Below are 56075 nucleotides of genomic sequence, written 5' to 3'. Positions count from 1 at the left end.
GCGGGTCGCCGGGCAGGTAGCGCGCCAGATGCGCGCGCACCGCGACCGGGCCGACGCCGGGGCCGCCGCCACCGTGCGGGATGCAGAACGTCTTGTGCAGGTTCAGGTGGCTGACGTCGCCGCCGAACCGGCCCGGCTTGGCCAGCCCGACCAGGGCGTTGAGGTTGGCGCCGTCGATGTAGACCTGCCCGCCCGCGTCGTGGACCAGCGCGCACAGCTCGGCGACCTCGTGCTCGTAGACGCCGTGCGTGGACGGGTAGGTGATCATGATGCAGGCCAGCCGCTCGGCGTGGTCGGCGATCTTGGCCCGCAGGTCGTCGAGGTCGACGTCGCCGTTCTCGCGGCACTTGACGACCTCCACCCGCATGCCGACCATCGCGGCCGAGGCGGCGTTGGTGCCGTGCGCGCTCGACGGGATCAGGCAGGTGTCGCGGTGGTCGTCGCCGCGGTCGAGGTGGTAGCGGCGGATGGCGAGCAGGCCGGCGTACTCGCCCTGGCTGCCCGCGTTGGGCTGCAGGCTGACCGCGTCGTAGCCGGTGATCTCGGCCAGCCAGCGCTCCAGGTCGCCGATGAGCCCGAGGATGCCGGGGACGTCCTCGACCGGGGCGTAGGGGTGCAGGCGCGCGAACCCGGGCCAGGTGATGGCCTCCATCTCGGCGGTCGCGTTGAGCTTCATGGTGCACGAGCCGAGCGGGATCATGCTGCGGTCGAGCGCGATGTCCTTGTCCGAGAGGGAGCGCAGGTAGCGCAGCATGGCCGTCTCGGTGTGGTAGCGGGTGAAGGCGGGGTGGGTCAGGTAGTCCGAGGCGCGGGTCTCGATGTCGGCGAGCGGGGTGGGGGCGTCGCCCGTCAGCGCGGCCTCGGCCTCGGCCAGTCCCTGCCCGACCGCGGCGACCTCGGGCAGGGCCTCGGCGGTGCCGAAGGACTGCAGCACCGCGGCGACGTGGGCGTCGGTGGTGGCCTCGTCGCAGGCGATGGCGACGTGATCGGCGTCGACGAGGCGCAGGTTGATCCCGCGCGACTTCGCCTTGGCGACAACGGCTTCCGCGCCGCCGGGCACCTGGGCGAGCACGGTGTCGAAGAAGGCGCCGTGCACGACCGCCGCGCCGAGGCCCGCCGCGACGTCGGCGGCGTGCTGGTGCACGCGGCGCGCGATGGCGCGCAGGCCGTTCGCACCGTGATAGGAGGCGTACATGGCGGCCACGACGGCCAGCAGCACCTGGGCGGTGCAGATGTTGGAGGTCGCCTTCTCGCGGCGGATGTGCTGCTCGCGGGTCTGCAGGGCGAGGCGGTAGGCGCGGGCGCCGTCGGCGTCGACGGAGACGCCGACCAGGCGGCCCGGCAGCTGGCGGGCGAACCCGCTGCGCACCGCCAGGTATCCGGCGTGGGGGCCGCCGAAGCCCATCGGCACGCCGAAGCGCTGGGTGGTGCCGAAACAGACGTCGGCACCCTGTTCCCCGGGCGGGGTGACCAGGGTGGCGGCCAGCAGGTCGGCGCCCGCCGCGACCAGCGCGCCGCGCTCGTGCGCGGCGGCGATCAGCGCAGTCCAGTCGACGATGCGGCCCGACGCGCCCGGGGTCTGCACGATCACGCCGAAGAACTCGCCCTCGGGCAGTTCCCCGCCGGACAGATCGGCCTCGACGATCTCGAATCCCAGCGGCTCGGCCCGGGTGGCCAGCACGGTCTTGGTCTGCGGGAACAGGTCGGCGTCGACGAGCAGGCGGGTGGCCTTGGATCTGCCCGCGCGGCGCAGCAGCGTCATGGCCTCGGCGGCGGCGGTGGCCTCGTCGAGCATGGAGGCGTTCGCCACGTCCATACCGGTCAGGTCGCAGACCATCGTCTGGAAGTTCAGCAGGGCCTCCAGGCGGCCCTGGCTGATCTCGGGCTGGTACGGGGTGTAGGCGGTGTACCAGGCCGGGTTTTCCAGCAAATTGCGCACCAGCACCGGCGGGGTGAGCGTGTCGTAGTAGCCGAGGCCGATCATCGAGGTCGCCACGGTGTTGGCGTGGGCGAGGGCGGCCAGCTCGGCCAGCGCCTCGTGCTCGGAGACCGGGGCGGGCAGGGCGTCGAGGCCGGCGTCGAGGATGCCCGAGGGCAGCGCGGATTCGGCGAGCGCGTCGAGGGAGTCCACGCCGACGGTGTCGAGGATCCGGGCGAGCTCGCCGGAGTCGGGTCCGATGTGGCGGTCGGCGAATGAGCGGGTCACGGCGGGCTCCTGGTCGGGCGGATCGACCCCTGCGGGGGCGACGGGTTCCAGCCCTCCCCCTCTGTCCTGTGGCCTGAGAGATTCGGCGACGCGGCCTCGGCGGCCGTATCCCCTTTCCCCGTGGGCGGGCGGCCGGCTGCCACCGCTTTCCAGAGGCGCCGAATCCCCGCACGGTCCGTTTGCCTGAGAGATCGACGGGGAGGTGCTGCTCCTTCGGCGCCCGGTACTCCTTCGAGCCCGGAACTCTCCCGCACGGTGGCGACGCCCACCCAGTCTAAAGGCAGCAAACCCCCGTGGACGCCACGCGGCGCCCTACGGGGGTGTAGTGCTCGTCACGTCACACCTAGCCGGTGCGGCGGTTCTCCCGCGCCTTGCGCCGGAACGACAGCTCGTCCTCGGGCCGGTCCGACACGGTGGTGGCCCGCTCGGCGGGGAAGTCGGCGATGGCCCCGGTCAGTTCCCGCATGGCGCCGCTGACCGCGATCCCGAAGACGCCCTGCCCGCCCTGCAGTAAATCGACGACCTCCTCGGCCGAGGAGCACTCGTAGACCGAGGTGCCGTCGGAGAACAGCGTGATCCCGGCGAGATCCTGCACGCCGCGGCTGCGCAGGTGATCGACCGCGATCCGGATGTTCTGTAACGAGATGCCCGCGTCGAGCAGGCGTTTGACGATCTTGAGGACCAGGATGTCCTTGAACGAGTACAGACGCTGACTCCCGGACCCGGCGGCGCCGCGGATCGACGGGACGACCAGGCCGGTGCGGGCCCAGTAATCGAGCTGCCGGTAGGTGATACCGGCGACCTGGCAGGCACTGGGCACCCGGTAGCCGACCAGATCGTCGGGCACCGAGTCGTCCGGGAACAAGCCGGGCTGGACTACATCCTGCGGTTGCTCTACCACTGACCACTCCTTGCTCCGGGGCCCGCCGGGGATCCCCCCGCGTCGTTCCGGCGCTCGTGCCGCTCTACTCGTGCCCGGTTTTCCAGGTTACTCGCTGACCATTGTCCGGGCACCGACCGCGCAGAACCAAGCACCGCGCGCGGCGATTCTCTCGACCTCTACTTCAGGTCTAGAAAACAGCCGCTGACCTGCTACCCGTCGGTGGCCTTGAAGTCGTCCGGGGACACCGACTCGAGGAACTCCTTGAACTTCTCGACCTCGTCCTCGCGCTCGTCGGGCATGACCAGACCGGCCTCGGCGAGCACCGGTTCCTCGGCGTAGATCGGGCAGCCGACCCGCAACGCGATGGCGACCGAATCCGAGGGCCGGGCCGAGACGCGCAGGTCGCCCTCGAAGACCAGATCGGCGAAGAAGGTGCCCTCCTGCAGGGCCACGATCCGCACTTCCTTGAGGGTGTGCCCGAGCTCGGAGATCAGGATCTTGATCAGGTCGTGGGTGAGCGGACGGATCGGGGTGACGCCCTCCTGCTCGAGCACGATCGCGGTCGCCTCGGTCTGCCCGATCCAGATCGGGAGGTATCGCTCCCCCGAGGCCTCCCGGAGCAGGAGCACGGGCTGGTTCTGTGGCTGCTCGACACGAATGCCGATCACACGCATCTCGCTCATCGCAGTCCTCCCAAATACTCTTTCGGCAGCGCGGCACGACCGCTGACCGCGTTGCCGTACACACGAGTCTAGGCGAATTTCGCGTCACGTCACGGGCGGCGGCAGGCCGTGACCGGTGTGTTGCCAGGGTGATACCCGCCGGGAACGCGGGCGTTCAGTTACCCAGGGCCGCCCGCACCGCGGCCTTGACCAGGGCGGCGTGCAGGTTCAGCGAGAGCGCGGCCAGTTCCCGCACCGTCTCCTCGGCGCGGGCCCGCGCATCGGCGTCCCGGCTCTTGGCGATGGGCGCGGCGATCTGGGCGACCAGCGCCGCCTCGCGGTCGGCCGCCAGCTTGAAGGCACGCAGATGCCTTGCCTCCAAACCGAATTCGGCCATGGCCTGGGCCGTGCGCGCCAGCGTGACGGCGTCGGAGTCGAAATATCCCCCCGCGCCGGGCACCACCAGCCCGGCCCGCAGCAGGTCGTCGAGGAAGGTCTCCGCCACCCCGGACTGCTCGAGCAGGTCAGCGCGGGTGAGCCGCACCTGGGGATCCAGACGCAGCTCGTCCGGGGTGACCTCGCCGGGCACGACCCCGAGCCGGCGCGGCGGCGCGGGCACGGAGCCGGACCCCTGGGGGCCCGGCTCCGTGACGCCGCGTGGGGCGCGGTCGCGGGCACGCGCCTCGCGCACACCCAGCGTCGCCGCCCCGCTGTCGATCGCTTCGAGTTGTTCCTTGATGACCTTCAGCGGCAGGTACTGATCGCGCTGCGCGGTCAGGACGAACCGCAGCCGCTCGCAGTCGGCCACCGAGAATCGGCGGTAACCCGACGGCGTGCGCTCCGGACGGATCAGCCCCTCGGATTCGAGGAACCGGATCTTGGAGATCGTGATGTCCGGGAAGTCCGGTCGCAGCAGGTCGAGCACGGAGCCGATCGACATCCCTCCGCGCGCCCACTGCGCCGCCCCGGTCACCTGGAGCTCACAGCGAGCTCGCACCCGTCGACGACGAGTCACTGGCCTGCGCACGCGGACCGGTCAGGAAGACCAGACGGAACTTGCCGATCTGGACCTCGTCACCGTTCTGCAGCTCCGAGGAGTCCACCGGCTCGCGGTTGACGTAGGTGCCGTTCAGGCTGCCCACGTCGACGACCTGGAAGGAGTCCTCGTCCTGGCGGAATTCCGCGTGGCGGCGGCTGACGGTGACATCGTCGAGAAAGATGTCGCTGTCGGGATGCCGACCCGCCGACGTCGTCGGCTGATCGAGCAGGAAGCGCGAACCCGCGTTCGGGCCGCGCTTGACCACCAGGAGGGCGGCGCCGACCGGCAGGCCCTCCACCCCTTGGACCGGCGCCTCGCCGGTCTGCTCTCCGGAGCGCGACGCGTCGACCTCGTTGAGGAAGTCCGCGCGGAAGACCGACGTCGTCTCGGCCGCGGTCTCCCCGTAACCCGGGTCCCTGTTCTCGCTCACCGTTTCTCTCCTCCTCGAACCTGATTATCCATGCAGGCAGGTGCTGCGCTGGGCGACACACTCTCCGGCGCACCCGACGTATCCGCTCGGCTTTGACCGTACCCTGCCGGGCCGTGCCCGTGCAGGGAGAACTGGCAAGGGGTGTTCAGCCCCCGATAACTCCTTGATAACCCGCCGCATCCAGCAGTTGCGCCAGCGCGGCGTCGAGCCCGGCCTCGTCGGCGAGTTCGAGGTCGAAAAGCCACCCGTCACCGTACGGATCGGTGTTCAGCGTCTCCGGTTCCGACACCAGATCCTCGTTGATCGCAACGACTTTCGCGGTCAGCGGGGCGTAGATGTCGGACACGCTCTTGGTCGATTCGACCTCGGCGATGCTGTCTCCTGCGGTGACGTCGTTGTCGTTGTCGGGCAGCTGCACGAACACCACGTCACCGAGCTGGGACTGGGCGTAGTCGGTGATGCCCACCCGGACCGTGGTCGGCCCGGTCCGCCGCACCCACTCGTGCTCCTCGGTGTAGCGCAGATCCTCGGGGGTCTGGGTCACAACCCGTCCTTTCCTCGTCGACGTTGCACGCAAGAGTATCGGCTACCGGGCGTGCTGCGGCACAGGCGGTATCGAACGAGCGACCCGTAGGGCCTGCGCGGTGTAGAGGGCGCCGGTCCAGACGTAGAGGGCGGTGCCCCACACCAGCAGCGCCCCGCCGAAGGCCCGGCCGAAACCCGCCCCCACCCAGTCCATCTGCCCGGCCAGCAGCCACGGTAGCGCCGACATGAGCGCGAAGGTGGCCGCCTTGCCGAGGTAGATCACCTCCGGCGGCGGCAGCCCGCGGCGCCGGTACACGGTCAGGGTCAGCGCGAGCAGGGCGTCGCGCCCGATCAGCAGCACCGCCACCCACCACGGGATGATGTCGCGCAGCACGAACGCGAGCAGGGTCGTCACCATGTAGAGCCGGTCGACGAACGGGTCGAGCAGCGCGCCGAGGCGGGAGGACTGGTCGAGCAGCCGGGCGAGCTTGCCGTCGAGGAAGTCGGTCAGGCCGGACAGGATCAGCAGGGTGAAGGCCCAGCCGTCGGCCTGCGGGCCCAGCATGAGCCACAGGAACAGCGGCACCCCGAGCAGCCGCAGTGTGCTCAGCACATTGGGCACGGTCAGGATGCGGTCGTCGAAGACCGATTGGCTTGGCACAACCCCGTGCTTACCCCACCCCGCCCCGGTTCCGCCAGCAGGCCACGCCGCGCGGGCCCGAGCCGGGCGCGCTAGCGTGACCGCTGTGTTCGACTCCGCGATAGACCTGCGCCGGTATGTGAGCGCCGACGAGGCACGGGCGCGGGGCCGCGCCGCCCGCGAACGGGTGCCCTACGCCGCCCGCGACCGCGCCGCCGAGGGCGAGGGCCGGCCGGGCGTGCTCGACTTCGTCGAGGCGAGCAACCGCGGCCGCATCGAGCGCCTGATCCCGTTGCGGATCGGGCGGATGTCGGCCTCACCGTTCACCTTCTATCGCGGCGCGGCCGGGCTGATGGCCGCCGACCTGTCGGCGGGCCCGGATTCGGGCCTGACCGCCCAGATCTGCGGCGACGCGCACGCGGCCAACTTCGGCCTCTACGGCAGCCAGCGCGGCGAGATCGTGATGGACATCAACGACTTCGACGAGACGGTGGCCGGGCCGTGGGAGTGGGATCTCGAGCGCCTCGCGGCGAGCCTGGTGCTGGCGGGCCGCGAGTCCGGCGCCGACGAGGACGACTGCGCCCGCGCCGCCCGCGACGCGGTGCGCGCCTACCGCAAGGCCGTCGCCCGCCTGGCCGAGCTGCCGTTCCTGCAGTCGTGGACCGAACTGCACGACGACGCCGTGCTCGCGGCCGCCGAGGCGGACGACCTGGCCGACGACTTCAAGAAGGCGGCCAAGAAGGCGCGCAAGAACACCAGCGCCAAGGTCGTCGCCAAGTGGACCGAGCACCTCGACGACCACCGCACCGGCATCCGCAAGCACCGCTTCGTCAGCGATCCGCCGATCCTGACCCCGGTCGAGGAACCGGTGGCCGAGGCGATCATCGACGCCCTGCACGCCTACGCGGGCACCCTGCGCGAGTCGCGGCGCAACCTGCTCGGCCGCTACGCGGTCTCCGACGTGGCCTTCCGCATCGTCGGCACGGGCAGCGTCGGCCTGCACAGCTACGTGGTGCTGCTGCACGGCAACGACGGGGAGTCGCTGGTCCTGCAGGTCAAACAGGCGGCGCCGTCCTCGCTGACGCCGTATCTGCCCGCGGCGCCCGCCCGGCACGAGGGCGAACGGATCGTGGCGGGTGCGCGGCTGGTGCAGTCCGAGACCGACATCCTGCTCGGCTGGACCACCGCCGAGCTCGACACACCGGTGCCGTGCATCGTCCGCCAGTTCCGCAATCTGAAGGGCAGTATCGATCCGTCGTCGCTGTCGGCGGGCGACCTCGACGACTACGGCAGGCTCGCCGGGACGTTGCTGGCCCGCGCGCACGCCCGCTCGCTCGACCCGCGGGTCACGGCCGGTTACCTCGACGGTGACGACGCCGAGACCTTCGACGAGGCGGTCACTGCGTTCGCGGTCCGCTACGCCGACCGGACCGAGGCCGACCACGCCGAACTGCGGGCCGCGATCGACGCGGGCAGGCTCGCCGCCGAACCGAGCTGAACACTCCGGCCGCGCGGGCCCGGCCGGGCCGCCACGCCAGCTATCCTGTACCCCAACGATTCTCGGCGACAGCCAAAGGAGCGACGCGATGCTCGTACGGGTGCAGAACGCCACCGGGAGCGAGGCCGAGGGGGCGCTGCTCGACTGGCTGCGCACCTGGGACGACCCCGCGGACCCACACGGGGTCGCCACGGTCAACGCCTCGGTGTTCCACAACGACCGCCTCTACCAGTTCGACGCGGTGGTGTGGACGCCGACCAGCGTGGTGATCATCGAGGCGGAGACCTTCACCCGCCGCCAGGACGGGGTGCTCGAGATCCCGCTGAACGGCCCGTGGAGCGTCTCCGGGGAACCCGCCGCCTTCGCGGGCGGGGAGAAGCTGACGCCGCTGGAGCGCTCGCGCGAGCACACCTACGCCCTGCAGGAGTACCTGGCCGCGCGCGGTCTCGGCCAGCGGGTGGTGCACGCGCTCGGGGTCATCGTGCCCGCGCCCGGCGCGCGGGTCGAGGTCCACCAGGCCTGGCACGACCCGAGTTTCGACGTGGTCGTGGCCAACCACCCCGACGACCTCGTGCCGTACTTCCGGACGCTGGCCGAGCAGGAGAAGCACCTGTGGACGGCCAACGACGTGGCCATCGCGTTCCGCGGCCTCGGCATCCTGCCGTATCTCCCCGCACCGCAGGACCTGGTCGAGGAGGGCTTCCTCGGCCCGATCGACGTGACGCTGTGGCACGGCGGTCCCACCCAGGCCCAGGCCGAGGCCTACGCCGAGGAGCAGGCCGCGCTCGCCGACCAGCTCAGCGGGCGGGTGCGCGCCCCCTGGTACAGCCCGTGGCAGCTGTACCCCACCGAGCGCGGCGACGTCGACCTGGGGCGCGGGTTCCTGCGGCTGACCCTGGCCGTCGGCATGTTCGTCGTGGTCGCCTGGGTGCTGTGGTTCATCGTGACCGCGATCCTGACCTACGGGCCCGCCTGATGGTGGAGCTGGAGGTCACCGGCGACGAGGTGCGGATCCGCGTGCTGGGATCGCACCGGATCTGGGCGCTGCGCTCGCGGCTGAGCGTGCCGCGTTCGGCGGTCGTCTCCGCCGAGATCGCCGACAGCGGATTGCGGCCGGCGTGGTTGCGCGTCGGCGGCACCTACTGGCCGGGCCGGATCGCCGCGGGCACCTATCGGGCCAAGGGGCGCAAGGAATTCTGGGACACCACCTTCGGCGGCCGGGCCGTGCGCCTCGATCTGGCGGGCGCCGCGTTCACCCGCGTCGTGGTCGACGTCGCGGATCCGGCGGCCACGCTGCGGGCGCTGGGGCACCGGCCGCTACCCTGACCGATCGTGCTCCACCCCGCCCCCGCGACGGCGGCGCGCCTGGCCGTGGTCGCCACGGCCGCCGCGATCGCCGTCGCCCTGCCGCCGACCTTTCCCGGCGACGGCGGCCCCACCGCCGCCGACCTCGCGATCGCGGACGCGGTCGGTCCGGCGGTGTCCGACGGGCTCGCCCGGGTGCTGGTCGTCCCCAGCGACACCGTCGTGGTCATGATCGCGCAGCTCGTGGCGGTCGCGTGGTTCGCCGCCCGCCGCGGCCGGTGGTCCGCGGCGACGATGCTCGCGGTGCCCGCCGTGGTCTCCGCGCTGAACACGGTGCTGCTCAAGCCGTTCTGGCATCGCGACCTGCACGACTATTCGGCCTATCCGAGCGGGCACACCGTGTACCTGGTCGGGGTCGCGGTGACGTTCGCGTGCCTGGCACGGACGACGGCGGCGGTCGCGGCGCTCGCCGCGACCGCGCTCGCCGCCGTGCCGGTCACCGCAGGCATGATCGCGCTCGGCTACCACCACGCGACCGACGTCGTCGGCGGGGCGGCCGCCGCGACGGCGCTGGCGGTCCCGCTGTGCGGGGTCGCACGGGGCCTGCGGGCCCGGACGCACCCGCCGGAGCCGCGCTCCTGATCGCACCCGATGCCGGTTCGCCTCGCGTGCCGAGTCGGGTCAGCGACCGGGCACCATCCGGGCGAGTACGCCGTCGCGCCGGACCACCGCGTGGAACAGCACCGCCAGCGCGTGCGCGGCCGCCACGGCGACGAGGCTGTACCCGGTGACGGCGTGCACGTCGCGCAATGTCGCGTAGAGCGCCGGATCGACGGGCACCGGGGCGCGTACCGTGACGCCGCCGATCCGCGGTGGCAGCCCGGCCGCGCACGCCGAGAGCCAGCCCAGCACGGGCTGGGCCGCCAGCAGGACGTACATCAGGATCTCGGTGAGGGTCGCGACCCGCCGCTCGAGCGGGCCGAGGGCCGCGTCGGGGCCCGGGCCGCGTCCCCACAGCCGCGCGGCCGCCCGGGCAACCACGAGCGCGAACACCGCCGTCCCGGCGGCCTGGTGCACGTCCATGCGCCAGGTGTAGTCACCGCCGCCGCGCGCGGCGGCGACGCCGAAACCGAAGGCGAGCAGCACCACCGGCACCGAGAGCCAGTGCAGCAGCATGCTCGCCGGACCGAACCGGCGGGAGGCATCGTCGTTCACAGTCGTGGACACGAGACAGCCTCGCCGCCGGTTCGGTCCGGGGTCACGATCCGGTGCGGTCGTAGACGCTCGCGTCCGACAGCATGGCCGCGCGCAGCATGCCCTCGGGCACACCCATCGCCTCGACCAGGGTCAGCGCGTCCGGACGCAGCCGGTCGACCAGTTCGTTGACCCCGCGCCGCACCGCCTTGGCCCGCTCGACCGACATGAACCGATGCATGATGTACCAGGACAGGTGCTCTTCGAGGGTGCTGTAGACGTACAGGTCGCACACCGTCTCGGCCAGGGCCCGCGCCTCCGGGTCCTCGACGGTGGCGATGCCGTCGATGAACGCCTCGAGCACGAGCCGGTCGATGTGGGCCGACCCGGCGGCCAGGATGTGGTCCTGGGCGTTGTTGAACGCCTCGAACGGTCCGGTGTCGGCGGCGCGGGCACGCAGGCGGTGCGCGGCGGTGCGGACCAGGTAGTCCTCGCGGTCGGCGAACAGCGCCAGCTGCACGTCGCGCTTGCCCAGGTCGCCCTCGTCGACGGTCTCGTCGCCGCGATCGCGCAGGGTCTGGATGAGCTGACGCACACCGGAGGTCTTGCGCACGACGTCGCCGGCCATGGTCGCGGCGAAGCGCACCCAGCCCATCGCGTCGAGATCGCGGACCTCGTCGGCGTAGGCGGTGAGCAGTTCCTTGGCGACCAGCTGGGTGAGCACGACGTTGTCACCCTCGAAGGTGGTGAACACGTCGGTGTCGGCCTTCAGACCGACCAGGCGGTTCTCGGTGAGGTAGCCCGCGCCGCCGCACGCCTCGCGGCACTCCTGCAGGGCCCGGGTGGCGTGGCGGGTCTGGGCGACCTTGAGGCCCGCGGCCCGCTTCTCGAGCGCGCGCTGGGCCTCGGGCTCGGTGTTGCGGCCGGTCTGGATGAGATCCATGCGGCGGACCAGGTCGTTCTGGGCGAAGGCGAGCGCGAACGACTTGGCGACCAGCGGCAGCAGGCGGCGCTGATGGTTGCGGTAGTCCATGAGCAGGGTCTCGGCGCCGGTGTCGGGATCGGCGAACTGGCGCCGCGCGAGCGCGTAGCGCACGGCGATGCTCAACCCGACGCGGGCGCCCGCCGCCGCGGCGCCGCCGACGCTGACCCGCCCGCGCACCAGGGTGCCCAGGGTGGTGAAGAACCGGCGGCTCGGGTTCTCGATGTCGGAGGTGTAGGTGCCGTCCGGGGCGACGTCGGCGTAGCGGTTGAGCAGGTTCTCGCGCGGGACCCGGACGTGGTCGAAGACGATGCGGCCGTTGTCGACGCCGGGCAGTCCGCCCTTGAGGCCGTCGTCGTAGGTGGTCACGCCGGGGAGGTCGGCGCCGTTCTCGTCGCGGATGGGCACGAGCAGGCAGTGCACGCCCTTGCTCTCGCCGCCGGTGACGAGCTGGGCGAACACCGCCGCCATGCGCGCGTGCTCGGCCGCGCCGCCGATGTAGTCCTTGCGGGCGGAGGGGGTGGGGGTGTGCACCACGAATTCCTGGGTGGCCGGATCGTAGGTCGCCGTGGTCTCCAGGTTGGCCACGTCGCTGCCGTGGCCGGATTCGGTCATCGCGAAGCAGCCGAGCAGGTCGAGCGAGATGAGCCGCTTGATGTATTCGCGGTGTCGTTCGGTGCCCAGGTTCTCCACCGCGCCGCCGAACAGGCCCCACTGCACGCCGGACTTCACCCACAGCGACAGGTCCGCGTAGGCCAGCATCTCCAACCCGGTGACCGCGCCGCCCGGGTCGCCGGTGCCGCCGTTCTCGGTGCGGAACCCCTTCTCGGGCAGTCCCGTTTCCGCCAGCACCCGCATCTGCTCGAGTACCCGCGCGCGGGCGGCGCGATAGTCCAGGTGGGGATCGCCGGTGAACCGGTCCCCGGCCAGCTGCGTCCTGGCCTGCTCCCGTACGTCGCGCCACGGCCCGTCGAGGGCCGCGCGGAGGTGATCTGCCGTCGTCGAACTGCCGATAGCCATGCTCCGACCATAGCGGCCCTCCGCTCCGGCGCAGGTCCGCACGTCGGCGGGGCCCTGACGAAATCTTTACGCCCGGCCCCTTGCGCGGAGATTGAACGCGTGTTTAGTCTTTTGAACATGCGTTCAACCGACCTCAGCACCGCCGCCCGGATCCGCGACAGCGCGATCGAGGTGTTCGGGCAGCAGGGTTTCGGTGTCGGCGTGCGGGCGATCGCCACGGCCGCGGGGGTCTCCCCCGGTCTGGTGAACCACCACTTCGGTTCCAAGGACGGCCTGCGCGCCGCATGCGACGAGCGCGTCCTCGAGCTGATCATGGCGGCCAAGCTCGAGGTCGTCCGCCAGCCGGGCCCGGCCGCCTTCATCTCCGGCCTCGCCGATGTCGAGAAGTACGCACCCCAGGTCGCCTACATGCTGCGCAGTTTCCAGGCAGGAGGCCCGCTGGCCGAATCCCTGCTCGAGCACATGATCGCCGACGCCGTCGAGTACCTGCAGGCCGCGGTCGACGTCGGCACGATCAAGCCGAGCCGCGACCCGGCCGCCCGGGCCCGCTACCTGGTGCTGTGCCACGTCGGCGCCATGAACCTCTACCTGCAGATGCGCGAATACCGCGACGGCGCACTGGATTTCCGCACCGCCCTGCGCGATCTGTCCGATGTGACCGCGTTCCCCGCCCTCGAGCTCTACGCCCAGGGCATGCTCACCGACCCCTCCCTGCTCGATTCCGTCTTCGAGGAGTAGCACCCATGTCCACCACCCAACCGGTCATCGATGTCCGCGGCCTGCGCAAGGATTTCGGCCGCTTCACGGCACTCGACGGCCTGGACCTCACCGTCGCGCCCGGCGAGATCCACGGCTTCCTCGGCCCGAACGGCGCGGGCAAGTCGACCACCATCCGGGTCCTGCTCGGCGTGCTGCGCGCCTCGGGCGGTACGGCGACGCTGTTCGGCCGCGATCCCTGGACCGACGCGGTCGCCCTGCACCGCAGGCTGGCCTACGTTCCCGGCGACGTCACCCTGTGGCCGTCGCTGTCGGGCGGCGAGACCATCGACCTGCTGGCCCGCATGCGCGGCGGCATCGACACCGCCCGCCGGGCCGAGCTGATCGAGCGCTACGAGCTCGATCCCACCAAGAAGTCGCGCACCTACTCCAAGGGCAACCGCCAGAAGGTCGCGCTGGTCTCCGCCTTCGCCTCCGACGTCGACCTGCTCGTCCTCGACGAACCGACCTCGGGCCTCGACCCGCTCATGGAGCAGGTCTTCCAGGACTGCGTGCACGAGGCGGCGGCCCGGGGCACGACGGTGCTGCTGTCGAGCCACATCCTGTCCGAGGTCGAGCACCTGTGCGAGCGGGTGACCATCATCCGCGCGGGCCGCACCGTCGAGTCGGGTTCCCTGGACCAGCTGCGGCACCTGAGCCGCACCTCGATCACCGCCGAACTCAGCGGAGACCCCGGGGACCTGGCCGCGCTGCCGGGCGTGGAGGACGTCGAACGCGACGGGTCGACCCTGCGCTGCCAGGTCGACGCCGAGCACCTGGGCGCCCTCATTCGCGTCCTCGGCGACGCCGGGGTGCGCAGCCTGACCAGCGCCCCGCCGACCCTCGAGGACCTGTTCCTGCGGCACTACCACGTCGACGGTGCCGCCGGTGCCGCCACGGACGCAGAGAAGGTGCGGGCATGACCACTCTCGCCGCCGCCCCGCGCGCCGGATTCGGCGCCACCGCAGGCGATTTCACGGGCACGGGCCAGATGCTGCGGCTCGCGCTGCGCCGCGACCGCGTCATCGCGCCGGCCTGGTCGCTGCTGATAGGGCTCATGCCCGCCATCCAGGTCGTCAGCATCCAGGACCTCTACTCCACCCAGGCCCAGCTGGACCAGTTCGCCGCGACCACCGCGGCGAGCCCGGCGCTGCTGGCGATGTACGGCCCGGTGTTCAGTTCCGCCGAGGGGTCGATCGGCACCTGGAAGGCGGGCGCGATGTACACCCTCATCGCGGTGGCCACGATTCTGACGGTCATCCGCCACACCCGCGTCGAGGAGGAGACCGGGCGCGCCGAGCTGGTCGGCGCGACGAGCATCGGCCGGTTCGCCGGCCTCACCGGCGCCCTGGCGCTGACCTACGGCGCCGCGCTGCTGGCCGGGCTGGCCTGCACCCTGTCCCTGCTGGCCTGCGGCCTCCCGGCGGGCGGCTCCCTCGCCTTCGGCGCGGCCCTGGCCGCCTCGGGACTGGTGTGGGGCGCGGTGGCAGCGGTGGCCGCGCAGGTCAGCGCGGGCGCCCGTATCGCGCGCGGCACGGCCTTCGCCGCGCTCGGGGCCGCGTTCGCCCTGCGCGCGGTCGGCGACGCGGGAAACGGTGTGCTGTCGTGGTTCTCGCCGCTGGGCTGGTCGCTGCAGATCCGCCCCTACGCCGACGAGCGCTGGTGGGTGCTGCTGCCCTCGGCCGCGCTCGCCGTGGCCGCCACCGCGGCGGCCTACCGGCTGCTGGACACGCGCGATCTCGGTTCGGGCCTGATCGCCGAGCGCCCCGGACCCGCCCGCGCGGGTGCCGCGCTGGCCGGGCCGCTCGGGCTGGCCTGGCGCCTGCAGCGCGGGTCGCTGGTGGCCTGGACCGTCGGGTTCGCGCTCTACGGCCTGCTGATCGGCGGGGCCATCGACACCATCGACGACATGCTCGGCGACAGCCAGACGATGGTCGACATGGTGACCCGGATGGGCGGCTCGCAGAACCTGCAGCTGTCGTTCATCGCCTACGCGGTGACGATGCTCGCCGCCGCGGCCTCGGCCTACTCCGTCTCGGCGGCACTGCGCCTGCACGAGGAGGAGGGCTCGGGCCGCGCCGAGACCGTCCTGGCCACGGGTGTCGGCCGGTTCCGTTACGCGGCGAGCCATCTCGTGTTCGCGGTGACCGGCCCCGCGGTCGCCCTGCTGGCCGCGGGGGTCGGCATCGGCGTGGTGTACGGCCTCACCGACGGCGATCTGCCGCACCGGCTCGGCCAGAGCCTGGGCGCGGTGGCGGTGCAGTTCCCCGCGGTGTGGGTCGTCACCGCGATCACCGTGCTGCTCTACGGCGCGCTGCCGCGCTTCGCCACGGCGGCGTGGGCGGTGTTGAGCGCGATGATCGTGATCTTCCTGCTCGGCTCGCTGGACGGCCTGCCGGGCTGGGTGATGGATCTGGTGCCGTTCGCCCATCCGCCCAAGCTGCCCTCGGCCCCCTTCGAGGCGGCGCCGGTGCTGTGGCTGGGCGCGATCGCGGCGGTGGGCCTGGCCGCGGGACTGGTGGCCTTCCGGCGCCGCGATCTGCGGTGACCCGCCGATCGGTAGCCACCGATTTACTGCAACGCTAAGTTACTGGAAAGTACTGTTACATACACCCTTTGAGCTGCGCGGACGGTGAGAATTCCCACAACCGTCCGCGTAGCTTGCTGTCGTCACACGGTCCCGATTACGGTGTAAAACAGGCTCATTCCCTGTCGAGAGCCGACTCTTCTTGATACCGCATCCATTGACGCATGCCGGATCAATCCTTGTCCGACAACACGTTCGAAGGATTTGCTGCGATGGATTCCTACATCGTGACCGGGGGGACCGGTTTCCTGGGTAAAAGGGTGCTGCGCGAGCTCCTCGCCGCCGACCCCGAGGCGGTCGTGCACGTCCTGGTGCGCGCCGAATCGCGGACCAAGCTGGAGCGCCTGGCCGCCGAGATGCCCGGCGGCGAGCGCGTTTTCGCGCTCGCCGGAGATCTGACCGCGCCGGGCCTCGGGCTGGCCGAGCCGGCGCCCGCCGCCCGGCACGTGGTGCACCTCGGGGCGGTCTACGACATGACCGCCGACGAGGCCACCGCGCACGCCGCCAACGTCGCGGGCACCCAGTCCGTCATCGAGCTGGCCCGCTCGCTCGGCGCCACCCTGCACCACGTGTCCTCGGTGGCCGTGGCGGGCGACCACCGGGGCAAGTTCTTCGAGGAGGACTTCGACCTGGGCCAGCGGCTGACCTCGCCGTATCACCGGACCAAGTTCGTGGCCGAGAAGCTGGTGCGCGAGGCCACGGACCTGAAGGTCCGCATCTATCGCCCCGCCATCGTGGTCGGCGATTCGGTCACCGGCGAGATGGACAAGATCGACGGCCCCTACTACTTCTTCACCGCGATCGCCGCGCTGGGCGGGCTGCCGGACCTGCCGGTCCCGCTGCCGGATCTGGGCGCGACCAACATCGTCCCGGTCGACTACGTGGCCGCCGCGCTGGTCACGCTGGTGCGCAAGCCGGGCCTCGACGGACGCACATTCCACCTGGTCAACCCCGAGCCGCAGCCGTTCGGCGACATCTACCGGGCGCTGGCGGCGGCCGCGGGCGCGCCGGCGGGCATCGGGCCGGTGCCGCTGAGCTCGCGCGCGCTGGCCGGGCTGTCGCACCTGCCCGGCGCGCCCGCGGTGCGCGACTTCCTGTTCGAGCAGATGGGCATCCCCGCCGCGGTCGCGCCGCACGTGTCCTTCGGCGCGCATTTCGTCGCCGAGTCGACCATCGCCCAGCTGGGCAGCCTGCGCGTGCCGCCGTTCGAGAGCTACGCCGCGACCCTGTGGCGGTACTGGCGCGACCACCTCGACCCGCACCGTGGCCGTCCGGCCGGGGACGCCGATCCGCTGGCGGGCCGGGTCGTGCTCATCACCGGGGCCTCCTCGGGCATCGGCCTGGCGACCGCGCACGCGGTGGCCCGCCGCGGCGCGACCGTGCTCATGGTGGCCCGCGGCGCGCAGGAGCTGGCGGCGGCCGCGGCGGCCGTGCGCGCCGAAGGCGGTGTGGCACACGACTATCCGTGCGACATCACCGACGCCGAGGCGGTCGACGCGCTGGTGGGCACCCTGCTGGCCGAACACGGCCACGTCGACTACCTGGTCAACAACGCGGGTCGCTCGATCCGCCGTTCGGTGGTGAACTCGGTGGACCGCATGCACGACTTCGAGCGGACCATGGCCGTGAACTACTTCGGCGCGGTCCGGCTGATCCTGGCGCTGCTGCCGTCCATGCGGGCGCGACGCTTCGGTCACGTGGTCAACATCTCCTCGATCGCCGTGCAGACCAAGGTGCCCCGCTTCGCCGCCTACGCCGCCTCGAAGTCGGCGCTGGACAACTTCAGCGAGATCGCCGCGGTGGAGAACCGCGACGCCGGGATCACCTTCACCTCGGTGCGCATGCCGCTGGTGCGCACGCCGATGATCGCCCCGACCGAGCTGTACCGGGCGCTGCCCCTGCCCGACCCCGAGCGCGCGGCCGACATCGTGGTCCGCGCCCTGCTCGAGCGGCCCGACCGGATCGACACCCCGGTCGGCACGTTCTCCCAGGCCGTGGAACTGCTGATGCCCTCGCTGAAGCGGACCATCATGCACACCGGCTACCGCCTGTTCGGCGAATCCGCGGCGGCGCGGAACGACGCGCCCGCCCCGGCTCCCGATCAGGGCGCCTCCACGTCGCGCACCCCGCTCACCGTCCTTGCTCCGGTCCTGGCTCCCCTCATGGTCATGCCGAGCCCGGCGGCGCGGGTGAGCCGGGTCCTGCCCGGCATCCACTGGTAGCGCGCACGACGGTGCCGCCGGCGGAGTGCTCCGCCGGCGGCACCACCCGCGGCCTAGAGCCGCGATCCCACAAGGTCGACGGCGGGCCCGAAGGCCCAGCCGTAGGCGGAGTGGTTGGCGTAGAAGATCCCGCCCGCGCAGATCGGATCCCCTGCGGTGCAGTAGTTTCCGGTCCGGTCGGCGTAGGCGGCGGCCACGCCGCCGCCGACCAGGCGGACCGGGTCGCCGAACAGCAACACCGCCATGACCCGCGGGGCGTACTCGATCGGCAGGACCGCGATGCCGGGCAGGATCGCCACCTGCGTCGTGCCCAGCGTGCCGTGCGCGACCAGCGCGCCCTGCGAGTAGCCGACGACGACGAAGCGCTGGTCCGGGCACGCCTCGGCCTGGGCCATGATGTGCGCGGTCATGTCGTGGGTCCCGTCGGCGACCGAGGAGGGCACCAGCAGGTCGGCCGGGTAGTTCACCCGGTAGGCGCTGGTGTCCACGCCGAGGTCGGCGGAGAGTCTCGCGTACAGCGGATCTCCCACTCCCGAACCCAGGTACCCGGGTTCGTGCGTCCCGCGTGCGACGACGACGTCGACGGTCGCGCAGTCCTGCGCCCGGGCGGTCGCGCCCAGGTTCGCCGCGGTACCGAGACCCGCGGCCAGGAGTAGCACCGTCAGCACCCGCGCTGCGTGTCCTGCTACGTGACGAATCACCTTTCGATCGGCCATTGTGCCCACCCACTCACGCCGTTGTGAGAATTGAAGAACCGAGCGATCCGCTTGTCCCACAGGGACATCCGGACCGCTCACTGCGTGGGTACCCGCCCGGGGCATCGGTATCCCCGGCGGCGGCCACCATTGTGATACGGATGCGTATCACTTGTGCGGCGCGGTTTCCCGATCGGCCCCCACGCGCCGGTGTTAGGTTCGGCGGGCGTGTGCTCATCGACCCCGGAGGACGTTCCCATGACCCCCACCAGCTCGCCGTCCGACACCGCCTTCGCGCCCGACGCCCTCGTCGTCGGCGCCGGCCTGGCCGGGCTGGTCGCCACCTACGAGCTCACCCGCGCGGGCAAACGGGTCCTTGTCCTCGATCAGGAGAACCGCGCCAACCTCGGCGGGCAGGCGTTCTGGTCGCTGGGCGGGCTGTTCCTCGTCGACAGCCCCGAGCAGCGCAGGCTCGGCATCGAGGACTCCTTCGAACTGGCCCTGCAGGACTGGCTGGGCTCGGCCGGCTTCGACCGCGACCGCGAGGACGAGTGGGCGCGCCAGTGGGCGCACGCCTACGTCCGCTTCGCCACCGACGAGAAACGGGACTACCTGCACGATCTCGGCCTGCGGGTGACGCCCCTCGTCGGCTGGGCCGAGCGCGGCGGCGGGCTCGCCGACGGGCACGGCAACTCGGTGCCGCGCTTCCATCTGACCTGGGGCACCGGTCCGGAGGTGTTGCGGGTCTTCGCCGAGCCGGTGCTGGCGGCCGAGGCGAAGGGCCTGGTGCGCTTCGCGTTCCGGCACCGGGTCGACGAACTCCTCGCCGAGGACGGCGCGATCGTCGGCGTGCGGGGCAGCGTCCTGGCCGAATCCGATACCGAGCGCGGCGTGGCGTCCAACCGGGACGTGGTCGACGAGTTCACCTTCCGCGCGCCCGCGGTGCTGGTGAGCACCGGCGGCATCGGCCACAACCACGACCTCATCCGCCGCAACTGGCCCGTCGACCGGCTCGGGCCCTGCCCACAGACCCTCATCTCCGGCGTACCCGCCTACGTCGACGGCCGCATGCTCGGCATCGCCGAGGCGGCGGGCGGCGCCATCGTGAACCGGGATCGCATGTGGCACTACACCGAAGGCATCAACAACTGGGACCCGGTGTGGCCCGACCACGCGATCCGCATCATCCCCGGCCCGTCGTCGCTGTGGTTCGACGCCACCGGACGGCGGATGCCCGCGCCGTGCTTCCCCGGCTTCGACACCAACGCCACCATGAAGCAGATCCTGTCCACCGGCTACGACTACTCGTGGTTCGTGCTCGATCAGACCATCATCGAGAAGGAGTTCGCGCTCTCGGGCTCCGAGCAGAACCCCGACATCACCGGCAAGGACCTCAAGCTCACCCTGCGCAGCCGCGTGGCCAAGGGCGCGCCCGGCCCGGTCGAGGCGTTCAAGCAGCACGGCGTCGACTTCGTGGTCGCCGACACCCTGGCCGAACTGGTCGAGGGCATGAACGCGCTCGCGCGCGGCCCGAAGCTCGATCCCGCCGAGCTGGAGCGCCAGATCCTCGCCCGCGACCGCCAGGTCACCAACGCCTACGGCAAGGACGCCCAGCTGGCGGCGATCACCAACGCGCGCAAGTACTTCGGTGACAAGGTGGGCCGCGTCGCCAAGCCGCACCGCATCCTCGACCCCGCCCACGGTCCCCTCATCGCGGTGCGCCTCAACATCCTCACCCGTAAGACGCTCGGCGGCCTGCAGACCGACCTGGACTCCCGGGTCCGCCGCCCCGACGGCACCGTGCTGCCCGGCCTCTACGCCGCGGGCGAGGTCGCCGGGTTCGGCGGCGGCGGCGTCCACGGCTACAACGCCCTGGAGGGCACGTTCCTCGGCGGCTGCATCTTCTCCGGGCGCGCGGCGGGGCGGGCCATCGCGAAGTCCGCGGCCGGGCGCGCCTGATCCACTCCCCCGGCCGTCCGGCACCGACGATGACGCGCATCCGGTTCTCCCTCGATCCCCTCGATGAGGTCGTCCCGTGGGGCGGCGAGCGGCGCCGCCTGCACTGGTTCGGGCTCACCCAGGGCCGCTACTGCCTCGACGTCGGCGACGTCACGCTGCTCGTGTACGCGCCCCGCGACGCCGACCCGGACCCCACCCGGGCCTGGGCGGACTACTACGTCGTCCGCCTGTGGGAGGACCTGCTCGAGGTCCTGCCCTCGGCCCTCGACCCGGTCCCCCCAGACCTCGCCCCGTTCTTCGCCGGCGGCGCCGAGGGCTGGTTCGGCGCACACGATCCCGACGTCTTCGACGATCCCGCCGTCGCGGCCGCCGCCGACGCGCACGCCGACCGCGCGCTCGACACCGGCTACCTGCGTTTCGGTCCGGCGCTGCGCTGGTGGCGCACCGTCGAACCCGAGGACACGATGCACCTCGCGTGGCGGCACACCCCGGACCCGGACGGCGAGATCGTCTTCGCCGCACCGGTATCGGGGACGCGGTCGGTCCCCACGGCCGAGTTCGTCGAGGCGATCACCGATTTCGATCGGCGGCTGACAGCGGCCATGCGGGACCGCATCGAGCAGGTCGCCGCCGTCGGCACCGCCCCGGACGTCGATCTCGACCTTCCCGCCCTGCGGCGGGAACACGAGCAGCGCCGGACCTGGCTGTCCCGCGCGACGTCCCGGCGGGAGCGCACCGACTGGGCGGCCGTCCGCGCGGGCGTCGCGACTCTCACCACATCCACCCCTGGGCGATCATGACGTGCTCGGCGAGGTCTTCGAGGGCGATCGACCGGGCTACTCAGGCGCCGCCGCCGAAGCCGAACTCGTTGCCGTCGGGGTCGCGGAAGATCACCTTGCGCGACGGCCCGTAGTCCTCGCGGGCGTCTGGCGTGAGGCCACGGGACGCGATGGCGGCGAGGCGGTCGTCGAGGTCGGGCACGTAGAGCAGGCACAGGCCGTGCCCGGCGTCGGCCGGCCGCACCACCACGTACACGTACTGATGCGGCCCCGCTTCCCACACCGCCTCCACGGCGTCGGGGCGGAAGGCGGGCTCGGCGCCGAACAACCGCGAGTACCACGCCACCGCGGCCTCGTAGTCTCGTACCGGCATGCCCGCGAACAGATCCGTGGTCATGGCCGCGATGCTAGCGGCGAGCGCGGGGGACGCCGGTGCGACGCACGCGGACCCGGGCACTATTCGGGCGGCGGTTGCAGGGCCGGGTACCAGATGTCGGTGAGGACCTCGGCGGCCTGCTCGGCGGAGACCTCGATCGTGCCGCGCATCGCCCACATGGTGAAGAAGCGCTCGAGCTGGGCCACGAGCAGGCCGATGCGCAGGCGCGCCTCGTCGCGGCGGGACTCCGGCCAGCGGGCCAGGTAGTGGGGCATGCTGTCGGCCAGCCCCATCACCCCCTCGCGGGCGATGTCGCGGAACTCCGGTTCCAGCGCGGCCGCCTCGTCCCAGGCGGGCAGCATGTCCTTGTTGGCGAAGAACCAGTCGATGGCCGCGCTGGTCCAGGCGGCGAACTCCGCGCGCGCCCCGGTGGCCAGCACCGCGTCCAGGTCGGCATAGGACTGGCGGACCGTGGCCAGGGTGCCCTCGGCGGCGATGGCGCGCAGCACTTCCGGCTTGCCGGTGAAGTGCAGGTAGAAGGTGGCGCGGCTGCAGCCGACCGCGGCGGCGATGTCGTCGACGCGCACCCCGGAGTAGCCCTGGGTCTCGAAGAGCTGGCGCGCGGTGTCCACGATGCGCGCCCGCGTCGCGCGCTTCTGTTCCTCGCGCAGCGACGCCTTGCGAGCGGGCCCGGGATCTGTCGGCATGCCGCCACTATAGCCGTTGCGCAGACAGTTCGACCATTCACTAGACGCTGTGTCCAGCCAGTGTTACGGTGTGTCCTGGGTCACGGTCATCGACGACCGGCCCCCACAGGAGTACTGCATGAACACATCGTCTCTGCCCCGGGTGTGCGTCATCGGCGCCGGACCGTCGGGCATCACCGCCGCCAAACGCCTTGCCGTGCACGGCATCCCGTTCGACTGCTACGAGGCTTCCGACGAAGTCGGCGGGAACTGGTATTACCGCAACCCCAACGGCATGTCGGCCTGCTATCAGAGCCTGCACATCGACACCTCCAAGTACCGCCTGCAGTTCGAGGACTTCCCCGCGCCGGCCGAGTGGCCGGACTTCCCCCACCACTCCCAGCTGCTGCGGTACTTCAAGGACTATGTCGACCACTTCGGCCTCCGCGACCGGATCCGCTTCTCCACCCGGGTCGTCGCCGCCGAGCGCGACGGCGACGGGCTCTGGCGCATCACCACCGACGCGGGCGACACCGAGGTCTACGACGCCCTCGTGGTGTGCAACGGGCATCACTGGGACCCGCGCATGCCCGACTACCCGGGCGCATTCGACGGCGTGCTGATGCACAGCCACGCCTACAACGACCCCTTCGACCCGGTCGACATGCGCGGCAAGCGCATCGTGGTCGTCGGCATGGGCAACTCCGGGCTCGACATCGCCTCGGAGCTGTCGCAGCGCTTCCTGGCAGGCAAGCTGTTCGTCTCGGCCCGCCGGGGCGTGTGGGTGCTGCCCAAGTACGTCAACGGGCAGGCGGGCGACCGGCGGTCGGTGCCGCGCTGGATCCCGTCGTGGTTGTCGCTGCGGCTCAAGCAGCGTTTCGTCCGCCGCAACCGCGGCGACATGAGCAACTACGGCCTGCCGCAGCCGGACCATCTGCCCTTCGAGGCCCACCCCTCGGCCAGCGAGGAGTTCCTGCACCGCGCGGGCTGCGGCGACGTGGTGTGCAAACCGGCCATCACCCGCCTCGACGGCTCGCGGGTGCACTTCGCCGACGGCAGCGTCGAGGAGATCGACGTGGTGCTGTGCGCCACCGGCTATCACATCAGCTTCCCGTTCTTCGACGACCCGGACCTGCTGCCCGACGCCGAGAACCGGTTGCCGCTGTTCGAGATGATCATGCAGCCCGGCATCGACAACCTGTTCCACCTCGGCCTCGCCCAGCCGATGCCGACGCTGGTGAACTTCGCCGAACAGCAGAGCAAGTTCGTGGCCGCCTATCTCACCGGCCGCTACCACCTGCCCTCCCCGGAGCGCATGCGCGCGCGGATCGAGGCCGACCAGGCGCGTCGCGCCGGGCGCTACTACCGCTCCCCCCGCCACACCATCCAGACCGAGTTCGAACCCTATGTGCGCGGCCTGACCCGGGAGCTGGCGCGGGGCGCCAAGCGAGCCGCCGCGGCCGGGCACACCCTGCCCGTACCCGCGCGGGCGACGGTCGAGGTCGCGCGATGAGCGGCGTCTCGGGCCACTGCGCCGACGAATTCGCCGGCGTGCGTGAGTGCTTCGAGAACCTGATCGCGTCCGGGGACGAGCTCGGCGCCTCGCTGTGCGTGACCGTGGACGGCGAGGCGGTCGCCGACCTCTGGGGCGGCTGTGCCGATCCGGGCCGAACGCGCCCGTGGCGCGAGGACACCCTGGTCAACGTCTTCTCCCTGACCAAGACCATGACCGCGCTGTGCGTGCTGCTGCTGGCCGAACGGGGCGCGCTCGAGCTGGACCGGCCGGTGGCCGCGTACTGGCCCGAGTTCGCCGCGGCGGGCAAGGGCGGCATCGAGATCCGGCACCTGCTCGCCCATACCTCCGGCGTCTCGGGCTGGGACCGGCCGATCGAGCTGACCGACATCTACGACGCCGAGGCCGCCGAGGACCGGCTGGCCCGGCAGGCGCCGTGGTGGGAGCCGGGCACCGCCTCGGGCTATCACGCCCTCAACTACGGTCACCTGCTCGGTGCGGTCGTGCGCCGGGTCACGGGACGCTCGCTTGGCCGCTTCTTCGCCGAGGAACTGGCGGGCCCGCTCGGCGCCGACTTCCACATCGGCCTCGCTCCCGCCGACCACGACCGCGTCGCCACCCTCGTGCCGCCCGAACTACCGAGCCTGGACCTGGCCGCCCTCGACCAGGACACCGTCCTGGTCAAGACGCTGACCAGCCCGCTGCTCGACCTGGCCGAAACCGCCTCGCCCGCCTGGCGTTCGGCCGAGATCGGCGCGGTCAACGGGCACGGCAACGCCCGCTCGGTCGCCCGCGTCCAATCGGTGGTCTCCTGCGGCGGCACGCTCGGGGGCCGCACGTTCCTGTCGCCGCCGGTGCTGCGGCGCGTCTTCGACCAGCAGAGCGACGGCGTCGACCTCGCGCTGCTGACCCCGCTGCGCTTCGGCATCGGCTACGGGCTGGCGCACCCGCAGACGACTCCGTACCTGCCGGAGGGCCGGGTGTGCTGGTGGGCGGGCTACGGCGGATCCATCGTCGTCAACGACCTGGATCGCCGGATGACGGTGGCCTACACCATGAATCGCATGGCGCCCGGCCTCGTCGGCTCCGACCGGTCGACCGCGTACGTGCGGGCCGCCTACGCGGCGCTGGGGGTGCGGGTGTGACCAGCATGCGCGCCTGGCAGCTGACCGGGCCCGGCACCCTGGAGCTGCGGACCGTCCCGGTGCCCGAACCCGGCCCGGGCGAGGTCCTGGTGCGGGTCGGCGCGGCGGGGATCTGCCATTCCGACTCCTTCGTACTCGGTCTGCCGTTCGCGCTCTCGCCCGAGCCGCTGACCCTGGGCCACGAGATCGCGGGCACCGTGGAGGTGACCGGCCCGCACGTGCCGGTGGAGCGGGTCGGCGAGCGTGGGGTGGTCTACCTGTGCTGGTCGTGCGGGCAGTGCCGGGCCTGCGCGGCGGGCCACGAGAACGTCTGCCACGCGGCGGGCCGCACCGCCATGCCGCCGTGCCCGGGACTCGGGCCGCCCGGCGGCATGGCCGATTTCGTGGTGGTGCCCGCGCGGGCCTTCGTCCCGATCGGCGACGACCTGGATTTCGCCCACGCCGCTCCGCTGGCCGACGCGGCGCTGACCTCCCTGCACGCGGTGCGCGGGACCCTGGACCGGCTCGGCCCCGGCAGCACCGCGGTGGCCATCGGCATCGGCGGCCTCGGGCACGTCGCGGTGCAGGTGCTGCGCGCCCTCACCCCGGCCCGGGTACTGGCGGTCGATCTCACCGACGACAAGCTGGCCCTGGCCCGCGACTGCGGCGCCACCGCCACCTTCGCCGCGGGCGCCGACACCGCGGCCGCGATCCTCGCCCAGACCGGCGGGCGCGGCGCCGAGGCGGTCTTCGACTTCGTCGGCACCGACGACACGGCCCGCCTCGCGGTCTCGGTCGTCGCGCCCGACGGCGCCTACCGGATGGTCGGGCTCGGCGGCGGCATCCCGGGCATCGACGCGGGCCCCGCGGGCGGCCCCGGCCTGCCCTGGGGCGCGACCGTCCGCAAGTCCTACGCGGGGACCCGCTCGGACCTGTTCGCCGCCGTCGACCTGGCCCGCTCCGGGCGCCTCACGCTCGCGGTGGACACCTTCGCCTTCGCCGACGCCCTCGCCGCCTTCGACCTCCTCGACCGGGGCCGCGTCCGCGGCCGCGCGGTCCTGCTCCCCTGAACGAAAGAAGAGACACCCGCCATGACCGACGACCTCCAGACAATGATCGACCGGGTGGTGGCCGGGCTGACCGGCCCCGGCGGCGCCTTCGAGCTGACCGTGGAACCCGTACTCGGCCGGCCCCTCCCGATCCTCGCGCACCGGCGCCGCAGCACCCGCGCGCTGCTCGAGGACTCCCTGGACTGGGGCGAGCGCGACTACCTGGTGACCGCCGACCGCCGGATCACCTTCGCCGAGCACGGCGTCCGGGTCGGCGCGCTGGCCAGGGAACTGGCCGCGCGCCACGGGGTCGGCCCCGGCGACCGGGTGGGCATCCTGGCCGCGAACAGCCCCGAGTGGGTGATCGCCTTCTGGGCGGCGCAGTGCCTCGGCGCGATCGCGGTCGGCTACAACGCCTGGTGGTCACCGCGCGAGATCGCCTACGGTGTCGGTCACACGACGCCGAAGGTGGTGGTCGCCGATGCCAAACGCGCGGCGGCGCTGGCCGAATCGGGCGCGGAGGTCCCCGTGCTCACCACCGACGAGGTCGCCGCGCTCGACACACCGGGCGAGCTGCCCGACACCCCCGTCGCCGAGGACGATCCCGCCGTCGTCCTCTACACCAGCGGCACCTCCGGGCGCCCCAAGGGCGTCACCCATTCGCACCGCAACCTCGTGGCGGTGGCGGGCTATCACCGCTTCACCGAGGCCATGTCGGCCGCCTTCACCGGCCGCGGCGGCGGGGACGGCCCCAGCGAGCTGCGCTACCTGCTGACCCTGCCGCTGTTCCACATCGCCAGCCTGCACAATCTGGTCATCCCCCGGCTGACCACCGGCGCCACCGTGGTCATCCACGAGGGCGCCTTCGAACCGGCCGCGCTGCTGGAGCTGCTGGCCGCCGAACGGGTCACCAACTGGGCGGTCGTGCCGACCATGGCGAGCAGGCTGCTCGAGGTCGACATGTCCGCCTACGACCTGTCGGCGCTGACGGCGCTCTCGCTCAACGCCGCGCCGTCCTCGCCCGCGCTGCTGGAACGGCTGCGCGCCGGGCTCCCGTCCGCCTCGATCGCGCTGACCACCAGCTACGGGCAGACCGAGAGCGGCACCGCCGCGACCGTGGCGACGCCGCTGGATCTGGCCGTGGATCCGGCCTCGGTCGGCAGACCCATCTTCTGCGCCGAGGTACAGATCCGCGACGCCGACGGCGCCGTCCTCCCCGACGGGCAGTCGGGGGAGATCCACGTGCGCAGCCCGTACGTCATGCTCGGCTACTGGAACGACGACCAGGCCACCGCCGCGGCTCTCGACGGCGAACGCTGGCTGCGCACCGGCGATTTCGGCGTGCTGTCCGAGGGCAGGCTGACCCTCGACGGCCGCCGCACCGACCTCATCCTGCGCGGCGGCGAGAACGTGTATCCGACCGAGATCGAGTACGTGCTCGACGAACATCCCGCCGTCCGCGAGTCGGCCGTGCTGGGCGTGCCGCACGAGGACCTCGGGCAGGAGGTCGCCGCGGTGCTGGTCGTCGCGGACCCCGACGCGGTCGACCTGGCGGAGGTGGCGGCCTTCGCCGCCGAGCGACTCGCCTATTTCAAGGTGCCCGCCCGCTGGCGCGTGACCACCGATCCCCTCCCCCGCAACGCCACCGGCAAGGTCGTGCGGCGCGAGATCGCCGTCTGACCGGCACCCGAAGGTTCTGTGAGAGAGGCTTTTCCGATGTACGACACCATCATCGCCGGCGCCCGGTGGTTCGACGGGACCGGTGCCGCGTCGGCCGTGCGCGACATCGGCCTGCGCGACGGCCGCGTCGCGGCGATCTCGGCCACGCCGCTCGACGCCGCGGGCTGCCCGCGGGTGATCGACGCCGCCGGGCAGTGGGTCCTGCCCGGCTTCGTCGACATCCACACCCACTACGACGTCGAGGTGCTGCTGAATCCGGGTGTGCCGGAATCGGTCAGGCACGGGGTGACCACCATCCTGCTCGGATCGTGCTCGCTGTCGACCGTGCACGTCGACCCCGAGACCGCGGGCGACCTGTTCGGCCGGGTCGAGGCGATCCCGCGCGGGCACGTCATCGACGCCGTCGCCGAGCACCGGACCTGGAACTCGGCCCACGAGTACGCCGAGGCGCTGGCGGCGCGGCCGCTCGGCCCGAACGTCGCCGCCTTCCTCGGCCATTCCGACATCCGGGCCGCAGGCATGGGCCTGGATCGCGCGACCCGCCGCGAGGTGCGCCCCGACGCCGCCGAACTCGAGGTGATGCGCGCCCGGCTCATCGAGGCACTCGACGCGGGTTTCGTCGGGATGTCCTCGCAGCAGTTGCTGTTCGACAAGCTCGACGGCCACACGTGCCGGTCGCGCACGCTGCCGTCCACCTATGCCACGAGCGCCGAGCGCAGCCTGCTCAACACGGTCCTGCGCGGGCGCGGCCGCGCCCTGCAGGGCGGCCCCGACGTGGCGCGTCCCCAGAGCCTGGTGGCGATGGCGCTCAGCAGCGTCGGGCTGTGGCGGGACCCGCTCAAGGTCAGCCTGCTCTCGGCGGCCGACATCAAGGCGATCCCCGGTGTCGCCACGCTGTTCCCAGTCGTGGCGCGGGCGATCAACGCGCTCGGCGGCGACTTCCGGTGGCAGCATCTGCCGGTGCCGTTCGAGGTCTACGCCGACGGTATCGACCTGGTGGTGTTCGAGGAGTTCGGGTCCGGCGCGGCCGCCCTGCACCTGGCCGACCAGGTCGACGAGCGCCGGGAACTGTTGCGCAGCGAGAGCTATCGGCGCGCCTTCCGCAAGGACTACGACAAGAAGTACGGGCCCCGGGTGTGGCACCGCGACTTCTTCGACGCCGAGATCGTGGCCTGCCCGCGGGAATCGGTGGTGGGCAAGACCTTCGGCGCGGTCGGGGTCGAACGCGGCGTGCATCCGGTCGACGCCTTCCTCGATCTCGTCGTCGAGTACGGCACCGAGGTCCGCTGGCGTACCACCATCTCCAACCACCGGCCCCGCGTCCTGGACAAGCTCGCCGCCGATCCCGGTGTGCAGCTGGGCTTCTCCGACGCGGGCGCGCACCTGCGCAACATGGCCTTCTACAACTACCCGTTGCGGTTCCTGCGGCGGGTCCGCGACGCCGAGCGCGCCGGGCGTCCGTTCCTGTCCGCCGAGCGGGCCGTCCACCGGCTCACCGGCGAACTCGCCGACTGGTACGGCCTCGACGCGGGCCGCCTGCGCGTCGGCGACCGCGCCGACCTGGTCGTGCTCGACCCCGAGCGCCTCGACGACTCCCTCGACGCCTACGCCGAGGCGCCCGCCGCCTGCTACGACGGCCTCTCGCGCATGGTGAACCGCAACGACGACACCGTCACCGCGGTCTTCGTCGGCGGCACCTACGTCTTCGGCGCCGGGACGGCCGCGCCGGAACTGGGCAGCGTCCGCACCGGCGAGTTCCTGCGGGCCGGCTGAACGAGCACCGCGCCGCCACCGTCCCGCCGCCCGGTCCGGGCGGCGGGACGGTGCCGCGCGATGCCGTGCACGGGATCCGTTGCCGCGTAAGGTGACTCGGGCACGGTCACGGGGCGGGAGGTCGCCACGACCGCCGGCGCGGTGGCAGCGGCGGTCGTGGCCCGGGGGTGGTCAGCGGCCGTGGCGGGGGAACAGGGCGCGGCCGGCCTCCTGCGCGACCTCGGCGAGGGCGCGGGCCAGGCGGGCGGTGTCCAGGGCGGTGCGCTCGCCGTCGATCCCGCCCGAGAGCGAGATGGCGGCCACCGCGGCGCCGCGCCCGCGGATCGGCACGGCCACACACCCGATGCCGGGCACCGTCTCCTCGGAGTCGACGGCCACGCCCTGGCGGTTGCGGATGCGGGTGAGTTCGCGGTGCAGTTCGGCGCGGTCGTTGATGGTGCGCGGGGTCGGCGGGGAGGCCGAGCCGCGCAGCGAGGCCTCGGCGATGCCCGGTTCCAGCGTGGCCAGCAGCGCCTTGCCGACGGCGGTGCTGTGGGCGGGCATGCGCCCGCCGACGCGGGTCGGGATCGGCACCTTGCTGCGGCCGCCCGCGCGGTCAAGGAACAGCACCTCGCGCCCGTCCAGGACGGCCAGGTGGCCGGTCAGGCCGGTGCGCTGGGTCAGCTCGTAGAGCAGCGGGCCGACGACCTCGCGCAGTTCGTTGTGCTCGGCGGCCAGGCCGCCCAGTTCGAGCAGCCGCATGCCGAGCCGGTATCCACCGGGGGTGTGCGCGAGCCAGCGCAGCCGGATCATCTGGTCGAGGATGCGGTGCACGGTGGAGCGCGGTAGACCGGTGCGCTCCGCCAGGCCGAGTAGGGTCAGGGTGGGAGTGGTCGAGTCGAAGGCGTCGAGGATCAGCGTCATCCGCTCGATCATCGACACGGGCGGTGCGGCGGCCGGAAACGGCTCGGCCACATAGTCGACCGTCATCAGAAAGGAACCTCCCAGTTGTAGCGGGTACAGACTAGAACCGCGAGGCCCGCTGATGCACCATTTCGCCCGACTCGTTCACACGCCGGGTACATCAGGACACACTTCGGGTCCGAAAACGCCGCAAATTCCGGACTGCGGGGCCCTCCGCCGGAGTCTCGCCGGTGTCAGCGGCCGCGTTCGAGGATCGCGGCCCGCTCCACGAGCACCGCGGCGGCGTCGGTCGGCGGCGCGCCCCGCCGCCAGACCGCACGGAACTTGCGGGAGAGCCGGCCCGCCTCGGCCACCGGGACGGTGACCAGCGTGCCCGCGGCGAGATCGGGCGCGGCCACCAGGCGGCTCAGTACCGCCGGGGCCATCCCCGACTTCACGGCGGCCAGGATGGCGACCGCCGAACCCAGTTCCGCGGCAGGCGCGGCGACGGCGGCGTGGCCTGCCAGCAGCGCCCACACGGTGTCGCGGGTGCCCGAGCCGGGTTCGCGCCACAGCAGCGCGGTCGCCGCCAGCTCGGACAGCGGCAGCGGCGCGGTCCTGGCGGCCCACGGATGGCCGGGCGCCACGACGACCACCAGGTCGTCGGCGCCGAGCACCCGGGTGCCGAGCCCGGCGGGCGCGTGCGGCCCCTCCACGAAGCCCAGGTCCGCCGCGCCCGAACGCACGAGCGCCGCGACCTGGCTCGAGTTCTCGACCTCGAGGGAGACGACCACGTCGGGGCGGTCGGTGCGCAGCGCGGCCAGCCAGAACGGGACCCGGTGATCGGCAATGGTTTTCGAGGCGGCGATGCGCAGCCGGGGCGCGTCGTGGGCGCGCAGGGCGGTCACCCCCGCCATGAGCTCGGCGGCGGAGGCCAGCACCAGCCGCGCCTGCCCGACCACCGCGCCGCCCGCGTCGGTGAGCACCGACCCGGTCGGGCCCCGGTCGACCAGCGTGAGCCCCAGCCGCCGCTCCAGCGCGCTGATCCGCATGCTCGCCGCGGGCTGGGTGATCCCGTGCCGCCGCGCCGCCGCGCCGAGGCTGCCCAGCTCGGCGACGGAGACGAGCAGGTCGAGGACCTCCAGGTCGGGTGTGCCCGGCGGAAGGATCATGGTGCCAACCTAGCGGTTCGTGCCTCGCCCCCGTGCCGCCACCCATAAGCCACACTGATGGGCACCTGTCGAATCGACGGCTACCGGACCACCCGGCCCGGCCCGAGGCTGAAGGGGTGAATCGTGTCTCCGCTCTCGCCCCGGGTCTCGCGCTGGCCGCGCTGCTCGCCTGCCTCGCCACGCCGCTGGGCCGGATGCTGCCCATGATCGGCACGCCGGTGTTCGCGCTCGTGCTCGGCGCGGCGGCGGGGGCCGTGCTGCGGCGCACCGCCCCGCTCCGCTTCGAGGCGGGGCTCGAGCTCGCGCGGCAGCGCCTGCTGGCGGGGGCGATCGTGCTGCTCGGCCTGTGCCTGCCGATGGGGGCGGTGCTGACCGTCGGCCGCGACACCGCGGTCGTGCTCGTCGGCACGCTGGTCGTCGGCGGCGTCGCCGCGCTGATCGTGGGCCGCCTGCTGGCCGTCGACCCCGAGTCGGCGACCCTCGTCGCGGTGGGCACCACCATCTGCGGCGCCTCGGCCATCGCCGCCGCCACGGCCGTGCTGCGGCCGCGGCGGCAGCGAGTGGCCTACGCGCTGGGCACGATCTTCGTCTTCAACATCGTCGCGGTGCTCGCCTTCCCCCCGCTGGGCCGGGCGCTGGGCATGTCGGACCGGGCGTTCGGGCTGTGGGCGGGCACCGCGATCAACGACACGTCCTCGGTGCTGGCCGCGGGCGTCGTCTTCGGCACGGCCGCCGCCCAGTTCGCGATCGTGGTGAAGCTGGTGCGCAGCCTGGCGATCGTGCCGCTGTGTATCGGGCTGCACCTGGGCAGGCGCAGGCTCGGCGCGGGCGACGGGTCGCTGCGCGGCGCCTTCCCGCTGTTCGTCGTGCTGTTCGTGCTCGCCTCGCTCGCGGCGGGCGCCGGACTGGTTCCGGCGGCGGCGATGCCCGCGCTGAGCGCGACGAGCGGCTGGCTGGTCGCGGTCGTGCTGGTGGCCATCGGGGCCTCGCTCGGCCTCGATCGGCTGCGGGCGGCCGGACCGCGCCCGCTGGTGCTCGGCGGGCTGCTCGGGGTGATCCTCGCGCTGTCGAGCCTGGGCCTCATGGCTATCACCGGCTGGGTCTGACCAGTACCGCGACCGGTTTGTCAAGGCATCGGGTTTCACCAATTCGAACGAGTCTCCCGCAGGCCCGCGTTCGGCACACTTGGCCGCATGCCCTCCGACTACCTCGTCTGTGCCTCGCAGCGCAGTGGTAGCACCCTGCTCGTCGAATCGCTCGCCGCCACCGGCGTGGCGGGCCGCCCGCAGGAGTTCTTCCAATACTTCCCGTCCTCGTCGCAGTCGCCGCAACCGCGCGAGTGGTTCGCCGGGGTCACCGACCCGGATCTGCTGTCACTGCTGGATCCGACCGAGCCCGGCACGGTCGACCACCGCGACAGCGACCGCTGGCGGGCCGACGTGCGCGCGGGTGGCCGCACCCCCAACGGCGTGTGGGGCGGCAAGCTGATGTGGAACCAGACCCCGCTGCTGATCACCCGGACGCGCACCGCCTCGGGCTCGCTGCGCACCGCGATCCGCTCGCTGTTCGACGGCGCCGACCCGGTCTACGTCCACGTGCACCGGCCCGACGTGGTCCCGCAGGCGGTGTCGATGTGGCGCGCGGTACAGACCCGCGTCTGGCGCGACGACCCCGCGGTCGCCGGCGACGCCGACGACGGCGCGGTCTACCGGGCCGAGGGCATCGCGCACCTGGCCGCCGTCCTGCTCGAACAGCAGCGCTCCTGGCGGTCCTGGTTCGCCGCCGAGGGCATCGACCCCCTCGAGATCGACTTCCCCACGCTCGTGGCCGATCCCGCCAAGGCCACCGCCCGCGTGCTCGACGCGATCGGCCAGGACCCGAGGCTGGCCCCGCCGCCCCCGCTCAAACCCCAGTCCAACGCCCGCTCCGCGGAGTGGGTGGCGCGCTATCGCGCCGACGCCGCGCAGAACGGATACCCGGTATGACCGTCACCGACCTCGCCGTCCCCCTTCCCGAGCATCTCGACCACGTCGACGAACTGCGCGCCCTCGAGGCCGAGGCGGTCCACATCATCCGGGAGGTGGCCGCCGAACTCGAACGCCCGGTGCTGCTGTTCTCCGGCGGCAAGGACTCGATCGTGCTGCTGCGGCTGGCGGAGAAGGCCTTCCGGCCCGCGCCGCTGCCGTTCCCGATCCTGCACGTGGACACCGGACACAACTTCGAGGAGGTCATCGCCTTCCGCGACCGCCGGGTCGCGCCCAGCGAGCAGCATCCCGACGGCATCACCCTCATCGTCGCCTCGGTGCAGGAATCCATCGACCGCGGCCGGGTCGCCGAGTCGGCCGAACCGTCCGGTTCCCGCAACCGCCTGCAGACCCGCACCCTGCTGGACGCGCTCGAGGCGGGCGGATTCGACGCCGCCTTCGGTGGCGCCCGCCGCGACGAGGAGCGTGCTCGGGCCAAGGAGCGCGTGTTCAGCTTCCGTGACGAGTTCGGCCAGTGGGATCCGCGCGCCCAGCGCCCCGAGCCCTGGTCGCTCTACAACGGCCGGATCCGGCGCGGGGAATCGGTGCGGGTGTTCCCGCTGTCGAACTGGACCGAGCTCGACATCTGGCGCTACATCCGGCTCGAGCGGCTGGAACTGCCGTCGATCTACTTCGCCTCCGAGCGCGAGGTCTTCGACCGCGACGGCATCCTGCTGACCGTGTCCCCGTTCACCACACCGCGTCCGGGGGAGGTGGTGCGCACCGAGTCGGTGCGCTACCGCACCGTGGGCGACCTGACCATCACCGGCGCGGTCCGCTCGACCGCCACCGACATCGACTCCGTCATCGCGGAGGTGTCCGCCGCGACCGTCAGCGAGCGCGGGGAGACCCGCGCCGACGATCGCACCTCGGCCGCCGCCATGGAGGACCGCAAACGCGAGGGATACTTCTGATGACCGCCACCCTCCCCGCCGCCGACACCCGGCGCCAGCTGCTGCGCCTGGCGACCGCGGGCAGCGTCGACGACGGCAAGTCCACCCTCATCGGCCGGCTGCTGCACGACACCGGCAGCCTGCCCTCCGACCACCTGGCGGGCGTCACCTCCGACACCGGGGTCGTCGACCTCGCCGCGCTCTCGGACGGGCTGCGCGCCGAACGCGAACAGGGCATCACCATCGATGTCGCCTACCGGTTCTTCTCCACCGGAACCCGCAGCTACATCCTCGCCGACACCCCCGGTCACGAGCGCTACACCCGCAACATGTTCACCGGCGCCTCCACCGCGCACGTCGCGGTCCTGCTGGTCGACGCCCGCAACGGGGTGCTGCGCCAGACCCGCCGCCACGCGCGCATCGCGCACCTGCTCGGTGTCCCCCACGTGATCGCCGCGGTCAACAAGATCGACCTGGCCGGCTACTCGGCCGACCGCTTCGCCGAGGTGCGGGCCGAGCTGGACGAGCTGGCCACCCAGCTGGGCACCGGGCCCATCCCCGCCATCCCGGTGGCCGCCGCGCACGGCGACAACGTCGTGCACCGCTCCGGCAACACCCCCTGGTACGCGGGCCCGACCCTGCTCGAATACCTCGAGAACGTCGAACTGCACGCGCCCTCGGCCACGCCCGAGCAGCTGCGGTTGCCGGTGCAGTGGGTCTCGCGGCCCTCCGGCGGACATCGGCGCCGCTACCTGGGCCGCCTCGCCGCGGGCGCCCTCACCGTCGGCGACGAGGTGCTCGTGCTGCCCTCGGGCACGCGCAGCACCGTCACCGCCCTGGACACCCTCGACGACACCCGCCAGGTCGCGGTGGCGCCGCTGTCGGTGTCGGTGGAGCTGGCCGACGACATCGACGTGGGCCGCGGCGACGTCATCGTCAGCGGCGCGCCGGGCGCGGCGACGCCGGTGTCGGCGCGCGAGATCGAAGCCACCGTGTGCTGGCTCGGGCAGCGTCCCCTGCGGGCCGGGGACCGGGTGGCGCTCAAGCACGCGACCTCCACCGTCCGGGCGACCGTGCAATCCCTGGAACGGCGGCTCGACCCCGAGTCGCTCATCGACCAGGTGGGCCCGACCGAACTGGTGCTCAACGACATCGGCACGCTCACCCTGCGCACCGCCTCGGTCGTCATCGCCGACCGCTACGCCGACAACCGCGACACCGGCGCGTTCATCCTCATCGACGAGGCGTCCAACGACACCGTCGGCGCGGGGACGATCACCCTGGCCCGGGAAGTGGTGCCGGGCAAGGCGACCCGCAACGACATCAAGTGGCATCCGTCGTCGCTGAGCCGTGCCGAGCGCGCGCGCAAGACCGGCCAGCGCGGCGCCACGGTGTGGCTGACCGGCCTGCCCGCCTCGGGCAAGTCGACCGTCGCCGTGGCGCTCGAGCGCGCCCTGGTCACCCGGCAGCGGATGGCCTACCTGCTCGACGGCGACAACATCCGCCACGGCATCTCCGACGACCTCGGCTTCTCCCCCGGCGACCGGGCCGAGAACATCCGCCGCGTCGGCCATCTCACCCGCCTGTTCGCCGACGCCGGGGTCATCGCCATCGCCTCGATGGTCTCGCCCCTGCATTCGGACCGCCGGATCGCCCGCGAGCTCAACGAGGCCGCCGACCTGCCGTTCCTCGAGGTGCACGTGAGCACACCGCGGGTCGAGTGCGAGCGCCGCGATCCCAAGGGCCTCTACGCCAGGGCCCGCCGCGGCGAACTCGAGGGACTCACCGGCGTCGACGCGCCCTACGAGAAGCCGCTGAACCCCGACCTGCGCTTCGACACCACCGGCGCCGACATCGAGGAACTCGCCCAGCGGATCATCACCCTGCTCACCGAGCGTGGGATCCTGCCGGAATGACCTGCTGCAGCCCACGCGGTGGGGGCGACTCGCCCGAATCCGCCCCCACCCGTGGCCCCGCCCCGGCCGACCTCGGCGGCGGCGACCACCGCGTCCCCCAGGCCACCGTTCCCGCGGGCACGTTCGCGATGGGCGACGCCCACGGCGACGGCTATCGCGCCGACGGCGAGCTACCGGTCCACCCGGTGACGCTGCGCGCGTTCACCATCGACGTCACCACCGTCACCGTCGCCGACTTCGCCCGGTTCGCCGAGGCCACCGGCTACGAGACCGACGCCGAACGCCACGGCGTCTCGGCGGTCTTCCACCGCACCGCCGCCGACCCGGACGCGGGCACGCCGGTCCCCGGCACCCCCTGGTGGCTGACCGTGCCCGGCGCGTACTGGCGCGCCCCCGGCGGCCCCGGGTCGGCGGCCGCCGACGACCATCCGGTCGTGCACGTCTCCCACCACGACGCGCTGGCCTACTGCGCCTGGGCCGGTCGCGCGCTGCCCACCGAGGCCGAATGGGAGTACGCCGCCCGCGGCGGCCTGGCCGGCGCCCGCTATCCCTGGGGCGACGACCACCCCGTGCCCGGGCAGGTCACCGTCTTCGACGGCGACTTCCCCTGGTCGCCCACCGGCGAGGTGGGCACCGTCGCGGCGAAGTCGCTGGCGCCCAACGGTTTCGGCCTCTACCAGACGGTCGGCAATGTGTGGGAGTGGTGCGCCGACCGGTTCTCCGCCCGCTACTACCGCGCCTCCCCCACCCACGACCCCACCGGCCCCGAGCGGGGCAGTGCCCGCGTCCTGCGCGGCGGCAGCCACCTCTGCCACGACTCCTACTGCTACCGCTACCGGGTCGCCGCCCGCTCCCACAACACCCCCGACTCCACCGCGAGCAACATCGGCTTCCGGACCGTGGCGCCCCGCTCCTGAGCCCGGTACTGGGCAGGCGGGTTCACCGGTCCGTCCGTTGCGGAAAGTCGCGTTTTATGGCTTTCCGGCGGTGCCGTTAGCGTCGAGAACATGGAGTGGAATCTTCGGTCGGCCGGTGCGCTGGCGGCCGCGATGCGAGCGGGTGCAGTGTCCTCGGTGGAGTTGACCGACGCGGCGATCGAGGCGATCGAGCGGGCGGACGGTCCGGTCAACGCGATCTGTGTCGCGGATTTCGACCGGGCGCGCGAGGCGGCCCGCGAGGCCGACCGGGCACTGGCCAGGGGCGAGGACCGCCCGCTGCTGGGTGTCCCGATGACGGTCAAGGAGTCCTACGACGTGGCCGGTCTGCCCACCACCTGGGGCATGCCGCAGTACCGGGACTTCGTTCCCGCCGAGGACGCCGTGCAGGTGGCGCGGGTGAAGGCCGCGGGTGCGGTCGTGCTGGGGAAGACCAATGTGCCGCTGGGGCTGCAGGATCTGCAGAGCTTCAACGCGATCTACGGCACGACGAACAACCCGTGGGATCCCGGCCGAACGTCGGGCGGCTCCTCCGGCGGCTCGGCCGCGGCCCTGGCCTGCGGCTTCGGCGCGCTGTCCCTCGGCTCGGACCTGGCGGGCTCGCTGCGGACCCCCGCGCACTTCTGCGGGATCTACGCGCACAAGCCGACCGTTGGCCTGGCGGCGATGCGCGGCATGACCCCGCCGCCGGGGCCCGCCCTGCCGACCGAGGCCGACCTCGCCGTCGTCGGACCGATGGCGCGGACCGCGGGCGACCTCACGCTCCTGCTCGAGGTGATGGCCGGACCCGACCCGCTGACCGCGGGCCGCGCGCACACGGTGGCCCTGCCCCGGGCCCGCCACGACGAGCTCGCCGATTTCCGCGTCCTCGTCCTCGACGACCACCCGTTCCTCGGCACGGGATCGGCGGTGCGCGCGGGTGTGCGGCGGGTGGCCGACGCGCTCGTCGCGGGCGGCGCGCGCGTGGCACGGCACAGCCCTCTGCTGCCCGACCTCGCCGAGGCCGCCACCATCTACACGCAGCTGCTGTTCTCCGGCTCGGTGGCCCGGTTCCCCGTCGACGCCTACGAACAGCTGCGGGCGCGCGCGGGCGAGCTCGACCCGGACGACCGCAGCCTCGAGGCCACGCGCCTGCGCGCCATGGTGCTCACCCACCGCGAATGGCTCGAGGTGGCCGCCCGCCGGGAGGCCCACCGCCACGGCTGGCGGCAACTGTTCGCGCGGTTCGACGCCGTGGTGTGCCCGATCACGCCGACGCCGGCCTTCCCGCACGACCACGATCCCGATCTGCTGGCGCGCCGCCTCGACGTCGACGGCGTCGCGTACCCGTTCTTCGACCAGATCGTCTGGGCCGGCCTGGCCACCATGCCCGGCCTGCCCGCGACGGCCGTGCCGGCGGGGTCCTCGCCGGAGGGCCTGCCGGTCGGGGTGCAGCTCATCGGCCCGATGTTCGAGGACCGCACCGTCCTGCGGCTGGCCGAGCTGCTCGAGGAGCGCCTCGGCGGATTCCGGCCGCCGCGCGAGCCCCGCCGCCCGGGACGATTCGGCCGGCAGCCTGCGCCGGTCGAACCAGCGTGACGCGAACGGCTACACCGGTTCAGCCCGCGGCTTCGGCGGCCGGGGTGATGGTGCCCGGCGGCACGAGTTCGCGGCGGTCGCCCTGGGGGCGCCGCGAGGGCAGGTCCTCCTCGTCGCGCACGATCGCCTGCTTGGCGAAATAGGCGGCCATGAAACGCTGGGCGATGGCGGTGCCGGTGCGGTCGTCGGGGACGATGTCGTTGGTGTCGGCCCGCCAGTCCGCGAGCAGCCCGGAGAGGCGGCGCGCGACCCACTGGTAGGCGGGCTCCTCGGCCACGTTGTGGCGCTCGTACGGGTCCACCGCCAGGTCGTAGAGCTCGCGCCGGGGACGCGGGGCCTCGACCGCGTCCCGGTCGAGCACCCGGCCGCTCGGGCTGTCGGCGATGTCGAGCGGCAGCAGCAGCGCGGGCCGGTCGGCGAGGTTCTCGATGTAGCTGAATTCCTTGGTGCGCACGGCCCGGATGGGGTCGAACGCGTCGTGGTAGGTCTTCTGGGTGAACAGCTCGCTGCGGATCGGGTCACCGTGGCCTTCGAGCAGTTCCGGCGCGTGGGATTCGCCGTCGACGCCGTGCGGGACCGGCACCGACAGCAGGTCGAGCAGGGTCGGGGTCAGGTCGACGCCGGAGAACAGGTCGTCGTACACCCGCGGCGCAAGCCCGCGCCGCCGGGGCGGGCGGACGATGAGCGCGACGCCGGTTCCTTCGGCGTAGAGGGTCGACTTGGCGCGGGGGAAGGCCAGGCCGTGATCGGTGACGAAGACGATCCAGGTCGTCTCCGCGAGGCCGAGCTCGGCGACGGTGTCGAGCAGCCGGCCGACGGCCGCGTCGGCCTGGGTGATGCTGCCGTGCAGGCCGGCCAGGTCCTCACGCACCTGCGGCTCGTCGGGCAGGAACCCCGGGACGCCGAGGGTGGCGGGGTCGGCGTGCTCGTACTGGTCGACCGGGTAGGGCCGATGCGTCTCGAAGAACCCGGCGGTGAGGAAGAACGGCCCCTCCTGCGCGGCGGTGTCACGCAGCCATTCCTGCGAGCGGGCGACCACGTAGTCGCACAGCGAGTCCGACACGTCGACGGTGTCGAAGCCGAGGCGGGTGGGGTCGGCGCTCTCGTGCTGCATCCCGAACAGCGCGGTCCGGTATCCGGCGTCGCCGAGCAGGCTCGGCAGGGTACGGACGTGGTCGTGGTATTCGAAACCGTGGTGTGCCAGGCCGACCAGGCCGTTGCGGTGCGGGTGCAGGCCGGTGAACAGCGACCCGCGGGCGGGCGAGCACAGCGGCGCGGTGGCGTGGGCGTCGGTGAAGCGGATGCCCTCGGCGGCGAGCCGGTCGAGGTTCGGGCTGTGCACGCCCTGCGCGCCGTAGCAGGTCAGGTGGCGGCCCAGGTCGTGCCAGTGCACCAGGATCACGTTCTCGCGCGCGCTGTGCCGGTCCGCGTTCTCACCGTCGAGGGTCATCTTCCGATCGTGCCAGTGCAACCCGTTCCAGTGGCCGATTGGAATCAGACTGAATTCAACGGGTACCGGTGTCGGTATCGCGTCAGGGCGCCCCGCCCAGCAGTTCGTCGGCGCGGGCGAGCGCGGCGTCGAGTTCGCCGGTCAGGCCGTCGAAGACCGCCACGTCGGGGAGCATGCTCTCCATCTCCGCGCGCAGGGCGTCGAGCTCGGCGATCGCCGGGTCGATGTCGGCCCAGGCCACCGCGTCGCACCACCAGCCGTCACCGGCGATCCAGGAGCGCAGGATGTCGCGGACCAGCCGCAGGTCGGGAGTGTAGAGCTGGCGCCGGAGCGGACCGTGGACGTGCTCGACCTCGTAGACCCCGTCCGCGGCCCGCCGGGCGCGCACGGAGTCGGTACCGCCGCGGGTCATGACCAGCAGCGTGGGCGGTTCCGGTGGGTGCACGGTGTCAGTCTGGACCCGTGCGCGTCGCGACGCCAGGTGAACGGCCGAAAAACGGCGAGGTGGGCGCGCCCGCGGGAGGGGTCCGGCCGGAAGCGGTCTCGCGCAGCCGCTCGCGGAAGTGCGGGCACGCGCGGAAGTCCTCCGCGTCGCAGTGCAGGGCGTGCGTGACGGCATCGAGTGCCAGTTGCGTGCGGGCGAGGCGGTCGGCCAGCCGGGCGCGGTGTGCCTCGAGGATGTCGTGGCGGGCCCGCCTGGTCGGGGCCGCTGCGAACATCAGGGCGATGTCGTCGAGGGACAGGCCCGCTTCCTTGCCGAGCACGATCATCGCGACGGCGTCCAGATCGGCCGCGCGATAACGACGCCTGCCCGCCGCGTCCCGGTCCGGGGCCAGCAGGCCCTCGGACTCCCAGTGCCGCAGGACATGGGTGGCCAGGCCGAAGCGCTCGGCCACCGCACCGATCGGCAGCGCGTCCTCGGGCATGGTCGCCACTCTACGGTTCGGCGGTGTAGCGGGTGACGAGCGCGACCGGATGCCTGCGCGGGCGGACCGGAGTCACCGTCACTGTGGCGAAACGATCGCCGAGCGCGGCCCGCGCGGCCCGCGCCCGGGCGAAGCGGAAGTCGTAGACCATGAGCCTGCCCTGCGGGCGCAGCACCCGGCGCAGCTCACGCGCGGCCGCGGGCAGGTCGGGCCATTCGTGCATGCTCAGGCTCGACACGACCGTGTCGAACGCGCCGTCGGGGAACGGGAGTTCGGCGACGTCGGCGACGACCAGCGCGGCCCCGTCCACCCGGCGGCGCGCGAGGTCGATCATGTGCGGCGACAGGTCCGCGCCGTGCAGGCGCAGCTCGGGGCGCCGGGCGGCCAGTTCCGCGAGGAGGCGGCCGGGTCCGGTGCCGATGTCGAGCACCGTCCCGCCGGGCGCGGTGGCGTCGGCGGTGTCGGCGGCGATCCGCCGGTGGAGGCCGTGCAGCAGGCGGGAGGCACGGCGGTCGTAGCCGGCGCTGCGCCGGGCGTCGAACGTGGTCATCACTGGTCCCTCGGGTCGGATCGGCGGGGTCGCGTCGAGCGTGCCGCTTCAGGTCGACCTGAAGTCAAGGCCGCCCGGCGCGCGGGCCGCCGTGCCCGGACCGGTCGGCGGCCCGGCACGGTAGGCTGCCCCGAACCGGACAAATCCGTGCTTGCAGGGAGGTAGTCATGGGAATCGTTCATCGCCTGATCGCCACGGCGGGCATCGCCGCGGGCCTCACCGTTGCCGCGACCGGCATCGCCGCCGCCGAATCCGAGCCCGAGCAGCCGAAGTGCCCGCTCACCCAGTTCATCGAGACCTGGCCGCCCGCCCCCGCGGGCTGCAACGACTGGTGGGAGCCGATCGAGGAATCCGTCGAGGACTCGGTGCCCCCGCAGGTCGAGGGCGTCTTCGACGCCTTCGACGACTGGTGCGAGGGCGACGCCGACTGAGCCCTCAGTGCGGGAAGGGCCGCGGCGCCCGCAGCTCGACACCGACCCGGTACTCACCGATGCGACGCGCGACATCCGCGATCGACCGCGTGTCCGCCAGCGCGGGCAGATAGCGGTTGTTGCGGGCCAGCCCGTCCAGCTCGAAGGTGAAGTACAGGGCCATCAGCGGATTCACGAACAGCCCGGTGGCGCTGGCCCGGCCGGGTAGGGCCACGTCACCGGCGGCGCCGGACAGCGCCGCGGCGATCTGGCCGTTGACGATGCTGCTGCGCCGAGGGGTCTCGCGCGCCGCGTCCCGGACCGCCTCGCGGTAGGCGTCGGCCTCGGCGGAGCGGCCCGGAATCGAGAACGCCCCGAGGAAGGCGCCTTTTGGCGTCGAGTTCGGCGATGTTCTCGAGCACGTGCACGTGGCTCACGCCGTGGTGGGCGTCGACGCCGAAGCCGATCGAGACAACGAACCGCTCGGCGAGCGTGTCGACTCCGGCCACCGCCGCGAGGCTGGCCGCGTCCTCCTCGGGTGTGCCGAGCAGTTCCTCGTCGCCGCGCAGCAGGATGTCGGTGCCGCCGTCGACGAGCACGACGGCATCGAGACCGAGGCGCTCGACGAGGTGGCGGTAGCGTTCGCGCAGCGGCGCCGCGCCCGTGGACGGGAAGGCGTGGACGACCGGTTCCCAGCCCCGCCGCCCGAGCCACCGGGCCAGGCTCCGCTCGGGAAAGTACCCGGCCGGTCCCGCGGTGTCGGCCCCCACGACGCCGATGCCCGCCTCGTCGGCGCACGCGGCGAGCACCGCGTGGTCGACGAACGAGAGGTTCGCGTAGTGCACCCGCACCCCGCGGGCGGCGAGGAACACCCCCAGCGGCAGCCCACCGTAGACGTCGAATCCCCCGCCCGCGCCGGCGAGGAGGACGGTGCGGCACCGCAGCAGGCGGGTCAGCAGGGCAGGCGTCCAGTCCATCGTCGAATCCCCCTCGCGCAGAGCCCAACCGTACGCAGCGCCGCGCTCGGCCGCACCCGCGCGGCGGCACCCGCGCATCCCCCCGCTACACTCGTCGCTAACTCCTCAGACAAGTAGACGGGTAGCGCGATGTCGGCACAGGTGAGACGTCAGCCGCTGGCGGCGCAGGCAGCGGAGTTGCTCCTCGCGCGGATCCGCTCGGGCGAGTGGCCGCTGGGACATCGCCTGCCCGGCGAGACGGTCCTCGCCCCGCAGCTGGGTGTCGGCCGGTCCACGCTGCGGGAGGCGATCCGGGAGCTGGCGGGCCGAGGGGTCCTCGACAGCAGGCAGGGCGCGGGGGTGTTCGTGACGGCGCTCGACGTCACCGAGGACTGGGACGTGGTCCTGCGCGGAGCGACGATCGTCGCGGTGATCGAGGCGCGGATCGCGATCGAGGCGGAGGCCGCGGCGCTGGCGGCGCGGCGACGGACACCGGCCGACCTGCGCGCGATCCGGCGCGCGCTGGCCGGGCGCGTCGCCGACGGGCAGACCGTGGCCGAGCACGTCGACGCCGACATGGCCTTCCACCGGGCGGTGATCGTCGCCGCGCACAACGACGTGCTGACCCAGCTGTTCGACAGCTTCCTGCCGCGCCTGCGCCTGGCCATGATCGACATGCTCACCCTGCGCCCGCTCCCGTCCGAGGCCGCCGATCACGCGGCGCACGAACGCCTCGCCGACGCGCTCGCCGACCGGAATCCCACCGCGGCAGCGGAATTCAGCCGCACCCATCTCACCGCTTTGAAGGAGGCCTTCGCGTGAGCGCCGAACCCGTGATCGAATTGGACGAGGTGACCTTCCGCCGGGAGGGCAAGAAGATCCTGCACGGCATCTCGCTCACCGTGCGGGCCGGCGAGCACTGGGCCCTGCTCGGCCCCAACGGCGCGGGCAAGTCCACCCTGCTCGGGTTCTGCGGCGCGGTGACCTTCCCGACGACCGGCACCGTCCACGTGCTCGGCCGCCGGTTCGGCCGCGTGGAGCTGGCCGCCCTGCGGCGCGCGATCGGCCACGTCAATCCCCGCCACCCCCTGCGCTATCCGCTGACGGTGCGCGAGGTCGTCCTGACCGGCATCACCGGCACCATCGACACACCGATGCGCTGGACCCCCTCCGCCGACGACCTCGCCCGCGCCAACGCGGTCATCGACACGCTGGGCCTCACACCCCGCGCCGACGACGTCTGGCCGACCCTGTCCCAGGGCGAACGCGGGCGTACGCTCATCGCCCGCGCCCTGATCTGCGAACCCCGCATCCTGCTGCTCGACGAACCCGCCACCGGCCTCGACCTGGCCGCCCGCGAACAGCTGCTCTCCACCGTCGACGCCCTCGACCGCACCCACCCCGACGTCGCCTCGATCCTGGTCACCCACCACCTCGAGGAACTCCCCCGCACCACCACCCACGCCCTGCTCATCGCGGACGGACGCACCGTCGCCTCCGGACCGGTCGAGGACGTGGTGACCTCCCGGCACATCTCGGCGGCCTTCGACCACCCCGTCGAGGTGCGCCGCACCGACGGCCGCTGGACCGCCCGGGCCCGCTGAGCGGTTCCGGGCGGCACCCGCCCTCGCGTCCGAAGACGCTGTCCCACAAGCAGATCACGGCCGCCGCCCCGCCTCGAGCGCCGTCGCGGGCAGAATGAGGCGATGTCGGTGAACGAGAACGACCGCCGGTCGGCGGCGCTGCGGGTGCTGTTGGCACAGCGCCGCGCCGCCGTCGGCGAGCGGCTCCAGCAGCACGCGCGCGCGACGGGCGAGGCGGCGGGTCTGCCCGGGTCCTACGTCGGGACGGAGTTCGCACCGACGGTGGCCGCCTGCGCGCGGCTGTACCTCGACGCGATGACCTCCGAGCGGCCGATCACCCGCCCGGACGTCGCGCGGGTGATCGCGCCGCCGGCCGAGCGGCACGCCGAGCACCGCCTGCCCGCCGCGACCCTGCTGGAGATGGTGCAGGCCGCGGCGCGGGACTGCCTGGCGGAGGCGAGCGCCCTGGCGACGACGCCCGACCAGCGGTCGGAGCTGGCCGACATGGGCGCGCGGCTGCTCGACCTCGCCGGGCACATCGGCGTCGTCGTCCTCGAGTCCTATGCCGTCGTCGAGCGGGCGCTGTTCGGCAGCGACCGCGCCGCGCGCCAGGAGTTGCTGGCGGCGCTGCTGGCCGGAACCGCGGCGGAGCATGCGGCCGCCCGGGCCGACATCGCCCTCGCCGACACCTACACCGTCCTCGCGATCGACCTCGGCCCGGACGACGCCCCGGCCGCGCCGGTCGCCGAGCTGGTCTCCCGGCGCCGCGAACGGGTCATCGACCGCGCCCTGGCGGAACTGACCGGCGCCCCGGCGCTGCTGCGGTTCGACGGGCACAGCGGCACGGCCCTGCTCGCCGGTACCGCGGACCCGATCGCCACGGACCGATTCGACCAGCTCGCCCGGCGCCTGGCCACCGCCCTGGACGGCGCGCCGTATCTCGGGCTGATCCCCGCCGTCGCGCGCGCCGACCTGGCCTCGGCCGTCGCCGACGCCCGCGATCTGGCCGTGTTCCCCCGGCTGCGCGACCGCCCACCCGGCTGCTACCGCCTCGACGACCTGCTCCTCGAACTCCAGATCACCCGCCCCGGCCGCGCCAAGCAGCGCCTGATCCAGCTGCTCGAACCCCTGGCCGGGCACCCCCCACCTGATCACCACCCTGCAGGCGCACCTCCAGCACGGAGCCGACCGCCAGGCCGCCGCCCGGGAGCTGCACGTCCACCCCAACACCTTCACCTACCGGCTCAACCGGATCACCGAACTGACCGGCCTCGACCCCACCCAGCCCCGCGAGGGTCGCACCCTGGCCGCCGCGCTGACCATCCATCTCCTCGAGCGGCCCGCCCCGGGCGACCGGGCCCCGGCGACAGACCCCGCCCCGCCGCGCTGACCCACACCCGCCACCGCGACGGCCGCACCCCCGGCCCGGGGTCCCGGCTCCGGCCGACGAGCGATCCGGCCCGCCGCGCGTCCGCGTGACATCGCCCCGGGCGGCGGCGAGACTGCCTACGCCACCCCGCCGACGCCGACCACCGACCGATCCCTGCGCGAAAGGACCCGCATCATGCGCGGCACCATCATCCACGCCCCCGGTGACATCCGCAGCGAACAGCTGCCCGACCCCACGATGACCGCGGGCACCGACGCGATCATCCGCACCGTGGCGACCTGCGTCTGCGGTTCGGACCTGTGGCCCTATCGGGGGATCGAGCCCGTCGACCATCCGCACCCGATGGGCCACGAATACGTCGGCGTGGTCGAGGAGGTCGGCGATCAGGTCACCACCGTCCGGCCGGGGCAGTTCGTCATCGGCTCCTTCGCGACCTCCGACAACACCTGCGCGAACTGCCGCAACGGCTACCAGTCCGCCTGTGTCCGTCGCGAATTCATGTCGAGCTGCCAGGCCGAATACGTGCGCATCCCGAACGCCGACGGCACCCTGGTCGCCACCGACGGCGAGCCCGACCCGGCCCACGTCCCCAGCCTGCTGACCCTGTCCGACGTCATGGGCACCGGCTGGTACGCGGCGGTCGCGGCCGAGGTCCGTCCCGGCGCCACCGCGGTCGTGGTCGGCGACGGCGCGGTCGGGCTGTGCGCGGTCATCGCGGCGCGCGAACTCGGCGCCGAACGCATCATCGCCATGAGCAGGCACGCCGACCGCCAGGAGCTGGCCACCGCCTTCGGCGCCACCGACATCGTCAGCGAGCGGGGCAAGGACGGTGTCGCCCGGATCAAGGACCTCACCGAGGGCATCGGCGCCGACTCGGTCCTCGAATGCGTCGGCACCGGCGAGTCCATGACCCAGGCGCTGCGCTCGACCCGTCCCGGCGGCAATGTCGGCTTCGTCGGCGTCCCGCACGGGGTGGAGATCGCCGGGGACCGGCTGTTCTTCTCCCACGTCGGCCTGCGCGGCGGGCCCGCGCCGGTGCGCCGGTTCCTGCCCGACCTGATCGACCGGGTGATGACGGGCGGCATCGACCCGGGCCGGGTCTTCGACCTCACGCTGCCGCTGGCCGAGGTCGCCGAGGGCTACCGCGCGATGGACGAGCGCCGCGCCATCAAGGCACTGCTGCGGCCCTGATCGATACCGCGCGCCGCCCGGTCTCAGGCGGCCCCGGTGACCGCCTCGGGGACCAGCTCGTCCAGCGAGCCGAGGACCGCCGCGGCGCCGGCCAGGGCGTCGCGCGCGGGCGGGAACTCCGGGCGCGGGATCGCGATCACCCGCATGCCCGCGTCGCGCGCGGAACGCAGGCCGTTGGACGAGTCCTCCACCGCGGCGCACTGCTCGGGTTCGACGCCGAGGCGCTGGGCGACGGTGAGGTACACGTCGGGCGCCGGTTTGCCGCGACCCACCTCCTCGGTGGACAGGATCGCCGAGAACTCGCCCAGCAGACCGGCTTTGGCGAGAACCAGGTCGATGAGGCTGCGCGGCGAGGAACTGGCGAGCCCGAGCTTCCACCGGGCGCCGCAGCGCCGCACCGCCTCGGCGGCGCCGGGCAGCAGGGGCAGGTGGTCGCTGTAGCGGGCGGCCATCAGATCGATGACCCCGTTGGACACCACCGAGATCGGCTGGGCGACACCGAGATCGTTGCTGAGGTAGGCGGCCCACTCCACGGTCGACATGCCCATCATGCGGCGTTGCGCGTCGGGCCGCCAGCGGCCGCCGCGCAGTTCCACGTATTCCTTGCGAACCTGTTCCCAGATCGGTTCGGAGTCGATCAGGACGCCGTCCATGTCGAACACCACTGCCGCGATACCCATCCCGCTCAGCCTTTCGCCCACTTCCGGGGCGCGTCTGGCCGCGCCGCACGGATTCCACGGTTCGTTCGGACCTGCTCGACGATCGCCGTCGAGCCTAGTGGACGACCCCGTCGTGCCGGGGCGTCCACAGCGGATATGCCGTCGCGATCGTGATGTGACACCGACCGCTGAGCGGGCCCCCGATCGTGCAGCTAACGGCGGACGACCGATAACGTGTTTCACATGGATACACCACGGGTCGGCGACTCGCTGCCGAACGCAGAGCACCACGAAGGCGGGTTCCGGCCGATGACCGAACTGATCCGGGCCCACGCGGCCGGGTCCGACGGTCCGGTGGGTGGCCCGCAGTACGGGGAGCTGATCGAGCAGGCGCGGGTGCTCATGGACCGCGTGCGGCTGATCCTGCCGTCGGAGGAACTGGCCAAGGAGGCCGTAGCCACCCTCGAGCAACTCAACGCCCGGCTGGCCGAAGCCGTGGTGGAGGAGTGGTCGGCGCCGACCTGGTCGCGCACCGACCTGCCCGCGCGCGGCAACATCACCCTGCCGCCCTACACCGTGGTCGAGGCCGACAGCAGCGGCGTGACCGCCGAGGTCGTCTTCCGCACCTTCCACCTGGGCGGCAACGCCGCCGCGCACGGCGGCCACATCGCGCTGGCCTTCGACGACCTGTGCGGAATGGCCGCGGCGCTGTCGAGCCGGTCCATCACCCGGACCGCCTCGCTCACCGTGGACTACCGCTCGATCACCCCGCTGAACAAGCCGCTGACGCTGAAGGCCCACGCCGAGCGCCAGGAGGGCCGCAAGATCTACCTGAAGGCGACCCTGCACGACGGTGAGCGCCTCTGCGCGGAGGCGAGCGGGCTGTTCATCGTGCTCAACCCCGGTCAGCCGTGACCGCGACGGTATTCCGATCGGCGTGATTCCAACACCGATCGTCGCGGCCCCGGTGGCGTAATGCCACCGGGGCCGACCTTTTTCCCAGGTGGCGCGACCGGGCGACCGGCGCAGAAACATCCCCTGAATCCGGCCTGATTCCGCGCGGGCGAATCGCGCCCCACGGTGCCGCTATCGTCGCTGTTCATGCAGGTCAGCGAGAGAAACACGGTGCATCCGAGCACCGAACCGACCCCGTTGCGCGGCGCCCGTGCCGACCGCGCGCGCCGCGTCGCCGACATCCTGCGGCACCAGGTGCTGGCCGGCGCCTTCGACGGCGTCCTGCCCACCGAGCAGGAACTGGCCACCGAGCACGACGCCTCCCGCAACACCGTGCGCGAGGCGCTGGCGCTGCTGCGCGACGAGGGCCTCATCGACCGCGCGCCCAAGGTCGGCACCCGCGTCGGCAAGCGCAAGTACGACCACGGCCTCGACGCGCTGCTCGGGCTGCAGGAGACGCTCAAGGAGCACGGCACCGTCCGCAACGAGGTCCGCGCCGCGACGTTCCTGACCGCGCCGCCCGCGGTCGCCCGCCGCCTCGGCCTCGACCCCGGCGAGCGCGTGGTCTACATCGAGCGGCTGCGCTACCTGGCCGAGATGCCGCTGAGCCTGGACCTGACCTACCTGGCCCCCGACGTCGGCGCGGAAGTACTCGCCAACGACCTCGAGACCACCGACGTGTTCGTCCTGCTCGAGCAGGTCACCGGCCGCTCGCTCGGCTCGGCCGACCTCGCCCTCGAGGCGGTCGCGGCCGACCCGCACACCGCCACCACCCTCGACGCGCCAGCCGGCGCCCCGCTGCTGATGCTCGAACGCCTGACCCATCTCGACGACGGCAGGCCGGTCGACCTCGAGTACATCCGTATGCGCGGTGACCGGATCACCATGCGCGGCAGCCTCACCCGCAGCACACCCGAATGGAAGGTCCTGTAATGGCACTGGTCCCCCAGCGCGCCGACGTGCCGGTCACGATCGACGAATCGCTCTGTATCACCGGCTGCACCCTCTGCGTCGACATGTGCCCGCTCGATTCCCTCGCCATCCACGAGGACTCCGGCAAGGCCTACATGCACGTCGACGAGTGCTGGTACTGCGGCCCGTGCGCCGCACGCTGCCCCACCGGCGCCGTCACCGTCAACATGCCCTATCTGCTCCGCTGACCACCCGGGAACACCGCTGATGAAGATGTCCTCGCGCACCGCGCGTCTCGCCCCCGCCCTGCTGGCCCTGGTCCTCACCGCCGCGGGCTGTTCGCTCGAGTCCTCCGACGCCGCACCGGCGGGCACGGTCAAGGTGGTCGTGGGCTACCAGTCCAAGACCATCAACACCGTCACCGCGGGCACCCTGCTGCGCGCCCAGGGCTACCTCGAGCAGCGGCTGCAGAAGATCACCGACGCAGGCGGCGCCAGGTACCAGGTGGAGTGGCAGGACTACGACACCGGCGCCCCGATCACCGCGCAGATGGTGGCCGAGAAGATCGACATCGGCTCGATGGGCGACTACCCGCTGCTGATCAACGGCTCGCGCACCCAGGCCAACGAGCGCGCGAAGACCGAGTTCGTGTCGGTGACCGGCTACAACCCCAAGGGCGCGCTGAACATGGTGGTGGTCGCCAACGACTCGACCGCCACCTCGATCGCCGACCTCGCCGGGCAGAAGGTCTCGGCCAGCGTCGGGTCGGCCGGGCACGGCACCCTCGTCCAGGCGCTGAGCCGGGCGGGCATCGATCCGGCCAAGGGCGTGGAGGTGCTCAACCAGCAGCCGCAGATCGGGGCGACCGCCCTCGAGTCCCATCAGGTCGGCGCCCTGTCGCAGTTCGTGGCCTGGCCCGGGCTGCTCGTGCACCAGGGCAAGGCCAAGCTCCTCTACGACGGCGCCGAGCTGAACGTGCCGACCTTCCACGGCGTCGTCGCCCGCCGCGCCTACGCCGCCGAGCATCCCGAGGTGCTGCAGGCGTTCCTCGGCGCGCAGCTCGACGCCACCCGGTTCCTCAACGAGAAGCCGTTCGAGGCGGCCGGCATCGTCGCGCAGGGCTCGGGCCTGCCGCAGGAGGTCGTCTACCTCTACAACGGCCCCGGCGGCACGTCCTTCGACACCACGCTCAAGCCCAGCCTGATCAAGGCGTTCAAGGACGACGTCACCTACCTGAAGTCCATCGGCGACTTCGCCGACCTCGACATCGACGCCTTCGTCCAGGACGGACCCCTGCGCAAGGCCTACGAGGGCCGCGGCGACTACGACACCGACCTGGCCGCCACCGCCAACCCCAGCCGGGTGACCGGCACCGACCCCGTGTGCCATGTCGCGGTCACCGACCCCGCCACGGCCGGGGAGATCTGGATCGACGGCGCGACCACGCCGCAGCCCGCCGCGAACGCGGCCTGCCTGCTGCGCGGTGTCCAGGCCGCCAGGGCGGCAGGCAAGACGGTGCGCGCGGTGTACCTGCCCGACGCCGAGCTGGGCACCCGCTGGTTCGCCGACAAGGCCGTCTGGCTGCGCGACGGCGCGAACTACCTGCCCTTCACCACGCCCGCCGCGGCGGGACGCTACCGCGCCGCCCACCCCGGCGCGACCGCGGTCACCTACGACCAGGCCGTGACGGAGATCCGCGGATGAGCACCGCCGTCGAGCCTGCCGACGCCGGGACCGCCACGCCGGTCCCGGCCGGCGCCGCCGCGAAACCGGTTCGCTCGGTGTGGGTCTCGCGCCTGCTGCGCCTGGCCTCGGTGCTGGTCGCGCTCGGGCTGTGGCAGTTGCTCACCGCCGGGAACGTGCGGCTGTGGCTGCGGTTCGACACCCTGCCGACGGTCACCGAGATCGTCGCCGAGTTCGGCGAGCACCTGGGCACCTCGCAGTACTACATCGACGTCGCGCAGTCGCTGATCCGCATCGTCACCGGTTTCGGGTTGGCCGCGGTCGTCGGCGTGGCGGCGGGTATCGGGCTCGGGCGGTCCCGCCTGATCGCCGACACCCTCGGCCCGCTGGCCGAACTGGTCCGCCCGATCCCGGCGATCGCGCTGGTGCCGGTGGCGATCCTGCTGTTCCCGTCGGATGAGTCGGGCATCGTGTTCATCACCTTCACCGCCTCGCTGTTCCCCGTCATGGTCAGCACCCGGCACGCCGTGCGGGCGCTGCCGACGATCTGGGAGGACGCCGTGCGCACCCTCGGCGCCTCGCGGCGCGAGGTGCTGACCCGCGTCGTGCTGCCGGGCATCCTGCCGGGCGTGTTCGGCGGCCTGTCGGTGGGCATGGGCGTGGCCTGGATCTGCCTGATCTCCGCGGAGATGATCTCCGGGCGGCTCGGCATCGGGTACCGCACCTGGCAGTCCTACACCATCGTCGACTACCCGGCGGTCTTCGTCGGGATGATCACCATCGGCGTGCTCGGCTTCGCCACCTCCGGGCTGGTGGAACTGGCCGGCCGCCGCGTCACCCGCTGGCTCCCCCGGGAGGTTGCCTCATGACCATCGTCGTCTCCCCCGCCGTCACCGGCGGCATGCGCCTGAGCCTCGACGGCATCCGCATCGCCTACGGCACCCGGACCGTCATCGACGGGCTCGATCTCGAGATCACCCAGGGCGAGATCCTCGTGCTGGTCGGCAAGTCCGGGTGCGGCAAGTCGACCCTGCTGCGGGCCCTGGCGGGTCTGCGGCCCGTCGACGGCGGCGCGATCCGGGCCGACGGCGACACCGTCACCGGTCCCTCGGCCGACCGCGCGCTGGTGTTCCAGGACGACGCCCTGCTGCCGTGGCGCACCGCGCGCGGCAATGTCGAACTGGCCCTGCGCCTGCGGGGCGTGCCGAGGGCCGAGCGCACCGGCACCGCCGACCGCTGGCTCGGCGAGGTCGGCCTGACCGGCTATGCCGGGTACCTGCCCCGCGACCTGTCCGGCGGTATGCGCCAGCGCGTGCAGCTGGCGCGCAGCCTCGCGGGCTCCCCGCGCGCCGTCCTGATGGACGAACCCTTCGGCGCCCTGGACTCCCAGACCCGCGCCGACATGCAGCGCCTGCTGGTCGAGACCTGGCGGGCGCACCCGACCACCATCGTTTTCGTCACCCACGACATCGACGAGGCCCTGCTGCTCGGCGACCGGGTCGCCGTGCTCGGCGGCGGCGGCGCGCTGCGCACCCTCGTCGATGTGCCCGCACCGCGCGAGACCCTCGACCGGTCCGCGGTGAAGGACCGGATCCTGGAGCTGCTGTGAACATCCCCGAACTGTCCGACCAGCAGCGCATCGACTGCGATGTGCTCGTCATCGGCGGCGGCACCGCGGGCACCATGGCCGCGCTCACCGCCGCCGAAGCGGGCGCGAACGTGCTGCTGCTGGAGAAGGCCCACGTCCGCCACTCCGGCGCCCTCGCCATGGGCATGGACGGGGTGAACAACGCCGTCATCCCCGGCAAGGCCGAGCCCGAGGACTACGTCGCCGAGATCACCCGCGCCAACGACGGCATCGTCGACCAGCGCACCATCTACCAGACCGCGACCCGCGGGTTCGCGATGGTGCAGCGCCTCGAACGCTACGGCGTGAAGTTCGAGAAGGACGAGTACGGGGAGTACGCGGTGCGCCGCGTGCACCGGTCCGGGTCCTATGTGCTGCCGATGCCCGAGGGCAAGGACGTCAAGAAGGCGCTCTACCGCGTGCTGCGCCAGCGCACCATGCGCGAGCGCATCCGCATCGAGAACCGGCTGATGCCCGTGCGGGTCCTCACCTCGGGCGGCCGCGCGGTCGGCGCGGCGGCCCTGCACACGCGCACGGGCGAATTCTTCGCGGTGGGCGCGAAGGCGGTCATCCTCGCGACCGGCCCGTGCGGCAGGCTCGGCCTGCCCGCCTCGGGCTACCTGTACGGCACCTACGAGAACCCGACCAACGCGGGCGACGGCTACTCCATGGCCTACCACGCGGGCGCGGAGCTCTCCGGCATCGAGTGCTTCCAGATCAACCCGCTGATCAAGGACTACAACGGCCCCGCCTGCGCGTACGTCGCCAATCCCTTCGGCGGCTACCAGGTCAACGCCGAGGGCGAACGGTTCGTGGACTCGGACTACTGGTCCGGCCAGATGATGGCCGAGGTCAAGCAGGAGATCGAATCCGCGCGCGGCCCCATCTATCTCAAGGTCTCCCACCTGCCCGACGAGACCCTGTCCACCCTCGAATCCATCCTGCACACCACCGAGCGCCCCACCCGCGGCACCTTCCACGCCAACCGCGGCCACGACTACCGCACCCACGACATCGAGATGCACATCTCCGAGATCGGCTTGTGCAGCGGGCATTCCGCCTCCGGCGTGTGGGTCGACGAGAACGCGCGCACCACCGTGCCCGGCCTCTACGCCGCGGGCGACCTGGCCTGCGTGCCCCACAACTACATGATCGGCGCCTTCGTCTACGGCGACCTGGCCGGCGCGCACGCCGCGTCCACCCTGGACGCCGTCGCCGCGCCCGAAGAGCTGCCGGCCGACCAGCTGGCCGAGGCCCACGAGCTGATCTACCGCCCGCTGCGCAGGCCGGACGGCCCGCCCCAGCCGCAGGTCGAGTACAAGCTGCGCCGGTTCGTCAACGACTATGTGGCCCCGCCGAAGACGGCCGCGAAGCTGTCCATCGCGGTGGAGACCTTCGAACGCATGCGCGGCGAGGTCGCCGGCATCGGCGCGCGCACCCCGCACGAGCTCATGCGCGCGGCGGAGGTGTCGTTCATCCGCGACTGCGCCGAGATGGCCGCCCGCAGCTCGCTGACCCGCACCGAATCCCGCTGGGGCCTCTACCACGACCGCGCCGACGCCCCCGAGCGCGACGACGTCGAGTGGCGCTACCACCTGAACCTGCGCAAGAACGCCGACGGCGAGATGGAGTTCCTCAAGCGGCCCGTGGCGCCGTACCTGGTGCCCGTGCCCGGCCTGGACGACGTGCCCTCCGACGATCCGACGATCATCCCGGTGGCCCAGCCCGATCTGGTCGGCACCCGCGCGCCCCAGCGCGAGACGCCGGCCTTCGCCGAGGCCGAGCCGGTCACCCCGCCCTCCCCGCGTCTGGTGACCCTGCTGGCCCTGGACGCACCGTCGGTGGCGGACCTGCGCGGGTACCTCGCCGACGAGGACGCCGGGGTGCGGGTCGCCGCGCTCTCGGTGCTCACCGAGAACACCCCCGACGGCTGGGCGCCCGAACTCGTGCGCGCCCTGGGTGACGGGTCGGCCGCGGTCCGCCGCGCGGCGACGGAGAGCCTGCGCGAACTCGTCGAGGTCCTGCCCGGCGCGGGCGAGCTCGCCGCGCACCTCGGCTCGGGCGACCCGCTGGTGCGCGCCACCGTCATCGACCTGCTGCGCGCCCTGCGCGCGGGCGACGGGGCCGATTACCGTGCGGCCCTGGCGGATTCCGACCACCGCGTCCGCATCGAGGCCGTGCGCGCCCTGGTCTCCCTCGACGACAGCGACGCCGTCGCCTCCATCGCCGGCGACGTCAACCGCGAGGTCCGCATCGCCGTCGCCCAGGGCCTGGCCTCCATCGGCTCCGGTGGCACCGGTGTCGTGCGCGCCCTCGCGGCCGATCCCGACCCCCTGGTCCGCGCCGCCGCCCTGACCGCGTTCGCGGCCCTCGGCACCGACGACATCACGGAACTGGCGGCCGCCCTGCGGCATTCGGCCTGGCAGGTCCGCGTCGGCGCCGCCAAGGGCCTCGCGGGCGCCGACCCCGAGGCCGCCGTGCCCACCCTGCGCGAGGCGCTCGGCGACCGGCATCTCGACGTCCGCAAGGCCGCCGTGCTGTCGCTGTCGGTCTGGCCGCACAGCGCGTCGGCGCTCGACGCGCTCGAGTCGGTCCTGGACGACCCGGACGCGGACGTGCGGGCGTACGCCCGCCGGGCGGTGGTGGCGGCCCGATGAGCGACACCCCACCGCCGCGTGTGCCGTGCCGCGCGAGCGCCGTCGGCCGCCCACGGGCCGCCGCGGTGACGCCGAGGCCGGGCGCCGAGCCGGCCCCGGCGGTCACGCTGCCGTGGTCGCCGCGACGGCACGGCGCCCGGCCTC

The 56075-nt window shown here is 72.7% G+C and carries 54 protein-coding genes and 1 riboswitch (1 of these 55 running past the window's edge); of the genes, 33 read left to right on the top strand and 21 right to left on the bottom strand.

Annotated features, from left to right (window positions below):
* The 7 genes from gcvP to ON36_RS11440 all read right to left on the bottom strand — a co-directional run.
* Window positions 1-2206, bottom strand: partial view of an aminomethyl-transferring glycine dehydrogenase gene (gene gcvP / locus ON36_RS11470; protein WP_043651184.1) — the 5' portion only. The gene continues 653 nt to the left of window position 1, outside the view; only the first 2206 of its 2859 coding nucleotides appear in the window; its start codon is at window positions 2204-2206; the stop codon falls past the left edge of the window.
* A 161-nt stretch (window positions 2207-2367) separates the two neighbouring features.
* A riboswitch (glycine riboswitch) is annotated at window positions 2368-2467 on the bottom strand.
* A gap of 82 nt (window positions 2468-2549) precedes the next feature.
* Window positions 2550-3107 carry a MerR family transcriptional regulator gene (locus tag ON36_RS11465; protein ID WP_157224845.1) on the bottom strand — a complete coding sequence of 186 codons (558 nt, stop codon included), beginning with the start codon at window positions 3105-3107 and terminating at the stop codon, window positions 2550-2552.
* A gap of 191 nt (window positions 3108-3298) precedes the next feature.
* Complete coding sequence (locus ON36_RS11460) at window positions 3299-3772, bottom strand: bifunctional nuclease family protein (protein WP_043651181.1); 474 nt, start codon at window positions 3770-3772, stop codon at window positions 3299-3301.
* A gap of 154 nt (window positions 3773-3926) precedes the next feature.
* Complete coding sequence (gene ftsR, locus ON36_RS11455) at window positions 3927-4691, bottom strand: transcriptional regulator FtsR (RefSeq protein WP_052313875.1); 765 nt, start codon at window positions 4689-4691, stop codon at window positions 3927-3929.
* Between the two features lie 40 nt (window positions 4692-4731).
* A complete protein-coding gene (gene odhI / locus ON36_RS11450; protein ID WP_043651177.1) occupies window positions 4732-5220 on the bottom strand; it encodes an oxoglutarate dehydrogenase inhibitor Odhl in 489 nt (162 codons plus the stop codon).
* 145 nt (window positions 5221-5365) lie between these two features.
* Window positions 5366-5764 (bottom strand): glycine cleavage system protein GcvH, encoded by a 399-nt coding sequence (gene gcvH, locus ON36_RS11445; RefSeq protein WP_043651174.1) that lies wholly within the window; start codon window positions 5762-5764, stop codon window positions 5366-5368.
* 42 nt (window positions 5765-5806) lie between these two features.
* A complete protein-coding gene (locus tag ON36_RS11440; protein ID WP_043651171.1) occupies window positions 5807-6406 on the bottom strand; it encodes a CDP-alcohol phosphatidyltransferase family protein in 600 nt (199 codons plus the stop codon).
* 85 nt (window positions 6407-6491) lie between these two features.
* Here ON36_RS11440 and ON36_RS11435 point away from each other — a divergent pair, with 85 nt between their 5' ends.
* The 4 genes from ON36_RS11435 (at window position 6492) to ON36_RS11420 (ending at window position 9830) form a co-directional block, all read left to right on the top strand.
* A complete protein-coding gene (locus ON36_RS11435) occupies window positions 6492-7883 on the top strand; it encodes a DUF2252 domain-containing protein (protein WP_043651208.1) in 1392 nt (463 codons plus the stop codon).
* A gap of 88 nt (window positions 7884-7971) precedes the next feature.
* Window positions 7972-8859: a nuclease-related domain-containing protein gene (locus tag ON36_RS11430; protein WP_043651168.1), complete on the top strand. Its 888-nt coding sequence runs from the start codon at window positions 7972-7974 to the stop codon at window positions 8857-8859.
* Window positions 8859-9209, top strand: coding sequence for a hypothetical protein (locus ON36_RS11425; RefSeq protein WP_043651165.1), 351 nt, complete (start codon window positions 8859-8861; stop codon window positions 9207-9209). Before ON36_RS11430 ends, ON36_RS11425 begins: the two co-directional genes overlap by 1 nt.
* A 6-nt stretch (window positions 9210-9215) precedes the next feature.
* Window positions 9216-9830: a phosphatase PAP2 family protein gene (locus tag ON36_RS11420; RefSeq protein WP_245558038.1), complete on the top strand. Its 615-nt coding sequence runs from the start codon at window positions 9216-9218 to the stop codon at window positions 9828-9830.
* A 39-nt stretch (window positions 9831-9869) separates the two neighbouring features.
* On the opposite strand, the gene ON36_RS11415 is transcribed toward ON36_RS11420, so the two are convergent.
* Both ON36_RS11415 and ON36_RS11410 read right to left on the bottom strand, forming a co-directional pair.
* Window positions 9870-10415 (bottom strand): cytochrome b, encoded by a 546-nt coding sequence (locus tag ON36_RS11415; protein WP_043651162.1) that lies wholly within the window; start codon window positions 10413-10415, stop codon window positions 9870-9872.
* 31 nt (window positions 10416-10446) lie between these two features.
* A complete protein-coding gene (locus ON36_RS11410; protein WP_043651160.1) occupies window positions 10447-12384 on the bottom strand; it encodes an acyl-CoA dehydrogenase family protein in 1938 nt (645 codons plus the stop codon).
* Between the two features lie 117 nt (window positions 12385-12501).
* Between ON36_RS11410 and ON36_RS11405 the strand changes: the two genes are divergently transcribed.
* The 4 genes from ON36_RS11405 to ON36_RS11390 all read left to right on the top strand — a co-directional run bounded on the left by ON36_RS11405 (window position 12502) and on the right by ON36_RS11390 (window position 17949).
* Complete coding sequence (locus tag ON36_RS11405; protein ID WP_043651159.1) at window positions 12502-13122, top strand: TetR/AcrR family transcriptional regulator; 621 nt, start codon at window positions 12502-12504, stop codon at window positions 13120-13122.
* A gap of 5 nt (window positions 13123-13127) precedes the next feature.
* Window positions 13128-14063 carry an ABC transporter ATP-binding protein gene (locus tag ON36_RS11400; RefSeq protein ID WP_043651157.1) on the top strand — a complete coding sequence of 312 codons (936 nt, stop codon included), beginning with the start codon at window positions 13128-13130 and terminating at the stop codon, window positions 14061-14063.
* Window positions 14060-15688 (top strand): ABC transporter permease, encoded by a 1629-nt coding sequence (locus ON36_RS11395; protein WP_043651155.1) that lies wholly within the window; start codon window positions 14060-14062, stop codon window positions 15686-15688. Before ON36_RS11400 ends, ON36_RS11395 begins: the two co-directional genes overlap by 4 nt.
* 251 nt (window positions 15689-15939) lie before the next feature.
* Complete coding sequence (locus ON36_RS11390; RefSeq protein WP_043651154.1) at window positions 15940-17949, top strand: SDR family oxidoreductase; 2010 nt, start codon at window positions 15940-15942, stop codon at window positions 17947-17949.
* A gap of 53 nt (window positions 17950-18002) precedes the next feature.
* Here ON36_RS11390 and ON36_RS11385 read toward each other — a convergent pair whose 3' ends face one another.
* Window positions 18003-18617: a cutinase family protein gene (locus ON36_RS11385; RefSeq protein ID WP_043651152.1), complete on the bottom strand. Its 615-nt coding sequence runs from the start codon at window positions 18615-18617 to the stop codon at window positions 18003-18005.
* Between the two features lie 285 nt (window positions 18618-18902).
* Here ON36_RS11385 and ON36_RS11380 point away from each other — a divergent pair, with 285 nt between their 5' ends.
* Together ON36_RS11380 and ON36_RS11375 are read left to right on the top strand one after the other, a co-directional pair.
* The gene (locus tag ON36_RS11380; RefSeq protein ID WP_043651149.1) at window positions 18903-20603 is read left to right on the top strand and encodes an FAD-binding dehydrogenase; all 1701 of its coding nucleotides are present in this window, start codon (window positions 18903-18905) and stop codon (window positions 20601-20603) included.
* A gap of 29 nt (window positions 20604-20632) precedes the next feature.
* Window positions 20633-21403 carry a DUF5984 family protein gene (locus ON36_RS11375; protein WP_043651148.1) on the top strand — a complete coding sequence of 257 codons (771 nt, stop codon included), beginning with the start codon at window positions 20633-20635 and terminating at the stop codon, window positions 21401-21403.
* A 40-nt stretch (window positions 21404-21443) separates the two neighbouring features.
* Here the strand turns inward: ON36_RS11375 and ON36_RS11370 are convergent, their stop codons facing one another.
* Window positions 21444-21779, bottom strand: coding sequence for a VOC family protein (locus tag ON36_RS11370; protein WP_043651146.1), 336 nt, complete (start codon window positions 21777-21779; stop codon window positions 21444-21446).
* Between the two features lie 59 nt (window positions 21780-21838).
* Entirely contained in the window at window positions 21839-22465 is a 627-nt protein-coding gene (locus ON36_RS11365) for a TetR/AcrR family transcriptional regulator (protein WP_043651144.1), read from the bottom strand.
* Window positions 22466-22583: 118 nt separating this feature from the next.
* Here ON36_RS11365 and ON36_RS11360 point away from each other — a divergent pair, with 118 nt between their 5' ends.
* Genes ON36_RS11360 through ON36_RS11340 form a run of 5 tightly spaced genes read left to right on the top strand, consistent with a single transcriptional unit; the run spans window position 22584 to window position 29583 of the window.
* Window positions 22584-23957 carry a flavin-containing monooxygenase gene (locus ON36_RS11360; protein ID WP_043651142.1) on the top strand — a complete coding sequence of 458 codons (1374 nt, stop codon included), beginning with the start codon at window positions 22584-22586 and terminating at the stop codon, window positions 23955-23957.
* Window positions 23954-25102, top strand: coding sequence for an EstA family serine hydrolase (locus tag ON36_RS11355; protein ID WP_043651140.1), 1149 nt, complete (start codon window positions 23954-23956; stop codon window positions 25100-25102). The genes ON36_RS11360 and ON36_RS11355 overlap by 4 nt, the downstream gene beginning before the upstream one ends.
* 5 nt (window positions 25103-25107) lie before the next feature.
* Window positions 25108-26151: an alcohol dehydrogenase catalytic domain-containing protein gene (locus ON36_RS11350; protein WP_043651203.1), complete on the top strand. Its 1044-nt coding sequence runs from the start codon at window positions 25108-25110 to the stop codon at window positions 26149-26151.
* Between the two features lie 21 nt (window positions 26152-26172).
* A complete protein-coding gene (casG, locus tag ON36_RS11345) occupies window positions 26173-27810 on the top strand; it encodes a steroid-24-oyl-CoA synthetase (RefSeq protein WP_043651139.1) in 1638 nt (545 codons plus the stop codon).
* Window positions 27811-27846: 36 nt separating this feature from the next.
* Entirely contained in the window at window positions 27847-29583 is a 1737-nt protein-coding gene (locus ON36_RS11340) for an N-acyl-D-amino-acid deacylase family protein (protein WP_043651137.1), read from the top strand.
* Between the two features lie 171 nt (window positions 29584-29754).
* Here ON36_RS11340 and ON36_RS11335 read toward each other — a convergent pair whose 3' ends face one another.
* Both ON36_RS11335 and ON36_RS11330 read right to left on the bottom strand, forming a co-directional pair.
* Entirely contained in the window at window positions 29755-30552 is a 798-nt protein-coding gene (locus ON36_RS11335) for an IclR family transcriptional regulator (protein WP_043651136.1), read from the bottom strand.
* Between the two features lie 167 nt (window positions 30553-30719).
* The gene (locus tag ON36_RS11330; protein WP_043651134.1) at window positions 30720-31637 is read right to left on the bottom strand and encodes a LysR family transcriptional regulator; all 918 of its coding nucleotides are present in this window, start codon (window positions 31635-31637) and stop codon (window positions 30720-30722) included.
* A gap of 116 nt (window positions 31638-31753) precedes the next feature.
* Between ON36_RS11330 and ON36_RS11325 the strand changes: the two genes are divergently transcribed.
* The 6 genes from ON36_RS11325 to ON36_RS11300 all read left to right on the top strand — a co-directional run bounded on the left by ON36_RS11325 (window position 31754) and on the right by ON36_RS11300 (window position 38983).
* Window positions 31754-32743, top strand: a complete 990-nt coding sequence (locus tag ON36_RS11325; protein ID WP_043651132.1) for a YeiH family protein — start codon at window positions 31754-31756, stop codon at window positions 32741-32743.
* A gap of 87 nt (window positions 32744-32830) precedes the next feature.
* Window positions 32831-33622 carry a trehalose 2-sulfotransferase gene (gene stf0, locus ON36_RS11320; RefSeq protein ID WP_043651129.1) on the top strand — a complete coding sequence of 264 codons (792 nt, stop codon included), beginning with the start codon at window positions 32831-32833 and terminating at the stop codon, window positions 33620-33622.
* Complete coding sequence (gene cysD / locus ON36_RS11315) at window positions 33619-34575, top strand: sulfate adenylyltransferase subunit CysD (protein WP_043651127.1); 957 nt, start codon at window positions 33619-33621, stop codon at window positions 34573-34575. The genes stf0 and cysD overlap by 4 nt, the downstream gene beginning before the upstream one ends.
* On the top strand, window positions 34575-36470 hold the full coding sequence (gene cysC / locus ON36_RS11310; protein ID WP_043651124.1) for an adenylyl-sulfate kinase: 1896 nt from the start codon (window positions 34575-34577) through the stop codon (window positions 36468-36470). Before cysD ends, cysC begins: the two co-directional genes overlap by 1 nt.
* Complete coding sequence (locus ON36_RS11305; protein ID WP_083885064.1) at window positions 36467-37387, top strand: formylglycine-generating enzyme family protein; 921 nt, start codon at window positions 36467-36469, stop codon at window positions 37385-37387. Before cysC ends, ON36_RS11305 begins: the two co-directional genes overlap by 4 nt.
* Window positions 37388-37477: 90 nt before the next feature.
* Window positions 37478-38983 carry an amidase gene (locus ON36_RS11300; protein ID WP_052313868.1) on the top strand — a complete coding sequence of 502 codons (1506 nt, stop codon included), beginning with the start codon at window positions 37478-37480 and terminating at the stop codon, window positions 38981-38983.
* A 19-nt stretch (window positions 38984-39002) separates the two neighbouring features.
* Here ON36_RS11300 and ON36_RS11295 read toward each other — a convergent pair whose 3' ends face one another.
* From ON36_RS11295 to ON36_RS11280, 4 genes are all read right to left on the bottom strand, one after another.
* On the bottom strand, window positions 39003-40433 hold the full coding sequence (locus ON36_RS11295; RefSeq protein WP_043651122.1) for a sulfatase family protein: 1431 nt from the start codon (window positions 40431-40433) through the stop codon (window positions 39003-39005).
* A gap of 82 nt (window positions 40434-40515) precedes the next feature.
* Window positions 40516-40878, bottom strand: coding sequence for a hypothetical protein (locus ON36_RS11290; protein ID WP_157224844.1), 363 nt, complete (start codon window positions 40876-40878; stop codon window positions 40516-40518).
* Window positions 40879-40882: 4 nt separating this feature from the next.
* Complete coding sequence (locus ON36_RS11285) at window positions 40883-41359, bottom strand: MerR family transcriptional regulator (protein ID WP_052313873.1); 477 nt, start codon at window positions 41357-41359, stop codon at window positions 40883-40885.
* A gap of 10 nt (window positions 41360-41369) precedes the next feature.
* Entirely contained in the window at window positions 41370-41909 is a 540-nt protein-coding gene (locus ON36_RS11280; protein ID WP_043651119.1) for a class I SAM-dependent methyltransferase, read from the bottom strand.
* A 167-nt stretch (window positions 41910-42076) separates the two neighbouring features.
* Between ON36_RS11280 and ON36_RS11275 the strand changes: the two genes are divergently transcribed.
* Window positions 42077-42340: a hypothetical protein gene (locus ON36_RS11275; protein ID WP_043651116.1), complete on the top strand. Its 264-nt coding sequence runs from the start codon at window positions 42077-42079 to the stop codon at window positions 42338-42340.
* A gap of 4 nt (window positions 42341-42344) precedes the next feature.
* On the opposite strand, the gene ON36_RS35815 is transcribed toward ON36_RS11275, so the two are convergent.
* Complete coding sequence (locus ON36_RS35815; RefSeq protein WP_218001191.1) at window positions 42345-42554, bottom strand: hypothetical protein; 210 nt, start codon at window positions 42552-42554, stop codon at window positions 42345-42347.
* A gap of 1 nt (window position 42555) precedes the next feature.
* Entirely contained in the window at window positions 42556-43296 is a 741-nt protein-coding gene (locus ON36_RS11270; RefSeq protein WP_218001190.1) for a DUF1152 domain-containing protein, read from the bottom strand.
* A 129-nt stretch (window positions 43297-43425) separates the two neighbouring features.
* Between ON36_RS11270 and ON36_RS11265 the strand changes: the two genes are divergently transcribed.
* The 4 genes from ON36_RS11265 (at window position 43426) to ON36_RS11250 (ending at window position 47439) form a co-directional block, all read left to right on the top strand.
* A complete protein-coding gene (locus ON36_RS11265; RefSeq protein WP_043651114.1) occupies window positions 43426-44097 on the top strand; it encodes a FadR/GntR family transcriptional regulator in 672 nt (223 codons plus the stop codon).
* Window positions 44094-44879 (top strand): ABC transporter ATP-binding protein, encoded by a 786-nt coding sequence (locus tag ON36_RS11260; RefSeq protein WP_043651111.1) that lies wholly within the window; start codon window positions 44094-44096, stop codon window positions 44877-44879. The genes ON36_RS11265 and ON36_RS11260 overlap by 4 nt, the downstream gene beginning before the upstream one ends.
* 102 nt (window positions 44880-44981) lie before the next feature.
* A complete protein-coding gene (locus tag ON36_RS37055) occupies window positions 44982-46337 on the top strand; it encodes a hypothetical protein (protein WP_052313867.1) in 1356 nt (451 codons plus the stop codon).
* Between the two features lie 85 nt (window positions 46338-46422).
* Complete coding sequence (locus ON36_RS11250) at window positions 46423-47439, top strand: zinc-dependent alcohol dehydrogenase family protein (protein WP_043651108.1); 1017 nt, start codon at window positions 46423-46425, stop codon at window positions 47437-47439.
* A 23-nt stretch (window positions 47440-47462) separates the two neighbouring features.
* Here ON36_RS11250 and ON36_RS11245 read toward each other — a convergent pair whose 3' ends face one another.
* Window positions 47463-48119, bottom strand: a complete 657-nt coding sequence (locus ON36_RS11245) for an HAD family hydrolase (protein WP_043651106.1) — start codon at window positions 48117-48119, stop codon at window positions 47463-47465.
* 222 nt (window positions 48120-48341) lie between these two features.
* Here ON36_RS11245 and ON36_RS11240 point away from each other — a divergent pair, with 222 nt between their 5' ends.
* The 7 genes from ON36_RS11240 (at window position 48342) to ON36_RS11210 (ending at window position 55931) form a co-directional block, all read left to right on the top strand.
* A complete protein-coding gene (locus tag ON36_RS11240; RefSeq protein WP_043651104.1) occupies window positions 48342-49013 on the top strand; it encodes a PaaI family thioesterase in 672 nt (223 codons plus the stop codon).
* 186 nt (window positions 49014-49199) lie between these two features.
* A complete protein-coding gene (locus ON36_RS11235; protein ID WP_052313866.1) occupies window positions 49200-49985 on the top strand; it encodes a GntR family transcriptional regulator in 786 nt (261 codons plus the stop codon).
* Window positions 49985-50212 carry a 4Fe-4S dicluster domain-containing protein gene (locus ON36_RS11230; RefSeq protein WP_019046727.1) on the top strand — a complete coding sequence of 76 codons (228 nt, stop codon included), beginning with the start codon at window positions 49985-49987 and terminating at the stop codon, window positions 50210-50212. Before ON36_RS11235 ends, ON36_RS11230 begins: the two co-directional genes overlap by 1 nt.
* A gap of 19 nt (window positions 50213-50231) precedes the next feature.
* Window positions 50232-51668: an ABC transporter substrate-binding protein gene (locus tag ON36_RS11225; protein WP_085999608.1), complete on the top strand. Its 1437-nt coding sequence runs from the start codon at window positions 50232-50234 to the stop codon at window positions 51666-51668.
* Window positions 51665-52516, top strand: coding sequence for an ABC transporter permease (locus ON36_RS11220; RefSeq protein WP_043651095.1), 852 nt, complete (start codon window positions 51665-51667; stop codon window positions 52514-52516). The genes ON36_RS11225 and ON36_RS11220 overlap by 4 nt, the downstream gene beginning before the upstream one ends.
* Window positions 52513-53256, top strand: a complete 744-nt coding sequence (locus ON36_RS11215) for an ABC transporter ATP-binding protein (protein ID WP_043651093.1) — start codon at window positions 52513-52515, stop codon at window positions 53254-53256. Before ON36_RS11220 ends, ON36_RS11215 begins: the two co-directional genes overlap by 4 nt.
* Window positions 53253-55931, top strand: a complete 2679-nt coding sequence (locus tag ON36_RS11210) for a fumarate reductase/succinate dehydrogenase flavoprotein subunit (RefSeq protein ID WP_043651090.1) — start codon at window positions 53253-53255, stop codon at window positions 55929-55931. The genes ON36_RS11215 and ON36_RS11210 overlap by 4 nt, the downstream gene beginning before the upstream one ends.
* Window positions 55932-56075 lie beyond the last annotated feature (144 nt).

Origin of the sequence: Nocardia thailandica NBRC 100428 (genome assembly GCF_000308795.1) — a bacterium.
Taxonomy (GTDB): Bacteria; Actinomycetota; Actinomycetes; order Mycobacteriales; family Mycobacteriaceae; genus Nocardia; species Nocardia thailandica.
The sequence above is the reverse complement of the archived record's forward strand: the minus strand, read 5'-3'. Positions and strand labels throughout refer to the sequence as shown.

What these genes read in the sequence shown, in the direction of transcription:
- ON36_RS11220 (WP_043651095.1), top strand. Translation starts at nt 51,665, where the DNA reads ATGAGCACCGCCGTCGAGCCTGCCGACGCCGGGACCGCCACGCCGGTC.
- ON36_RS11425 (WP_043651165.1), top strand. Translation starts at nt 8,859, where the DNA reads ATGGTGGAGCTGGAGGTCACCGGCGACGAGGTGCGGATCCGCGTGCTG.
- ON36_RS11265 (WP_043651114.1), top strand. Translation starts at nt 43,426, where the DNA reads ATGTCGGCACAGGTGAGACGTCAGCCGCTGGCGGCGCAGGCAGCGGAG.
- ON36_RS11370 (WP_043651146.1), bottom strand. Translation starts at nt 21,779, where the DNA reads ATGACCACGGATCTGTTCGCGGGCATGCCGGTACGAGACTACGAGGCC.
- ON36_RS11365 (WP_043651144.1), bottom strand. Translation starts at nt 22,465, where the DNA reads ATGCCGACAGATCCCGGGCCCGCTCGCAAGGCGTCGCTGCGCGAGGAA.
- ON36_RS11225 (WP_085999608.1), top strand. Translation starts at nt 50,232, where the DNA reads ATGAAGATGTCCTCGCGCACCGCGCGTCTCGCCCCCGCCCTGCTGGCC.
- ON36_RS11335 (WP_043651136.1), bottom strand. Translation starts at nt 30,552, where the DNA reads ATGACGGTCGACTATGTGGCCGAGCCGTTTCCGGCCGCCGCACCGCCC.
- ON36_RS11245 (WP_043651106.1), bottom strand. Translation starts at nt 48,119, where the DNA reads ATGGGTATCGCGGCAGTGGTGTTCGACATGGACGGCGTCCTGATCGAC.
- ON36_RS11380 (WP_043651149.1), top strand. Translation starts at nt 18,903, where the DNA reads ATGACCCCCACCAGCTCGCCGTCCGACACCGCCTTCGCGCCCGACGCC.
- ON36_RS11275 (WP_043651116.1), top strand. Translation starts at nt 42,077, where the DNA reads ATGGGAATCGTTCATCGCCTGATCGCCACGGCGGGCATCGCCGCGGGC.
- ON36_RS11235 (WP_052313866.1), top strand. Translation starts at nt 49,200, where the DNA reads ATGCAGGTCAGCGAGAGAAACACGGTGCATCCGAGCACCGAACCGACC.
- ON36_RS11390 (WP_043651154.1), top strand. Translation starts at nt 15,940, where the DNA reads ATGGATTCCTACATCGTGACCGGGGGGACCGGTTTCCTGGGTAAAAGG.
- ON36_RS11270 (WP_218001190.1), bottom strand. Translation starts at nt 43,296, where the DNA reads ATGGACTGGACGCCTGCCCTGCTGACCCGCCTGCTGCGGTGCCGCACC.
- ON36_RS11355 (WP_043651140.1), top strand. Translation starts at nt 23,954, where the DNA reads ATGAGCGGCGTCTCGGGCCACTGCGCCGACGAATTCGCCGGCGTGCGT.
- ON36_RS11360 (WP_043651142.1), top strand. Translation starts at nt 22,584, where the DNA reads ATGAACACATCGTCTCTGCCCCGGGTGTGCGTCATCGGCGCCGGACCG.
- ON36_RS11285 (WP_052313873.1), bottom strand. Translation starts at nt 41,359, where the DNA reads ATGCCCGAGGACGCGCTGCCGATCGGTGCGGTGGCCGAGCGCTTCGGC.
- ON36_RS11430 (WP_043651168.1), top strand. Translation starts at nt 7,972, where the DNA reads ATGCTCGTACGGGTGCAGAACGCCACCGGGAGCGAGGCCGAGGGGGCG.
- ON36_RS11300 (WP_052313868.1), top strand. Translation starts at nt 37,478, where the DNA reads ATGGAGTGGAATCTTCGGTCGGCCGGTGCGCTGGCGGCCGCGATGCGA.
- ON36_RS11280 (WP_043651119.1), bottom strand. Translation starts at nt 41,909, where the DNA reads ATGACCACGTTCGACGCCCGGCGCAGCGCCGGCTACGACCGCCGTGCC.
- ON36_RS11375 (WP_043651148.1), top strand. Translation starts at nt 20,633, where the DNA reads ATGACGCGCATCCGGTTCTCCCTCGATCCCCTCGATGAGGTCGTCCCG.
- ON36_RS11215 (WP_043651093.1), top strand. Translation starts at nt 52,513, where the DNA reads ATGACCATCGTCGTCTCCCCCGCCGTCACCGGCGGCATGCGCCTGAGC.
- stf0 (WP_043651129.1), top strand. Translation starts at nt 32,831, where the DNA reads ATGCCCTCCGACTACCTCGTCTGTGCCTCGCAGCGCAGTGGTAGCACC.
- ON36_RS11230 (WP_019046727.1), top strand. Translation starts at nt 49,985, where the DNA reads ATGGCACTGGTCCCCCAGCGCGCCGACGTGCCGGTCACGATCGACGAA.
- ON36_RS11240 (WP_043651104.1), top strand. Translation starts at nt 48,342, where the DNA reads ATGGATACACCACGGGTCGGCGACTCGCTGCCGAACGCAGAGCACCAC.
- ON36_RS37055 (WP_052313867.1), top strand. Translation starts at nt 44,982, where the DNA reads ATGTCGGTGAACGAGAACGACCGCCGGTCGGCGGCGCTGCGGGTGCTG.
- cysC (WP_043651124.1), top strand. Translation starts at nt 34,575, where the DNA reads ATGACCGCCACCCTCCCCGCCGCCGACACCCGGCGCCAGCTGCTGCGC.
- ON36_RS11340 (WP_043651137.1), top strand. Translation starts at nt 27,847, where the DNA reads ATGTACGACACCATCATCGCCGGCGCCCGGTGGTTCGACGGGACCGGT.
- casG (WP_043651139.1), top strand. Translation starts at nt 26,173, where the DNA reads ATGACCGACGACCTCCAGACAATGATCGACCGGGTGGTGGCCGGGCTG.
- ON36_RS11400 (WP_043651157.1), top strand. Translation starts at nt 13,128, where the DNA reads ATGTCCACCACCCAACCGGTCATCGATGTCCGCGGCCTGCGCAAGGAT.
- cysD (WP_043651127.1), top strand. Translation starts at nt 33,619, where the DNA reads ATGACCGTCACCGACCTCGCCGTCCCCCTTCCCGAGCATCTCGACCAC.
- ON36_RS11305 (WP_083885064.1), top strand. Translation starts at nt 36,467, where the DNA reads ATGACCTGCTGCAGCCCACGCGGTGGGGGCGACTCGCCCGAATCCGCC.
- ON36_RS11295 (WP_043651122.1), bottom strand. Translation starts at nt 40,433, where the DNA reads ATGACCCTCGACGGTGAGAACGCGGACCGGCACAGCGCGCGCGAGAAC.
- ON36_RS11330 (WP_043651134.1), bottom strand. Translation starts at nt 31,637, where the DNA reads ATGATCCTTCCGCCGGGCACACCCGACCTGGAGGTCCTCGACCTGCTC.
- ON36_RS11410 (WP_043651160.1), bottom strand. Translation starts at nt 12,384, where the DNA reads ATGGCTATCGGCAGTTCGACGACGGCAGATCACCTCCGCGCGGCCCTC.
- ON36_RS11460 (WP_043651181.1), bottom strand. Translation starts at nt 3,772, where the DNA reads ATGAGCGAGATGCGTGTGATCGGCATTCGTGTCGAGCAGCCACAGAAC.
- ON36_RS11250 (WP_043651108.1), top strand. Translation starts at nt 46,423, where the DNA reads ATGCGCGGCACCATCATCCACGCCCCCGGTGACATCCGCAGCGAACAG.
- ON36_RS11395 (WP_043651155.1), top strand. Translation starts at nt 14,060, where the DNA reads ATGACCACTCTCGCCGCCGCCCCGCGCGCCGGATTCGGCGCCACCGCA.
- ftsR (WP_052313875.1), bottom strand. Translation starts at nt 4,691, where the DNA reads ATGTCGATCGGCTCCGTGCTCGACCTGCTGCGACCGGACTTCCCGGAC.
- ON36_RS11405 (WP_043651159.1), top strand. Translation starts at nt 12,502, where the DNA reads ATGCGTTCAACCGACCTCAGCACCGCCGCCCGGATCCGCGACAGCGCG.
- ON36_RS11350 (WP_043651203.1), top strand. Translation starts at nt 25,108, where the DNA reads ATGCGCGCCTGGCAGCTGACCGGGCCCGGCACCCTGGAGCTGCGGACC.